Source organism: Mariprofundus sp. KV (assembly GCF_013387475.1).
In the GTDB taxonomy this organism is placed as follows: domain Bacteria; phylum Pseudomonadota; class Zetaproteobacteria; order Mariprofundales; family Mariprofundaceae; genus Mariprofundus.
The window spans coordinates 1-56559 of record NZ_VWNB01000004.1; the positions used below are offsets into that span (position 1 = coordinate 1).

Genomic DNA, 56559 nt, shown 5'->3' on the forward strand with positions numbered 1-56559 from the left:
ACAACGAACATCATGCACCGACGAGATTTTCTCGAACTGCTAATCGAGAAAGATCCTCCCGGAAAGCCAACATCAGCAGAAACTCATCGGCAAATGACGCTCATCCATGCTTAACCGGACAGCAGTGAACAAGCATATAAATAATAGAACAAACCTTGTGATAGGCTTTTTACAAAGAGTTTGTCATGCTATAGGGAGAAGAAAGATTGAACACAAAAGGGTATGTATATACACACAGAAACAGCCTGATTCATGAGAATCGTACTTATCGGATCGGGGATGATGCACTGAGCTGGCAGGATGATAATAAATCCGGGGAGCGTTTACTGTATTCGGACATACATTCAGTCGAAGCACAGTTTGCACCCTCGCGCGTACAGTCCAACCGGTATCTAATGCGCTTGAGAACGCGCAATAATGGAAAAATTGATATCACCAATACCACCTATAAGGGCATCGGTGATTTTGAGGAGTTGAACGAAAGTTATGTGCCATTTGTGAGCGAGCTACATCGCAAGATTGCAGAAATGAATCCGGCAGCAGCTTTTAAACAGGGCAGTTCATGGGCTGGTTACTTGGTTGCGATTGTAGTCACGATTGCACTGGTATTGGTCATTATCGGTGCGGGGGTGTTCTTTCTGACAGCGGGTATGGTCTGGGTGGCAGCGATTAAGTTGGCCATCCTGATTTTCTTTTTCCCAAGATTGCTACGCTACGTGAAACGCAATAAACCGGGCAGTTATGATCCGCTTAAGCTGCCTGCAGATATTCTGCCGGATGTGGCCTGATTGTATCCATGCTGATGGTTTTTTTCACAGTCGCTGCAGCTCTACTTCCTTCCATCACCCTGCTTCGCTGGTTCCGTAACAGTGATCAGTTTCCGGAGCCCTGGACTGTGGTTCGGCGCGTATTCTGGCGCGGGGTGTGGGTCATTTTACCTGTCGTGGTGGTTGCCCAGTTTCTGGAAGTGCTGCAGCCGGAAGATCCGTTTTATGGTGCGCTGTTTGAAGCATTTATGCTTGCTGCTATACCCGAAGAGTTATTCAAATATATTGTGTTGGTAATGTTCTGTTTGCGTCTGAAAGAGTTTGATGAGCCGATGGATGGTATCGTTTATGGCGTAACCGTATCCCTTGGTTTCGCCACGTTGGAGAATATCCTTTATGTCATGGATGGTGGTTTGACTGTAGCCATTATGCGTGCTTTCACCTCAGTGCCCGTGCACGCCATGATGGGGGCGATCATGGGTTATTTTATTGCCATGACGTTGATCGAACCGGAAAACAGGAATCGCAATTATCTGCTTGCATTTCTTGTACCGATGATGCTGCACGGACTCTACGATTTTCCGCTGATGTATTTTTCTGCTACCGGAGATGTTGCAGAACCGGACGATAATACCGGTTTCATGATCATGATCTGGTTTGTTACTTTTTTCCTGATGTGGCGCATGGCTGTCGTTTATACAAAACGGCTGCAACTGCATCAGCAAAACCTGTGAATAAACTGAATGTTTATCCGGATTAGTTACCACTTCCCATTGAACAAGCAATCAGAAAATATATACCCCAAGCATCCTACAGTCCTCATGTGAAAAAAGTGTTTCACACGGACTTCGGCGAAGATCCGTAAATTAGCCCTATTCAACTTTTCCGTACTCTATGTATTGTGCCTTTAAGATATGTCTTCTCTATCACATGATATCATGCAACTGGCTGATTCTTAAAGTGAAATAAAATATTCTTTGCATGGCTCGTTAGGAGGTTCCAGGATTCTCGAAAATAAATCGCACACAAGGAGGTAATAGCGATGTAGAGGAGAAGATTGAAATGAATAGTAAACCTGAATGCCAGCATGAGGCAATTACTCATAGGTCGCCAAGTGGTCTTACCCCCTGGCCAACCAACGCCAGAACCCATTCTAAGAAACTGCTAGTGAAATTAAAAGCATCAATCCAAAAGTTCGGTTTCACAGCCCCCGTTTTGATCGACGAGAAAGATGTAATCTTAAGCGGTCATGGTCGAGTAGAAGCAGCCAAAGAGCTTGGTTTAAAGAGTGTTCCAGCTCGAGTGATTGCAGGACTAACGGAAGTTCAGAAGCGCGCCTATGTACTTGCGGACAATAAGATTGCTCAACTTTCTGGTTGGGATAATGATATTCTCAAATCTGAGATGGAAATCCTGATTCAAGATGATTTTAATATCGATACTACTGGCTTTAGCACAGCGGAAGTCGACCTTATGTTCGGTGAAGAAATGGGACCAGAATCAGATAGCTCTGATGAACTCAGCGAAATAGATGTACCGGAGCAAGTGATCTCACAGGCTGGTGATCTGTGGCAACTTGATAGTCACCGTCTTCTGTGTGGTAATGCTCTTGACCCAGAAAGTTATGGAAAACTAATGAAGGGTGTCCAAGCTCAGATGGTGATCACCGATCCACCTTACAATGTTCCGATTGCAGGCCATGTGTGTGGTAATGGCAAGCCGAAGCACAAAGAGTTTGCTATGGCATCTGGCGAGATGTCCGAAAGCGAGTTTACCACATTCCTCAGCGACGTCTTCTCACAGATTCATGATGCCATGCAAGATGGTGGAATCTTCTTCAGCTTTATGGATTGGCGTCACATGACTGAAATGCAGGCGGCCGCTAAGCCAATGTTTGGTTCCCCTCGCCAACTATGTGTCTGGTGTAAGGATAATGGCGGCATGGGGACTTTCTATCGTAGCCAACATGAACTTATTTTTGTTTTTAGGAAAGGCGATGCAGCACATATCAACAACTTTGAACTTGGCCAGCATGGACGTTACCGAACCAATGTCTGGAATTACCCCGGAGTAAATACATTCAAAGGCAAAGGTTATGAACTTTTGTCTATGCATCCAACGGTTAAGCCGGTTGCCATGATTGCCGATGCGATTCGGGATTGCAGTCATCGGAGTGGCTTGATCCTGGATCCATTCTCCGGAAGCGGCACGATTTTAATTGCTGCCGAGCGCACAGGACGACATGCACGCGCCATCGAACTGGATCCACAGTACGTGGATGTGTCGGTAAAACGTTGGCAGCGCGTCACCGGAAATCAAGCAGTGCTTACCTCTACTGGCCAAACCTGGGATCAGCTTTCTAGTGAGCGTCTCTCTAAGCAGGAGGTGCCTCATGGGCTATGAAGTCGGGTATCGCCGCCCACCCAAGGGTGGGCAGTTCAAAAAGGGACAGTCAGGCAACCCAAATGGGAGACCTAAGGGCTCTAAAAACTTCATGACTATTCTGGCCAAGGAGTTGAACCAAAAGGTTGTCGTTAATGAAAACGGTAAAAAGAAAAAGATTTCACGTATGGAAGCGATGGTGAAACGTCTGGTTTCTGAAGCGCTACAGGGGGACAGGCGTTCTTTGCTCACCCTGCTAGAGATGATGCGTAAGACTGGCCAGCTCGAAGAGACGGATATTCAGGGGCTTATTCCGGATGATTACGAAGATATATTAGATACCTATGTAGAAAGCCGCCAAGGGAGAAGGCAGAAAACCAGCCAAGAAAAAACTAAGGAGAATGAATCATGAAGTATACAAAAGAAGAGATATTCTTGGCGGCAATCAAATCAGACTTGAAGGTTTTTATGAGGCAGTGCTTTAACACCATCTATCCTGGTAAAAAATTCGTAGATAACTGGCATATTGATGCCATTATCTACAATCTTGAGAAGGCTATTGAGGGTAAGACACAGCGGCTGATTATCAATCTACCACCGCGCCAAATGAAGTCTTTTATGACGTCAGTGGTTCTACCTGCATTTATTCTAGGAATGGATCCATCAGTAAAGATCATATGTGTGAGCTATTCAGATGAGCTGACAAAAACACTGGCCCTTGATTTTAGACGTATCGTTGAAAGTGAGTGGTATCAGAAGCTATTTTCCCACGTCAGAATCACAAAGATGACCGAGGGTAAAATAGTCACAGATCAAGGTGGTTTCAGATATGCCGTGTCAGTTGGTGGTTCAATAACAGGTATAGGCGGTGATTTTATTATTATTGATGACCCTATCAAGCCAGGAGATGCGTACTCAGATAAAAAAAGGGAGTCTGCAAATGAATGGTTCAGAAGTACTCTGTTAAGCCGCTTAGATGATAAGAAAAAGAGTATTCTAATTTTGGTAATGCAGCGGTTACATGTGAATGACCTTACTGGCTTTGTTGAGGCCAGTAATAACTATAAGAAGCTATCACTGCCTGCGATTGCAATAAAATATGAAGAAATACAGATCAATGATGAAGAGGTATATTATCGAAAAGATGGCGAGCCATTGCATGCTGAATGGGAGGATTTGGAGACGTTGGAGGCAATCAGGGATGAAGTGGGCACACATCACTTTATGTCACAGTACCAGCAGACACCGGAAGTGCCTGAAGGTGGGATGTTCAAACGTAAGTGGCTGAACATTATCGATCGACCACCTGAGGTTCGATATAATGGGCAATGGTTTGTCAGCATTGATTCAGCTTTATCGACATCGGAAACCGCCGATTATTCAGCAATCACCTTGATGTATGCGGACGAAAGAGGTTATTTCGTAATGTTCGCGGAGCGAGGCAGATGGGATTATGAGACATTGCTGTCGAAAGCAAAAGGCTACATTGGTAAGTATGGACGTCGTCTTACATTAGTTGTGGAGTATGCAGGAAGTGGCATATCACTCTACCACTCATTGAAAAGTGTCCATCTCGGTCTGTGCTATAACTACATGCCTAAAGATGACAAGCAGACGCGAGCCGCCTGCGCTGTTCCAATCATTCGTTATGGCCTTCTACATATCGTCAATCAAGAAGGAAAAAACGATTGGGTCGAACCTTATATTAATGAACTAGTAAACTTTCCACATGCTCGATTTGATGATCAGGTTGATAGCTTGGTTCAGGTTTTGAACTTTGTTGAGAACCGGCATTATGTCGGACGACTACAAGAGCGAATTCGGGAAAGTATGACTTGATTGTTTCTCTGAGTAGGGCGTTACTGTCGGGGTGGTTATTAGAGAGATGACTGCCCCGACGGAGGCGCTATGTGGCCAAATTTCTATTGAGGGACAACTGTGAAAATCTGCAGGGTTTGATGGGGCTCAGCCGAAGCGAGTTAGCATATTACTGGGAGAGGACGTTTGGATATGCACCACCAAAGCGGTGCGGCATTGACTTGTTACAAGCGGCACTTGCCTGGCAGTTGCAAATGGAGCAGCTACCAAAGCAGAGTTTTGCAGAGGCCAATCAGATATTTAGACGCATCAGGAAGTGGAAACCTCCAACTTTTAATTTATCTCTATCCCCTGGAACACGGCTGCTGCGTGAATGGCAAGGGAAGACTCATCACGTAACCGTACTGGAAAAGGGTTTTGAGCATGATGGAGAGAAGTATAGAAGCCTGTCAGCAATAGCCAGAAAGGTAACCGGAACCCCTTGGTCGGGCCCTAAGTTTTTCGGATTAAAACCGTGAGAAATTATAAGGCTTGTGCGATCTATACCCGCAAGTCTTCAGAAGAGGGGCTGGGGCAGGAGTTCAACTCTCTGGACGCACAACGCGAAGCGTGCGAGGCATATGTTCTTAGTCAGAAAGCCGAGGGCTGGAGAGCCATTAAAACCAAGTATGACGATGGTGGTTTCTCAGGCGGTAATACTGAGCGCCCTGCACTGGCACAGCTCATGGCTGATGTTGAGGCTGGAAAGATTAAGGTGTTGGTAGTCTACAAGGTCGATCGATTGACCAGGTCCCTTGCCGACTTTGCCAAACTGGTTGAGCTTTTTGATGAGCATGGTGTCTCATTTGTATCAGTAACTCAGCAGTTCAACACTACCAGTTCCATGGGGCGACTGACACTTAATGTGCTTTTATCCTTTGCCCAGTTTGAGCGTGAAGTCACTGGTGAGCGTATCCGAGATAAGATCGCCGCCTCCAAGCGGAAAGGGATGTGGATGGGAGGTATACCACCGATTGGTTATATTCCGCATGAACGCACTCTACAGGTTGAGCCAAAACAGGCAGAGAAGGTGCAGTCAATTTTCCAGCTTTATTTAGAGTTAAAGTTTGTCAGCGCCTTAAAAGAGAAGCTTGATGCAATGAGCTGGGTAACACCGGTTAGATTCACCCGGAAGGAAAAGCAGGTCGGCGGCAAGCCGTTCAGTCGAGGGCATCTCTATCGTATTTTGCGCAATCCAATTTACATAGGGAAGATTGTTCATAAAGACAAAAGATATAACGGTAATCACCCTGCAATCATTAATGAAGAAATCTGGGATGCGGTTCAGGCGCTTCTTGATGAAAATCATATCTCCCACAAAAGCCGTAAAAGAGCAGCGCATCCGAGTCTGCTGACGGGGCTGTTGTTTGATGAACATGGCAACAAACTTACACCGAGTCATACAACGAAAGGAAAGCGCCGCTACCGTTATTATATATTACAACACCCAATTGATGGCTCTTTGGTAGGTCAGCCTGCTCTTCGAGTGCCTGCACAAGAATTGGAACGAACCGTTATTACATCTTTGGCTGGGTTCTTAAATGATAAGGCGAGATTGCTTGAATTGATCGGAATGAAAGATGCCGCAGAAACTCAAAGGGTGCTGAAGCAGGCTACTCAGCATGCAGAGGCACTCACAAAATCGACTGCATCAGACAGGGTCGAATTGCTGAACAGACTTGTTATGCGGATAGAGCTTTATCAGGACAAGCTTATCATTATAATAAATAGTAAAGCGTTATTGGTTACGAAGACTTCTGATAGTATAGAGCTTGTTGTGCCTGTGGAGCTGAAACGCTGCGGCATGGCTATGAAGCTGGTTGTTAGGGCTCCGGCCAGCTCTGAAACCAGAGCTCCTGACCTTAAGCTTCTGGCTCTCATCGCCAAAGGGAATCAGTGGTTCACCAAGCTGATATCAGGTCAGTGCGATAGTGTTCAACAGGTAGCACAAGAGGTTGGTGTCAGTAGTTCCTATTGTACGCGACTTATTTATCTCTCATTTTTGGATCCGTCGATCATTCAATTACTGCTGGATGGGAAGCAACCACCAGAACTCAATGCTGATCAACTCAAACGATGTGTGCCGTTACCGGTTGATTGGAGCGAACAGCATAAGCTCCTTGGCTTCGAAAAACGATTCTGATTTTCTGCTATAAAGCACCAGATAAACGATCATTCTGATCTCTGAAATATACCATCTTTTAAACTAGGCAAATCCAATGCGGTACCACTCGGTTTGCCAACAGAGAATTATGAACAATTTGGTGAAAAGTTCTCTGCGAATCCATCAGTAGAGAATACAGATAGTGCGAGAAAAGCCCGGAAACAAGCCATTTAGAAAAAAGAAAAGCCACCATCTCTGGTGGCTTTAACTAGCTGGCGGAGAGAGAGGGATTCGAACCCTCGGTACGCTTTCACGTACACACGCTTTCCAGGCGTGCTCCTTCAACCACTCAGACATCTCTCCAGTACCTTGTGAAAATGGTGCGCTTCGCAAGGGCGGCGGATATTAGGGATTAAGCTGATCAATCGCAAGAGGGAGGGGTGGAAGGCTTTGTGCCCGGTTGTTCGGGACTCAGGAGGGTGAAAGGATGGTGTTGATCCATTTGCCTATCTGGCGAATCTCTTCAGGGCAGACACTGTGCTGCATCGGGTAGCTGTGCCACTCAATGGTGCAGCCTGCATCTAGCAGTTTTCTTCTCGAGCTATCACCCAGTGCGAAAGAAACAACCGGATCATTGATGCCATGAGCCATGAATATCGGGGTGTTCAGCGCTGCCGGCTTGAATCGCTCCAGCTGATCAGGTAGCAGCAGGTAACCGGAGAGCGCCATAATGCCCGCCAGCGGCTGGCTCTGGGCAAGTCCGACATGCAGGCTCATCGCGGCACCCTGTGAGAAACCGGCCAGAATAATGCGGTTGCTTTTGATGCCGCGCATCTGCTCCTGCTCAATCAGCATCTGGATGTCAGTCGTCGATGCCTTGATGCCTTTGCGGTCATGTTCAATACCGAGATCGGTCTGTTTGATGTCGTACCAGGCGGGCATGATGTAGCCGCCATTGAGTGTCACCGGCATCGACGGGGCATGTGGAAAGATGAAGCGCACGGCAAGCGCTGAAGGCAGACCAAGCTGAGGAACAATCGGCTCAAAGTCATGACCATCGGCACCCAGTCCGTGCAGCCAGATAATCGTGGCGGTCGGTTTGGGGCCTGTTTCGACCGTGATGTGCGGTAAAGTGTGTAGAACCATGGGCAAATCATGCCGCAATAAATCCTTTGTGTCTTCGTGTCTTTGTGGTTCAATTTCGAAATGGGAAAACACATTCATATTCTCGGTGTATGCGGCACCGCCATGGCTGCGATTGCCGCACTGGCCAAAGCCAGTGGCTTCCGTGTTACCGGCTCTGATGCCGGAGTTTATCCGCCGATGTCCGATTATCTGGCTGAGCTCGGAGTTGATATCGCCCCCTTTGCCATCGAAAATCTGCAGCCGGCACCTGATCTTTGTGTGATCGGTAACGCCATGAGTCGTGGTAATGTTGAGGTGGAAGCAATACTTAATCGAGGTCTGGCCTACTGCTCAGGCCCTGAGTTTGTCGGTAACCATGTTCTTCCCAGCCGCCATGGCGTGGTGGTGGCAGGTACACATGGCAAAACAACCACAGCTTCAATTATGGCGCATCTTCTTGAGGTTGCAGGCAGAGAGCCGGGTTTTCTGATTGGCGGTGTGCCTGAAAATTTCGGTGGTGGTGCCAGTCTTGGTGCGGGCGAAGCGTTTGTGTTGGAAGGGGATGAGTATGACACCGCCTTTTTCGACAAACGCAGCAAATTCCTGCACTACCATGCCCGCACGCTGATTCTCAATAATCTTGAATATGATCACGCTGATATTTTTCCTGACCTGGAAGCGATCAAAACACAGTTCTGCCATCTGCTGCGCACCGTGCCTGCTGACGGCAATATCATTGCCAACGCGGATGAGTCGGAGGTCACTGATGTCTTAAGTCGCGGCTGCTGGACACCGATAACCGCTTTTGCCCGTTATCCGCATGCCACAGCCCAGTGGCAGTGGCAGCCGTTGAGTGATGATGGGGCGCAATATCGCATCTATAAAGATGGCGAGATGTGGCTGGAGTGTGAGTGGCAGATGATCGGTATACACAACGCGGCCAATGCCTGTGCGGTTGCTGCTGCAGCCACCACGATGGGGGTGGAGCGCGATGAAATCGCTGCGGCATTCGCCAGCTTTTCCGGTATACGCCGCCGCATGACGCTGGTCGGTGAGGCTGGTGGTGTGAAGGTGTTTGATGATTTTGCCCATCATCCCACGGCGATCACCAATATGGTCAGTGCTGCCAAGGCTGCGATGCGGCGCAGCGGTGCAGAGGGTAAATTATGGGTGATTGTAGAGCCACGCTCCAACACCATGCGCACAAAGGTGCATCAGGAGCGCTTGCCGCTCTGTTTTGAGGCGGCGGATGTGGTCGTTTTTGCTGAGCCCTCCGATCGCAATCTGAAGCCGGACGAGGTGCTGGATGTGGGGCGTGTATGTGCCACTATCGGCAGTCGCGCATCGATGATTGCTTCAGTGGATGGGATTGTTGCTTATGTTGCAGCAGGGGTGGCAGCAGGCGATCAGCTGCTGGTTTTGTCCAATGGTGGTTTTGAGGGAATTCACGGCAGGTTGTTGAAGGCGCTGGCCTGACCCTCCTCGAATCTCAGGGTTTTGTAATTTGAGACCCGTTTAGCTAGTATGACCGCGCTTTATCTTCCGGACACTCCGCTTGCAGGGGGCCGGTAAAGCCTAGATTGGGAGGGGATATGCCAACGACAATGAACAATATTGCCAAACAGGGTGCCAATGGCGCTGCGATGATGCCGATTATTCAGGGTGTCGGACGTGCTGCGATTGAGATTGCAGCGGTTCTGCGCGGTGCAGTTTTCAGGGGCGCGCTCGGTGGAGCTGGTAGTGAAAATGTACAGGGTGAGCAGCAGCAGGTGCTGGACGTGCTCTCCGATGAGATCTTTCTTGATGAGATGCGCTCTACCGGTTTTGTCTGCGCGGTAGGTTCTGAAGAGCAGGAAGAGTTGCTGGTGATTGAAGAGTATAGCCACGCTGATTATCTGGTACTGGTCGACCCGCTGGATGGTTCATCCAACCTCGATGTTGATGGTCCTGTCGGTACGATCTTCTCTGTTGTTAAGCGGAAAACAGCCAACTCCGAGCGTCCACATGTTTCTGACACCCTGCAGTCAGGGCAGGGCGTGATTGCAGCCGGTTATGTGCTCTACGGCCCATCGCTGATGCTGGTTGCTTCTGTGGGCGAGGGTGTGAACGGTTACACCTTTAATCCGGCTGCCGCACGTTTTGAGCTAAGTCATGCCGACATCCGTATTCCTGAAACCGGCGGTTACTACTCAGTGAATGAGTCCAACAAGGACAAGTGGCTTGATGGCATGGGCGACAAGCTCGATAATATGAAGGCGGAGACTGGTCTTGGTATGCGTTATGTTGGCGCTATGGTGGCTGATATGCACCGCACCCTGCTTAAGGGCGGTGTGTTCCTCTATCCTGCCGATGAGAAAAACACGACCGGTAAACTGCGTCTTCTTTATGAAGCGATCCCGATGGGCTTTGTGATGGAGCAGGCGGGTGGCAAGGCGATGAGTAACGGTATTGCTGTGCTGGATATTGAGCCGGAAGCGCTGCATCAGCGTGTGCCTGTCTATCTTGGTTCCAACACCAACGTAGACGCTCTGCTCGGCTGATCTAAAAGAGGGTTTTCCGGCTTTGGCCGAAAACGAACTTTTTCTAAAAACGTATTTGAGGGAAATCGGTGTGCAGACACCGGTTTCCCTTTTTACATCCGGGCCGAGGATTTCAGCGGCGGAATCTGCTGCTGCATCTGCATCGACGCAGTCAGCATCAACGCGACCGGCTGCTGAGCAGGCTGCGATTGTTGAGCTCTCCGCGATGCCTGAGGGCGAACGCTCTGAAACTAACTCCGGCACTCTCGCTGCGCTGGCTGAGAAGGCGGCAACCTGTCGACTTTGCGGGCTGGCTGAAACGCGAACGCAGGTGGTGTTTGGCGTTGGCAATCCGAATGCCGATATTGTTTTTATTGGTGAGGCGCCGGGGCGCGATGAGGATGCAAAGGGTGAGCCGTTTGTCGGTCGAGCCGGTCAGTTGCTTGACCGTATGCTGGCTGCAATCGATCTGGATCGTGACAGGGCTTATATTATGAACACCATCAAATGCCGGCCACCGAATAATCGCGACCCGCGTATGGATGAGGTGCAATCCTGTAATTTGTGGTTTGAACAGCAGCTTGAGCTGTTGCAGCCGAAGATGATCTGCCTGTTGGGGCGTGTGGCAGCACAGACTGTGCTGGAGACAGATGCCCCATTGGGCTCGCTGCGCGGGCAGTGGCATGATTATCAGGGTATACCGGTATGGGTAACCTATCATCCAGCTTACCTGTTACGCTCTCCTGCGCAGAAGCAGAAAAGCTGGCTTGATCTGCAGGCGCTTGCTTCGCGTTATAATCAGCTGAACTCCTGACCGTATGCGGGTATTGTCCGTTGCTGAAGATTTGGCGATCCAGTGCCAGGCCTGCTTTGTGAACCCTTGCTATGGTTGATATCAACAGATAGATGGCAATGCTGGCGATGAGAGGGCTTTAGATCAGTGCGCCGCCTATATAAAAGCCGGTCAGTGTAATCAGTGAAATAGCGATATCGAATTCAAACATAGTGTCTCCCTCCAGAGTGGTGTGATGGGGAGAAGTATGCCGTGGTGCCCTATCAACAATGTGGCAATTGTCACACAATGTTAAATTGTTAAGGGTGTTCTAAAGAAAATCAGATCGATGCGCCGATGAAGATGCAGCTGAGTGCGAGTGCCGTATAGGCGATATCAAATTTAAGCATAAAAAAACCTCCAGTCGTTTTGATGGAGGTAGTGTCGGATGAATCGGTTGCGTGTGCCTGTGTTCAGGGTCACAACTCTCTACAGATGATTAAATTGAGGCAGCTACGAAAAAACAGGCGAGTGTCAGCGTTGCGTATGCAATGTCGAACTTGATCATGATCTACTCCTTAATCTTACTCCCTCTTGGCAAGGGGGCGCGGAACACTGCGCAGGAGCAGGTGCCAAACCGTGACCCGGATCACACTTTTTCAAGATGGCGGTTTATTGTCTGATTGATGCGGCAGCTTCTAATCCATAGGCTTGCTGTTCTCTCGCTGTTGAGTTGGCGAGAGCTACACAGGGAGAGTTGCGCATGAGACGATTGATCAGGGTTGCTTTTTTTTGTTCATTGCTGGCGATGTCGTCTCTGCAGGCCGGAGCCGCTGAGGGTAACCGCCATGTCGAGATTCAGACAAACAAAGGTAACATCGAGATTGAACTCTATGCAGACAGGGCGCCGGAGAGTGTGAAAAACTTTCTCAGATATGCGTTGGCATCTGCCTATGATGACACTATTTTCCACAGAGTTATTCCCGGCTTTATGATTCAGGGCGGCGGTTACGAAGCTAGCTTTAGAGAGAGAACAACGCTTGCGCCGATCAAAAGCGAGGCAGACAACGGCATGAAAAATCTTCGTGGTACTGTTGCTATGGCGCGCACCTCTGACCCGCACTCGGCTACCTCCCAGTTCTTTATCAACCTGAAGGATAACGGTTTTCTCAATTTCCGATCCCGTAATATCAATGGTTGGGGTTATACCGTGTTCGGTAAGGTGACTGCAGGCATGGATGTCGTTGATGCGATCGCCATGGTGCCAACCACCTCGGCAAGAGGGCACAATGATGTGCCTGTTGAGCCGGTTGTGATCAAGGGTGTTGTTATCAAATAAATGTTTCACAAGAGGTGGAGCCGATGAGCGGAATCGAACCGCTGGCCTGCTCATTACGAGTGAGCTGCTCTGCCAACAGAGCTACATCGGCGATTCACGGGGACTGAAAAGCTTCATTCATTTTGTTTTCAGCGCACAAAGGAAAAAAACATGGCTTTGTGTTCGAGTGCAGGTTTTTAGCCTTCGCCCGTTAACTCTCCAGCAGTGACTGGATGGCGGCAAGCAGGGCGGGGGCTGCGGTTTCTGTGCGCATGACACGCGGGCCGAATGTGAGATTGGTAAAGCCGCCTGCCTTCAATGTTTCAATGTCGCGATCGCTCCAGCCGCCTTCAGGGCCGATTGCCAGAGTGATCTCATCGGCAGCAAGCATGTTCGGCTTTTCATGGCCCCAGCTTGTTTCGCTTGCCGGATGCAGGGTGTAGCAGAGGCCGCAGGCAGGTGTGCTGCTCAGTTTTTCATGCCAGCTGATGGTTGGCACGATAGTGCGCTGACTCTGCTCGGCAGCTTCAATGATAATCTTCTGCCAGCGTAACATGCGTTTGCTTAGCTTGGCGCCATCGAGTTTGAGGGATGAGCGTTCACTGCGCATGATGTGAAAGCTGGCGGCGCCCAGTTCAGTGCCTTTCTGAACAATGGAGTCGATCTTCTCACTGCGGCAGGCGGCCTGTGCGATATGAATGCGGCAAGCCATTTCGCGATTCACCTCAGAAAATGATGTAACTGCAAGTGTGGCGTTTCCTTTGCTTAGAGATTGAATTTCCGCATGGTATTCGCCACCTGAACCGTTAAACAGAATCACCGGATCTCCTGTGGTGAAACGCATGACACTGCGCAGGTAGTGCGCCTGATCAGCGGGCAGTTCGATGCTGGTGCCGGGGATTAATGCATCGTCGATGTAGAGGCGGCATGTCATGGCTGGAATTCGGCCTGATTTGTCAGCAATGTGCAAGTCGGATGCATGATGCGAATCATCTTGACCCGGCGGCTGCTTGCCACAGGATGCGCAGATGTTCTTCGGCTCCCTGGAATCACAAAACTGGCAACCTGTTCGCTACTGGAAGGCGGATGAGGCCGGCCTTGGGCGTAATCCCGCCGCTGTTTTGACGACGGCAGGTTCACTGACCCGTTTTCTTGAGCGCCATTTTGGCATTAAGCTGGAGGTGCGTCTGCACGATCAGTTTGTGGATAAGGCGCTGCCTGAAGAGGCTGCGTTGCTGGGCTGTGAGAGTGATGCGCCATCGCTGCGCCGTCAGGTCTCTCTGATGCATCGCGGCTCTGTGCTGTTTGATGCGGAATCGGTCCTGCCGCTGGAGGATCTGCCTGCCGATCTGATCTCAGACCTGGAGGAGGGCAAACGCCCGCTGGGTAACCTGCTGCTCGATCGAGGTCTCTCCCTCTCGCGTTCAGATCTCTGCGTGACGCAGATTGAGAGTGAGCGTGGTATCAATGGCTGCTGGGCCCGGCGTTCAGTGTTGCGTTCGCCATCCGGCACGCGTGCACTGGTGGTTGAGGTGTTTCATCCCGAGATGTGGAATCGTCTGGAGTCATCTGCCCGTCGTTACAACGTTCGGGAAGGTTAATCACCTGCGATGAAGTTTTCGCCGCTTGGTTCAGCTGGTGACTGGTACAGGCTGCTGCGTATTGATCGTCCTGTGGGTTACTGGTTGCTGCTCTGGCCGACGATGTGGGGTCTGCTGGCCGCATCAGGTGGCCAGCCCTCCCTGAAAAACTCACTTATATTCATTCTTGGTGTGTTGCTGATGCGCTCGGCCGGTTGTGTGATTAATGATTATGCCGATCGTGATTTCGACCCGCATGTCGAGCGCACCAAGACACGTCCGATCGCCGCAGGGCAGATAGCTCCGGGGGCTGCGCTTGCCGGATTCGGACTGCTGCTGCTGCTGGCGCTGCTGCTGGTATCGTTGACCTCGCTCTATGTGGTGGCCCTCTCCATTGTCGGTGTCTTGCTGGCCGGGCTCTATCCTTTCCTGAAGCGTTTTACCCACTTTCCGCAGGCCTGGCTTGGCATGGCCTTTGGTTGGGGCGCTGTGATGGCGTGGGCTGCAGAGACCGGCTCAGCCTTTGATTCACCAGTCCCGTGGCTGCTATTTGCGGCCAATATCTTCTGGTCACTCTCCTATGATACCGCTTATGCCTTCGGGGATCGGGCCGATGATCTGAAGATTGGAGTCAAATCGACAGCTATCTGGCTGGGGGAACGGGCCGTGCCGGTTGTGGTGGTGCTGGGGCTTGCTGTGATGGTGCTGCTGGCGCTGGTCACTTCATTGAGTGGTGGTGTGTGGGTGATGCTGGGCTGGATGGCTGCCATGGCGTTGCAGGTGATGCTTTCGCTGCGTCTGTTGCGCAGAGGTGAAGCCTGGGGGTTCTCATTTTTTCTCAAGTCGCACCGGGTTGGTGCGCTGTTTGCACTGGGCTTGCTCTTGCAGGGCTTGTTCGGCTGAACCAATAGGCATAAAGTGCGCGCTTCACACGGGGGCGACTTGGTATCGACGAAGATGCTGAACCCTGTGGGGCATGTCGGGATGGCACTCTCGTTAAAAAGGCTACTTGCAATAATTGCAAACGACGACGTAGAACTAGCTTACGCTGCGTAAGTTACCCCGCTCTTGAGGTGTCCATCCATTGGGAATCCGGGGTCATTTAGATGGAATCGCCACTACAGAACGGAGACTCGTGGTCTGTAGGGTTAAATAGCTACGAATCGACCCTTTGGGCATTTTGTCCGTTTGGTTCTCAAAGGGTGCTACTCGAACGGACTACACATGTAGAACCACAGGCTGATGGTTTTCGGACGCGGGTTCGAGTCCCGCCGCCTCCACCAATAAATAAAAAGGGTGCCCTGTGGGTGCCCTTTTTATTTATTGCTGATGTGTCAGGGGCGAGTGCCCTGCGAAGCACGGGTTCGACAACCTGCCACGACAGGCAGGTTGGACGCGCAAAGCGCGCCCGAAGGGCAAGGGCAGGATGCCCGCAGTCCGTCCCGCCGCCTCCACCACAGGGTAAGATGCAGGATGTGTCTGCTGCGATGGTCTGAATTTTCTGCGCCCGCAATCTTGCGGCTCTTATTGTGTGAGGATGTTGACCCTTTGGCTGCGGCAAGAGAGGCCCGATCTTGCAGGTGAGCAGATTCAGGTTGTTATCACCAGTATTAGCAAGGAAAAACAGTGAAAAAATAATTCATAGTCGCCAATTTCTCCATAGATTTCATAGGGCTAAGACGCTCCAATATACTTGACCAAATGGCGCCCCAGTGGTAGCAAGCACACCCTGCTTTCGAGGGTAGATGCAGGGGTTTTAGTTTAGAGAGGAGGGGATTCCATGGGCGCGGCTTATCTCGCGAACGAATACGCACCGATCTTTATTTTTATTTTGGTTGCCATTGCTATGGGGGCGGCGCCGCTTGTGCTTACGCTTTTCCTGGCGGAGCAGAAGCCGGATGCCGAGAAGCTCTCTGCTTATGAGTGTGGCTTTGAGGCTTTCGAAGATGCGCGGCTTCAGTTTGATGTTCGATTCTATCTTTTAGCGATTCTTTTTGTTGTGTTCGACCTTGAAAGTGCATTCCTCTTTCCGTGGGCCATTGTGCTGGATCAGATCGGTCTGTTCGGTTTTGTCGAGATGGTGCTGTTTCTTGTGGTGTTGCTGGTTGGATATATCTATGCCTGGAAGAAAGGAGCCTTGCAATGGGAATAGAGGGCATTCTCGAAAAGGGTTTTATCACCACCACGGCTGATAAGCTCATCAATGGCGCCCGCGCTGGTTCGTTGTGGCCGATGACCTTCGGTCTGGCCTGTTGTGCGGTGGAGATGATGCATGCAGGCGCGTCGCGCTATGACCTGGACCGTTTTGGTATCGTGTTTCGTCCCTCGCCGCGTCAGGCTGATGTGATGGTGGTTGCAGGCACGCTGTGTAATAAGATGGCGCCTGCGCTGCGCAAGGTTTACGATCAGATGTCCGAGCCTCGCTGGGTGATCTCAATGGGCACCTGTGCTAATGGCGGCGGCTATTATCACTACTCCTATTCGGTAACGCGTGGCTGTGACCGCATTGTGCCGGTGGATATTTATGTGCCGGGCTGTCCTCCGACTGCCGAGGCGCTTCTCTATGGCTTTATTCAGCTGCAGGAGAAGATTAAACGTACCAACACGATTGCGCGGTAGGTTAAGATGACAGACGAAAAGTTACAGGATGATATCGGGGTGGCGGCTGCCACCGATGTTTCGCCAGAGGTTAAAGGTCTGCGCGAGAAATTTGGCGATCAGGTGCTCAGTGTTGTATCGGCACTTGATTGCGAAGTAGTGACGCTGGCGCGCGAGGCAATTGCCGATGCCGGTCATTATCTTAAAAATGAACACCGTTATGAGCAGATGATGGATCTTTGCGGTGTGGATAACAGTGAGCTTCCTGGCTGGAGTGATGCAGCCCCGCGTTTTGAGGTGGTCTATAATCTGCTTTCAATCTCCAGAAATTGCCGCATCCGCCTGAAGGTTGGAGCTAACGAGCGTGATCTGGTCGATTCTGTGACTGAAGTCTGGCCTACGGCCAACTGGTTTGAGCGCGAAGCATTTGATATGTATGGCATTATCTTTAATAACCATCCGGATCTGCGTCGCATCCTCACAGACTATGGTTTTGAAGGTTATCCGTTGCGTAAAGATTTCCCGATGACGGGTCGTGTTGAGATGTTCTTTGATGATGCACAGTGGCGCTGTGTTTATCGTCCGAACCAGCTTGAAGAGCGCATTCTGATTCAGCGGACATGGCCGGGGGTTGATCGTGGCTGAGATTAAAAACTATACCCTGAACTTTGGTCCCCAGCATCCTGCTGCGCATGGCGTATTGCGTCTTGTGCTTGAACTTGACGGTGAGGTGGTCGAGAAGGCTGATCCACATATCGGTCTTTTGCATCGCGGTACCGAGAAGTTGTTTGAGTACAAAACCTATCTGCAGAATGTTCCCTATTTTGATCGATTTGATTACGTCTCGATGATGGCCAATGAGCATGCTTATGCGCTGGCTGTTGAGAAGATGCTTGGTATTGAAGCGCCTGAGCGCGCCCAGTATATCCGTGTGATGTATGCCGAGATTACCCGCATCCTGAATCACTGCATGTGGCTTGGTGCTGTGGCGCTGGATATCGGTGCGATGACCGTGTTCCTCTACTGCTTCCGTGAGCGTGAAGACCTCTTCGACTACTACGAAGAGGTGAGTGGTGCGCGCATGCATGCCGCCTATTTCCGTCCGGGTGGCGTCTCTAAGGATCTGCCTGAAGGGTTGCTTGAGAAGATTAAAGGTTTTACAGAACGCTTTCCGACCTATGTTGATGAGTACGAGACACTACTGACTGAGAATCGCATCTGGAAGCAGCGTAATGTTGATATTGCCGTGGTTGATAAAGAGACCGCGCTGGGCATGGGTTTCTCCGGTCCGATGATTCGTGGTTCCGGTGTCGAGTGGGATCTGCGTAAAACGCAGCCATATGATGTCTACGATAAGATGGATTTTGATATTCCGATTGGTGCCACCGGTGACTGTTATGATCGTTATCTGGTGCGTGTTGAGGAGATGCGCGAGTCCAACCGTATTATTCAGCAGTGTGTTGAGTGGCTGGCGAGCAACCCCGGGCCTGTGAAGGTTGAGGATTACAAGCTGACCAATCCAAAGCGTGCTGAGATGAAGAGTGATATGGAAGCGTTGATCCATCACTTTAAATATTTCCAGGAGGGATTCCATGTGCCTGCTGGTGATGTCTATCAGGCGGTTGAGCATCCTAAGGGTGAGTTTGCTGTTTATATTGTTTCCGATGGTTCCAATAAACCGTACAGGATGAAGGTTCGAGCGCCGGGCTTTGCCCACCTTGAAGCGCTGGATTATATGTGCCGTGGCCACATGATTGCCGATGTGGTGGCGATCCTGGGTACGCAGGATATTGTATTTGGGGAGGTTGACCGATGAGTGCGGATACAGTTCGCTTCAGTGAAGAGCGGTTGGCTGAAATTGCCGAGTTGGTAAAGCGTTATCCCGGGCCTCAGTCTGCATTGATGCCTGTGCTGTATATGGCGCAGGAGGATTTCGGTTATATCTCTATGGATGCGCAGAAGATGATTGCTGAGGTGCTGGGCCTGCGTCTGATGCAGGTGCGTGAAGTGGTGACCTTTTACACCATGTTCAAAGAGCAGCCTACCGGCAAATATCTGCTTGAGGTCTGCACCAATGCGGGCTGCATGCTCAATGGTGCTTATGAGCTGGCTGATCACATGTGTGGCACGCTTGGTATCAGGATGGGAGAGACTACACCGGACGGCCTGTTTACCATCGCTGAGGTGGAGTGCGCAGGAGCCTGTGGTGGTGCACCTGTGGTGCAGGTGAACAATATCTATCATGAGAAGGCGACTCCGGCATCGATGGATGCGTTGATTACTCAGGTTCGTGCGGATGGGGGTGTTGAGTGACTATCTCCTCTGATCCCAAACAGGTCACCCAGATCTGCTTTGACCGAATTAATATCCCGAATCAGAACAAGCTTTCCGTAGCACGAGAGAACGGCGCCTATGAGTTCCTGCCGACTGTGCTCAATGATTTTGATTCAGCGAAAATCATCAATGAGGTGAAGACCTCCGGCATTCGTGGTCGTGGTGGCGCAGGCTTCCCGACTGGTCTGAAGTGGTCGTTTGTGCCGCGCAATACAGGTAAGCCAACTTACCTGCTCTGCAATGCGGATGAGGGTGAGCCGGGCACCTTTAAAGATCGCGATATTATGCGTTTTGATCCGCATCTGCTGATTGAAGGCATGATTATGGCCGGTTTTGCGCTGGATGTGCGTGATGCCTATATCTATATCCGTGGTGAATTCCTGCATGAGGCCAATGTGCTCAATGAGGCCATTGCCGAGGCCTATGCTGCCAACCTGTTGGGAGAGAATATCCTCGGTAGTGGTTACTCGATGAACCTGACGGTGCATCGTGGTGCCGGTGCCTATGTCTGTGGTGAAGAGACCGCATTGATTGAGTCACTGGAAGGCAAGCCGGGTCGTCCGCGCTTTAAGCCGCCATTCCCTGCAGTTGAAGGCTTTTATCGCTGCCCGACGGTTGTGAATAATGTTGAAACGCTGGCAACTGTTCCCGCCATCCTGAAGTTCGGTGGTGAGTGGCATGCTTCTATCGGTATCCCTAATAACACCGGCTGCAAGATCTTTTCTGTATCCGGCCATGTTAACAAGCCGGGCAACTATGAAGTGCCAATGGGTACCTCGCTGAAGACCCTTATTGAAGATTACTGTGGTGGACTGCAGCACGGCAGCGTGCCAAAGGTGATTATTCCGGGTGGTTCATCCACACCGTGGCTGACTGCTGAACACTACGATACGCCACTGACCTATGATGATCTGATGAAAGCCGGGTCGTTCCTTGGCTCTGGTGCTATTATTGTCATGGATGAGACGGCTGATCTGGTTGCGCTTACCCGTCGACTGGCCCATTTCTATGCCCATGAGTCGTGCGGTCAGTGTACGCCGTGTCGTGAAGGTACCGGTTGGCTTGAGCGTGTGATGAAACGCGTTGAGGGCGGTAAAGGTTGTGCCGGTGATGTGACAGTGTTGAAGGATGCTTCTGAGCATATGGCCGGACGCACCATCTGTGCGCTGGCAGAGGGCGCTGCTGCACCTGTTCTCTCCCTGCTCAAACACTTCCCTGAAGATGTGCAAACTCGTCTTGCGGAGAGTTCCAAATGACGCAACTGTTTATTAACGATCAAGAAGTCGATGTAACACCGGGCACCAGTATTCTGGAGGCGTGCCGCCAGAATGATGTTGATGTTCCCTACTTCTGTTATCACCCTGAACTCTCTGTGGCGGCCAACTGCCGCATGTGTCTGGTGGAAGTTGAGGGTTGGGGTAAACCCGCCGCCTCCTGCTGTACACCTGTTTCCGAAGGTATGAAAGTAAAGACCCAGAGTGAGACGCTGGCAAAAGATCGTGAAATGATGATGGAGTATCTGCTGATTCATCATCCGCTTGATTGTCCGGTCTGTGATCAGGGTGGCAGTTGCAAACTACAGGATTATACAGTTGAGCATGGCGCGTCAAAAGGTCGTTACTCCGAGCCTAAGCGTGCGGTGATCAACTATGAGTTGGGCCCGTTTGTGAACACCTGCATGACCCGTTGCATTCACTGCACCCGTTGTGTCCGTTTTGCTGATGAGGTGGCGGGTACCGGTGATATCGGCGTGCTTAACCGCTCTGATCACATGACTATTGCCGGTATCGTTGAGGGCGCCCTCTCATCCGAGCTCTCTGGTAACCTGCCGGATATCTGTCCGGTTGGCGCACTGCTGGATAAGCCTTCGCATGATGTTTCCCGCCCGTGGGAGATGACCAGTCACAGCAGTACCTGTATCCAGTGCCCCAATGGTTGCGATATCTCTATCGAGTCACGTGGTGATCAGGTGATGCGCATTGTTCCTGTTGATGGGAGTCCTGAGCCGTGGATCTGTGATCGCGGCCGTTATGTTTATGACGCTTTCCGTTCCGACAATCGCATTCTCTCTCCTATGGTTCGTCAGGATGGTGCACTGCAGTCGGTTGACTGGAGTGATGCATTCGATCGCACGATTGACCTGCTTAAGGATAAGAAGGTGGGTATTCTCTTCTCATCACAGTGGAGTGTTGAGGGGCATGTGGCTATCAGCCTGATGCGCGATGCACTTTTCCCTGATGCCAAGGTGGCTTTTGATCTGCATCGCCGCGACATGCGCCCATTTGCCTTCGAAGAGGGGCTGGCGATGACAACCAGTCAGATCGAAGCGGCTGATCAGGTTGTTATTCTTGGTTCTGATCTGCGCCAGCGTCTGCCGCTGCTGATGCAGCGACTGCGTAAGCGTGGCCGTGCTGGTAAGCCAGTGTCGCGAATCGGTGCCATGAACTATCGCACCAATATGGAGATCGGCCGTGATGCGCTGATTCGCCCGCGTGACTGGCATGGTGTTATCGCGCGTGCTATGGAGCAGGTCTCCGAGCTGGGTAAAACTGCAGCCGGTTTTGATGCCTGGCTGGGCGCTGTCTCTGATCGTCATGAGGCAGGAAAAATTCTGGCAGATGCACTGATCTCGGATAGCTGTGCGCTGCTTGTCGGTGAAGAGATTCGCTCGCATGAAGATGCGGCATCTCTGATTCATGGCGTTGATCTGCTTATGCGTGCTTGCGGGCATGCCGAGGCAGGTAATGATGGCCGTAACCTTATTCCTGAGGGTGTGAATGCTCAGGTGCTCTCTGCTGTATTTGCAGATGCACGTGTCAGTGCCGGCGATATCTTTGCCGCTGCTTCTGCAGGCGAGCTGGATGCGTTGATTCTGATTGGCAGTGATCCGGTCGGCGACGGGCTCTTCCCATCGGCAGCCAAGGCTGCCTTGCAGAAGGTGCCGCTGGTTCAGATCGGTTCGATCTCCGGTGAGATGGCTGATTATGCTGATGTTCAGCTGCCAGCAGCCGCCTACTCGGAAATTGAGGGGACATTCGTCAATATGGAGGGCCGCGTACGTGTGGCCACCAATCCGATCAAATCACTGGGTCAGGAGCGTCCGCTCTGGAAAGTGATGATGCGTCTGATTCAGGTGATGGGAGCTGAGGTTCCTGTTGTTAGTCTGGATGAGCTGCGCAGTGCTGTTTGCCAGCATCTCTCCGCGCTCTCTGACGCATGGTGTGTGAGTAATCAGGATAGTGCTTTGATTGCTCCGAATCGTAATCGTGATGCTGCCGCGCTGCCAAAAGCCAGAACAGATAGTTTTGAGCTGGATGTTGTCAGTCGCTACTCGATGTACCGGGAAGGTATGTGGGCGCGTGCATCTGCGCTGCTCACAGAGGCCGGTGAACTCAATGCCCTCGATGATGTGCTGGTGCATCCGGACACGCTGGCGGCTAAAGGGTTAAGTGCCGGTGAGCTGGTAGTGAAATCGTTCCTTGGTGAGCAGTGCTTTAACATTGGCGTACGTGAAGATGTAACACCGGGTGTTCTGTTTATTGCCAAGCGTGGTGTTGCCGGTGATCTCTCTGATGTCACGGCGGCTTCTATAGATGGAGGTGCAGTATGACAATTTTGCAGGATAGCAAAATTGCACGCGCAAACGCGCGCCTGCAAGGTACTGCGCATGGAGGTGCAGTATGACCCCGATTGATATGGCCATTCAGGCCGGCATCTGGGCGCTGGAGATTCTGGCGATTGCGGCTCCTGTAGCGCTCTCTGTTGCCTACATTACCTATTTCGAACGCCGTATTATCGGCTGGGTTCAGGTTCGTCAGGGTTGTAACCGCGTTGGCCCTGCCGGTCTGCTGCAGCCGCTTGCTGATGGTCTGAAGCTGTTTCTGAAAGAGACCATTATTCCTGCGCGTGCCAATAAGCTGCTGTTTGTCGGGGCACCGCTGATGTCACTGGTTCCTGCTCTGATCGCTTTTGCTGTAGTTCCCTTTGGCGAAACCTCACTGTTTGGTATCTGGGATACCCCTCATGTGATGGCAATCTCCAATCTCAATATGGGACTGCTCTATGTGATGGCGATCTCTTCGCTCTCGATCTATGGCGTACTGATGGCGGGTTGGGCATCAAACTCCAAATATCCGATTATCGGCTCGATCCGTTCGACCTGTCAGATGATCTCTTACGAGATTGCTATGGGTTTCGGTCTTGTAACTGTGATGATGCTGGCTGGCTCGCTGAACCTCTCTGACATCGTGCATGCACAGGCCGGTGGCATTCTGCACTGGTATATGATTCCACTGTTTCCGATGCTGATTGTCTACTTCATCTCCGGTTGTGCGGAAGTAGGGCGCACTCCGTTTGATCTGACTGAGACAGAGGAGCTGGTTTCAGGTTATCACACCGAGTATTCAGGCATGTGGTTCGCTACTTTCTCGCTGGCTGAGTATGGTGCCATGATTCTGATTAGCCTGATGACCTCGATTTTGTTCCTGGGTGGCTGGTATGCACCGATTCCAGCGCTGGATATTATTCCGGGCACCGTTTGGTTGCTGGGTAAATCCGCATTCCTGATCTTTGTTTTCATCTGGTTCCGCGCCACATTCCCGCGCTACCGTTATGATCAGATGATGCGTCTGGGCTGGAAGATCTTCCTGCCATGGACACTGGGCTGGATTTTTGTGGTGGGGCTGTTCATCTATACTCCGGGTCTGGATAGCATTATCGACTTCTGGCTGGCGTGGAGGTGATGGCATGCTGAAACGAGCTTTTAAAACATGGTTCCTTTGGGAGCTTCTGATCGGTCTCTCGGTGACAGGTCGTTACCTGTTCAAGAAGAAGATTACGGTTGAGTATCCGGAGCAGAAGACGCCGCTCTCACCGCGTTTCCGTGGTCTGCATGCGTTGCGTCGTTATGAGTCCGGTGAAGAGCGCTGTATCGCATGTAAGCTGTGTGAAGTGGTCTGCCCTGCAACAGCGATCTGGATTGAATCGGAAGAGCGTGATGATGGTTCGCGTCGAACTACCCGTTACGATATCGACTTTTCAAAATGCATCTATTGTGGCTTCTGTCAGGAGGCGTGTCCGGTTGATGCGATTGTTGAAACACAGGAGTTTGAGTATGCATGTGAAACGCGTGCAGAGCTCTACTACGACAAAAAGATGCTTCTTGCCAATGGTGACCGTTATGAGAAACAGATCGCAGCGAATCTCGCTGCTGATGCGCGCTACAGTTAAGCGCGGGAATTAGGAGGAAAGATGCTCGAAACCGCGTTTTTTTACATGTTTGGCGGCATGTCTGTGCTCTCCGGCATGGGGGTGGTGCTGGCGCGCAACACCATGCATTCGGTGATGTTCCTTATTTTCTGTTTCTTCAATGCTTCAGGCCTCTTCTTCCTGCTTGATGCGGAGTTCCTCGGTATCATTCTTATTCTGATCTATGTGGGCGCTGTGATGGTGCTGTTCATGTTTGTGATCATGATGCTTGAGGTGAACGCGGCAAAACTGCGTGAAGGTTTCCTGCAGTATCTGCCGCTGGGTGGCATGATCGCTGTGGTGCTGATGATTGAGTTTATCGCAGCCTCCAGTTCCGGTGTGTTTGCCGAGAGCGCAATGGGTGCTGTGACACACATGGGTCAGGAAGTGAATAATACCAAGGAGATCGGCCAGATTCTCTATACCAGATACCTGCTCGGTTTCGAAATTGCAGCGATTATTCTGTTGGTGGCGCTGATCGGCGCGGTCGTGCTGACCATCCGTGAGCGTAAGGACGCCAAGTATCAGAATATGTCTGCACAGGTGAAGGTGCGCAGAGAAGATCGTGTGCGTAAGGTGAGTATGTGATGATTGGACTATCTGACTATCTAATCGTAGCCGCAGCCCTGTTTTCTCTGGGTGTGATAGGCCTGTTTTTGAATCGAAAGAATGTGATTACCATACTGATGTGTATCGAGCTGATGCTGTTGGCTGTGAATATCAACTTTGTAGCGTTTTCACACTATCTGAATGACCTCTCGGGTCAGATATTTGTATTTTTCGTGTTGACGGTTGCTGCCTGTGAAGTGGCAGTAGGCCTTGCGATTCTCGTTTCGTTCTATCGACTACGTCGCTCGATCGATATCGAAGATATCAACACGTTGCAGGGATAAGGGGGAGTTCCAGTGCAAGAGACCGCATTAACACTGAGTACGACTGAGCTGCTCGCTATTCCCGCGCTGCCGCTGATCGGTGCGATGATTGCCGGCCTGTTCGGCTGGGCCATGAAAGAGAGAATGGCGCATTCGATCACCTCTGGCTTTGTCATCCTGTCCGCATTGCTCTCAATCCATGTCTTTACTCAGGTTCTGGCTGGTGCCTCGTTCCATGGCAACCTCTGGACCTGGATGATCGCAGGCGATTTCGTGGTGCCTGTAGGGCTGCTGATTGACCGCCTGACAACGATTATGATGGTTACTGTGACCGTTGTTTCGGCCTGTGTGCATATCTACACCATCGGTTATATGCACGGTGATCCGGGTTATCCGCGATTCTTCGCTTATATCTCTGCCTTCACCTTCTCGATGCTGGTGCTGGTGATGGGTAACAACTTCTTCACCCTCTTCTTCGGTTGGGAGGCTGTGGGTCTCTTCTCCTACCTGCTGATCGGTTTCTGGTTCAAGCGTGAGAGTGCCAACTACGCTGCGATGAAAGCATTTATCGTCAACCGTGTTGGCGACTTCGGCTTTGCTGTCGGTATTCTGGCTATCTGGTACTACTACGGCTCGGTTGAATACAAGACTGTATTTGCCATGACGCCTGATTTTGTTGCTCAGAACGTCACACTCGGCTTTATGGGTTGGGAGGTTGCGGCCATCACCTTTATCTGTCTGGCTCTGTTCGTTGGTGCTATGGGTAAATCGGGTCAGGTGCCACTGCATGTCTGGCTGCCTGACTCCATGGAGGGCCCAACGCCGATCTCGGCACTGATCCATGCGGCAACGATGGTGACTGCCGGTGTGTTCATGGTGGCACGTCTCTCCCCGATGTTTGAATTCTCTGAGACGGCGCTGGTTGTTGTGACACTGGTGGGTGCGATTACCGCCTGGATGTGTGCGACCATCGGTCTGGTGCAGAATGATATTAAACGGGTGATTGCATACTCGACCTGTTCACAGCTCGGCTACATGTTTGTCGGCCTGGGTGTCTCCGCCTACTCAGCGTCGATCTTCCATCTGATGACGCACGCCTACTTTAAAGCGCTTCTCTTCCTGGCTGCAGGTTCTGTGATTCACGCGGTGATGGCAGAGCAGGATATCCGCAAGATGGGGCAGCTACGCAAATATATGCCGGTCACCTACATTACCATGTTGCTGGCAGCACTGGCGCTGGCCGGTGTGCCGCCATTTGCAGGCTTCTTCTCCAAGGATCTGATTATTGAAGCAACCATGGCACGTGAGTTCACCGAGTATGGCTGGGTTGGCAGCTTTGCAACCTTCGCTGTGTTGACCGGTGTATTCATGACCGCCTTCTACACCTTCCGTATGTTCTTCCTCACCTTCCACAACTCTGATCGTGTTGATCCACATGCCAAGGGTCACCTGCATGAGTCTCCAAAAGTGATCACAATCCCGCTGATGATTCTCGCTGTTGGCGCGGTTGGTTCCGGCATCTGGGGTGTGACTGTGCTGGATATTGCCAACCCTGAAGTGCTTAACGGTTACTTCGGTGATGCGATCTTTGTCATGGATGCACATAACCCGCTGATGGTTATGGCTGCTGATGGTGGTGTTCACGGTGCCCTCGGCATGATATTGCATGCACCATTCACGCTGCCATTCTGGCTTGCACTGGGCGGCATCGGACTGGCTTACTTCATGTACTTCAAACAGACCACGATGCCAGCGAAGATTGCTGCAGCTTCCGGTCCGATCTACACCTTCCTGCTCAACAAGTGGTACTGGGATGAGCTCTACGAGAAGATATTTATTCGTCCGGCTCGCTCTCTTGGTACCTTCCTCTGGCAGCGCGGCGACCTTGGGATCATCGACAAGGGTGCGATTCATAAAGGTATTATCGATAACATTGTTGCCGGTGCGGCACGCATGCGGGCTATGCAGACCGGTTTTGTATACCACTACGCATTTGCGATGGTGAGCGGAGTATTTGTGCTGCTGACCTATCTGTTGCTGAAGGCTTAAGGGGAGAGAAATGGAGTTGCATAACGTTCTGGACTTTCCGATTCTCTCGCTGAGCATCTTCCTGCCGCTTGCAGGCGCGCTGGTGATCTGGCTCTTCGTTAAGGGTGATGATGCTGTACGCTGGGCAAGCCTGGCTGTATCGATAGCTGCATTTATCGTCACACTGCCTCTGGTGTTTATGTTTGATGAGACTACATCTCACATGCAGTTTGAAGAGTTTGCACCGTGGATCTCTTCATTTAATATCAATTATCAGCTGGGCGTGGATGGCATCTCCATGCCGTTTATCGTGCTGACCAGCTTCCTGACTGTGGTCTGCATTATCTCTGCCTGGCGTTGCATTCAGAGCCGTGTAAAAGAGTACATGATCGCCTTCCTGGTGCTGGAGACCACACTGATTGGTGTGTTTGCAGCGTTGGATGCGGTGCTTTTCTACTTCTTCTGGGAAGCGCTGCTGATTCCGATGTACCTTATTATCGGTATCTGGGGTGGTAAAAACCGTGTTTATGCCACACTGAAATTCTTCCTCTATACACTTGCCGGTTCTGTACTGATGCTGATTGCATTGTTGGCGATGTATTTTGAGGCGGGTAAAACATTCAGTCTTCTCGCTTTCATGGACTACCCGTTCAATCTTGAGTGGCAGATCTGGATCTTCATCGCCTTCTTTATCGCCTTTGCTGTGAAAGTGCCGATGTGGCCGGTTCACACATGGCTGCCTGATGCACATACTGAAGCACCAACAGCCGGTTCGGTGATTCTGGCAGGTATTCTGCTGAAGATGGGTGCTTACGGCTTCCTGCGCTTCTCTCTGCCGATGCTGCCTGATGCCTCACAATATTTCGTGCCGTTTATGGTTGCGCTCTCACTGGTTGCCATTGTCTACATCTCGCTGGTTGCCATGATGCAGACAGATATGAAACGTCTGATCGCTTACTCATCGATCGCACATATGGGTTTTGTGACACTGGGTACCTTTATGTTTACTCAGGCAGCGGTTGAGGGTGCGGTGATCGGTATGATCTCTCACGGTTTTGTGGCCGCAGCGCTCTTCCTCTGTGTTGGTGTGATGTATGATCGACTGCATACGCGTGAGATTGGTGATTACGGAGGTGTAGTGAATGTGATGCCGGTATTCGCGGCTGTCATGCTCTTCTTCTGTATGGCTAACGTGGCTCTTCCCGGAGCATCAGCATTTGTTGGTGAGATCATGGTGCTGATCGGCACCTTTGAGGCCAATCCGGTCTATATGGATGTATCAACCAAGTGGGTTGCTATCGCCGCTACCAGTAGCGTGGTGCTCTCAGCCTGTTATACGCTCTGGATGTACAAGCGCGTCGTGATGGGTGATCTGGTTAAGGATTCGGTGAAATCGATGAAAGATATGACAGCGCGTGAGTTCGGTTACTTTGTGCCGCTTATGCTGCTGACCCTCTGGATGGGTTTCTATCCGTTGCCGTTCCTGGATATTTTACATGTGTCAGTTGAGCATCTGATTGCTCAAGCCACAACAAGTAAGCTGGATGCAGCTGCCGCACTGGTTCAGGCGATGCCTGCACTAGATGCTGTGCATCATTGAGGAATATAAATCATGGCTAATGTGACTTTCCCGTTCCCTTTTCCTGATCATCTGATCACGCTGATGCCTGAAATGATCGTTGCGATCATGGCGATGTTCCTGCTGCTGTTTGACGTCTTTGTTGCCAAGGGCAGCAAGACAACAGCCTATCTGGCTATCGCCACAACTGTAGCTGCCGGTGTTGCCACATGGTCACTGCAGGGGCCCGATCCTCTGGTCGCCTTCTACGGCTTCTTTGTCTTCGACTCCTTTGCGGTGTTCAGTAAGTTCCTGATCTATGTCGCAACCGCGCTGGGTATGATTCTCTCTCTCGAATATATGAAAAATGAGAAGCATATCGGTGAATACTATGTTCTGATGCTGTTTGCCATGCTCGGTATGATGCTGATGGTTTCATCCAACAACTTCGTTACCATGTACCTTGGTCTGGAGCTGATGGCTCTCTGCGTCTATGTGCTCGTTGCCTATCAGCGTGAAGTGCTGCGTGCCAATGAGGCGGCTCTCAAATATTTCATACTTGGCGCACTCTCATCGGGAATGTTGCTGTATGGTATCACCTTCCTCTACGGGGTGACCGGCAGTTTCGATTTTGCTGTTATGGGTGAGAAGCTTGCCCATGCCGAGGGTGATGCGACCGCAGCTGTGATGCTGGGCATGGTCTTCCTGATCGCCGGTCTCGGTTTCAAGGTCTCAATGGCACCGTTCCACATGTGGACACCAGATGCCTATGAGGGAGCACCAACACCGGTCACTGCCTTTATGTCGGTAGCACCGAAGGTGGCAGGATTTGTCATCTTTATGCGTATCGTTGCTGACCTTTTGCCAGCACTACAGCATGAGTATCAGTCTATTCTGATTGGTGTTGCGGTGTTGACTATCGCGGTAGGTAATCTGGCGGCTATTGCGCAACGTAATATAAAGCGCATGCTGGCTTACTCGACCGTTGGCCATGTCGGTTTTATTATGATGGGTCTGATAGCGGGCTCACCTGCCGGTTTCTCAGGAATTCTGGTCTATCTCTCAATCTATCTGGTAATGACCATGGGTGTGTTTGCTGTCATCATTCTGATGCGCCGTGAAGGTATTCAGGGTGAGCTGCTTGATGATTTTGCAGGTCTCTCCAAGGTAAGGCCGGGTTATGCACTGGCAATGGGCCTGTTCATGTTCTCCATGGCTGGTATTCCATTCCTGGGTGGCTTCTGGGCCAAGTATGTTGTGTTTATGGCTGCTGTTGAGGCGGGGCACCTCTATCTGGTTCTCTATGCGCTGCTCTTCTCAGCTGTGGGTGCGTTCTACTATCTGCGAGTTGTGAAATATATCTACTTTGATGAAGAGCGCGTGGCATTTAACTTTATTGAAAGCAGACCGATGCAGGCAACTGTATTTGTAACAGCCGTAACCATCGTGTTTTTAGGGCTGTTTCCTGACGCTCTGTTTGAGCTTTGCCGTCAGGCGCTTGTTGGTTTGGTTTAACGCTGCAGGCTTCTGCAGTGGCAGGTTATTCTATCGATCCTGTTTCTGTATGGGTTGTTGTGATTAACTTCCCGGAACGGGATTTTTAGCTTGATCAGAGGTGGCCGTTTAGCTACAATGCGCCACCGCACGAATCGAGGGAGAGGGTTTGCACGTTCTCTATACTCGTCTGATCAAATGAGGCATCCATGTCTTTGCTAAAAGAATCTGCAATTGGACTCATGGTTCGCCTGCAGATAGTGATCGGAGTTCTTGGTTTTGTCGGTCTGTTGCTATTTGATCAGACTGGCTCGGCACTGTCACTTCTATATGGCGTAGCCATGATGGTAGTGAATTCAATCTGGCTTGCCAGGCGACTGGACAGGACTCGCGGATTGGATGCTGATGCTGGCAAGCGCTCGCTCTATGTTGGAGCGGTGCTTAGGTTTGCCGCACTGATTGCCGGCTTGATGCTGGCTTATCTTGCGGGGCTGCACCTCTTGGTGGTGGCTGTTGGAGTTTTTCTGGCGCAGGCAGTTGTTTTTGCCACTGCGCTGGCAGGAATAAGAAAAGAGTACAAAGGAGGGGGACTTGGCTGATCAGAGTCACGGCGACGGCGGAATTGCCGGCCATCTGCAGTATTGGACTGTTAAGCTTGATGAATCCAATCCATTCATGCAGATCCATATGGATACTATGCTTGTTTCACTTGTTGTTGCCGGGCTTATGTTTGGCTTCGCGCTGTGGCTGAAAGGCAGGCTTGTGAGCGGGGCTCCCAGCGGTGCCCAGAACGCGATGGAGTCTGTGGTCGGTTTTGTCGACCAGACTGTAAAAGACAACTTCCCTGTACATAATCCGTTGATTGCGCCATTGGCGTTTACTGTTTTTGTCTTTATCGCGCTGATCAATACCATTGATATTCTTCCGGCCTTTCTGCTGGGTAATGTCGCCCACCTCTTTGGTGTTGAGCACTTCCGTCCGGTTCCGACCAACGACTTGAATCTGCCTGCTGCTATGGCCGTCTCTGTCTTTGTTCTGGTGCTGTACTATGAGTTTAAGCTCAAGCCGGTTCACTTCTGTAAAGAGCTTCTTATGGAGCCGTTCACAAATCTGGTTCCTGGATTCCTGAAGCCGATTGTGATGCCAATTAATCTTATTTTGAAACTTGTAGAAGAGGTGGCTAAACCATTGTCACTCTCCTTCCGACTCTTTGGTAACATGTTTGCCGGAGAGGTTATCTTTCTGCTGATCGCTTTCCTGCTGCTGGGTGGCGGAGCTGTCGGCATGGCTGCAGGTTTCTTCGTTGGTCTGGCATGGACGATATTCCATCTGTTTATCGGTCTTCTGCAGGCATTTATTTTCATGATTCTTACGGTGGTGTATCTGTCTATTGCGCACCAACCGGCAGAGCACTAATTATTTATAACGATAGGAGTATATAAATATGGACGCAACAACAATCATCACAGCTGCAACCGCAATTTCGGTCGGCATTATCTTGGCTGCTGCAGGCATGGGTTCTGCAATTGGCTGGGGTCTTATCTGCTCGAAGGCTCTCGAAGGTATCTCTCGTCAGCCAGAAATGCGCCCACAGTTGATGTTTAACATGTTCATCTTTGCAGGTTTGATGGAGTCTTTCCCATTCATCGTCATGGCTTTCGCTCTGTGGTTCCTGTTCGCAAACCCATTCCTGGGTTAATAGAAAGAACATTGGAATTTAAAGAGGAGGTCGTATGAGTTTAGACCTGACATTTATCGGTCAGATTGTTATTTTCCTGACGCTGGTAGTTCTGATGAGGAAGTACCTGTATGGGCCAATGATTGATCTGATGGAAGCACGCTCTCAGAAGATCGCTGATGGTCTTGCCGCAGCAGATGCCGGTAACGAAGCCAAGGCCAAGGCCGAAGTTGAGATTGCTGAGCAGCTGAAAGAGGCTCGCACCAAGGCTGTTGAGATCATTGCATCAGCTGAGAAGCGTTCAGCCGAAATCAATGAAGAGGCAGTCGTCAAGGCGCGTGAAGAGGCTCAGCAGATTGTTGACGCTGCACGCGATGAAGTAGGCGCCGAGTTGAATCGTGCCCGTCAGACACTTCGCGCAGAAGTTGCAGGCATTGCGATGCTGGCTGCTGAACGTGTGGTTGAATCCGAGCTGGATGCAAGTCGCCACGCCACACTGGTTGAAGGCATTGTAAGCCGCGGGTTTGGTAACGCATGAGCACTTCACAGATATCTCGTCGCTACGCACGCGCACTGTTTGATCTGATTCAGGAGGGCACCGATCTGCGTGCTGATCTGGAGAAGGTTGCTGCAGCTGCCTCTGCTGACGAGGTAGCAGTGCTTCTGGCTTCACCGGAATATCCTGCCACTCTCAAGAAGCAGGTTATTGTAAAAGTTGCCGGTGACATCTCTGGCGAAATAGATTCTCTTGTTGGCATGCTTGCAGCACGCGGCAAAGAGTCTCTGCTTCCTGAGATTCACGCATTGGTAGAAGAGATGCTGCATCAGGCTGAGAGTGAACTTGAAGCTGATGTTGTTGTTGCGACTTCCATTGATCCTGCCCTGCAGGAGAAGCTGACTGCTGCTCTGACAGCATCTACTGGTAAGAAGGTTCGCATTAAGGTCTCCGAGGATAAGTCTATTCTTGGTGGGCTGGTTGTTCGAATTGGCGACCGCAAAATTGATTATTCGTTGCGTACGAAGTTGAACGGCCTGCGCCGTGAACTGGCATCGTAAGCAAACAGATTGAGTATTAGAGGAATATACGTATGAAGCTCGATACCGCAGAAATTAGTTCGATCATTAAAGAACAGATCAAGGGTTTTGAAGCCGCTGCTGCTGATGCCAATGTTGGTCAGATCATCTCCGTTGGTGATGGCGTTGCGCTCATTCATGGTCTCTCCGGGGCAATGGCAGGCGAAATGCTTGAATTCCCGGGTGGCATCATGGGAATGGTGCTCAACCTTGAAGAGGACAGTGTTGGTGCTGTTATCTTCGGTGAGTTCACGTCATTGGGCGAAGGCGACGAAGTCAAATGTACTGGCAAAATCTTTGAGGTTCCGGTTGGTCCTGAACTGAAAGGTCGCGTAGTTAACGCGCTGGGTCAGCCTATTGATGGTAAGGGCCCGATCAATGCATCAGGCTTTGATGCTGTTGAGAAGATCGCACCAGGCGTTATCGAACGTAAATCTGTGGATCAGCCGCTTCAGACCGGTATTAAAGCAATCGACTCCATGGTTCCTGTTGGTCGTGGCCAGCGTGAGCTGATCATTGGTGACCGTCAGACTGGTAAGACTGCAATCGCAATCGATACCATCATCAATCAGAAGTCTACTGGCGTAACATGTGTATACGTGGCCGTCGGTCAGAAAGCTTCTACTGTTGCAACAGTTGTACGTACACTGAAAGAGCATGGCGCACTGGATAATACCATTATCGTCTCCGCCACCGCTTCTGAGTCTGCAGCGCTGCAGTATATTGCACCTTACTCAGGTTGCACCATGGGCGAATACTTCCGTGATCGCGGTGAAGATGCACTGATCGTTTATGATGATCTGACTAAACAGGCATGGGCTTACCGTCAGGTTTCCCTGATCCTGCGTCGTCCTCCGGGTCGTGAAGCATATCCTGGTGACGTATTCTATCTGCACTCCCGTCTTCTGGAGCGCGCTTCCCGTGTTGATGCAACCTACGTTGAGAAGTTCACCAACGGTGCGGTAACCGGAAAAACTGGTTCATTGACTGCTCTGCCAATCATTGAGACTCAGGAAGGCGACGTGTCTGCATTCGTTCCTACCAACGTAATCTCTATTACTGATGGTCAGATCTTCCTCGAAACCAGTCTGTTTAACGCAGGTCAGCGTCCGGCAATTAACGCAGGTCTTTCTGTATCACGAGTTGGTGGTGCTGCTCAGACTAAAGCGATGAAGAAAGTTGGTGGTGGTCTGCGTCTTGATCTGGCTCAGTATCGTGAGCTGGCTGCATTCGCTCAGTTCGCATCCGATCTTGATGAGGCAACTCGTCAGCAGATCGAGCGTGGTAAGCGCGGTATGGAGATCCTCAAGCAGGACGAGAATAATCCACAGTCTGTAGCTGAGATGACTGCAGTACTCTACGCACTGAACAACGGCGATCTTGATGATGTTGCAGTGAACAAGATTGTAGCCTTCCAGAAAGCATACCTGGCATTCCTGAATTCCCAGTGTTCAACTCTGGTTGAAGGGCTGAATGCTACACCGGCACTGAACGAGCAGGTTGAAGAGGGTCTGCAGAAAGCTGTCGCTGACTTTAAGTCAACCGGCACGTACTGATAGGGGTCTATTGTGGCTTCAGCTAAGGAAATTCGTACTCAGATCGGAGCAATCCAGAACACTGGTAAAATTACCAAGGCGATGGAGATGGTTGCCGCATCCAAGATGCGTAAGGCACAGGATCGTGTAGTTTCTGCTCGTTCTTATGCTGAAGGTGTCAGACGTATTGTTGGTAACATGATGAGCGCGCATGCTGAGTATCAGCATCCGTTTCTTGTAGAGCGCGAAGAGATCAAAAAGGTAGGTATCATTGTTGTAACTACCGATAAGGGTCTCTGTGGCGGCCTCAATACCAACGCCTTGAAAGAGGCGATTGTTCTGATGAAAGCTCAGACTGCCGGCATTGAAGTGTTTACCATCGGTAAGCGCGCAGGCCTGTTCATGAAACGTGTCGGCGCACAGATCAGTGGTGTTGCAGAGAATATTTCTGACACGCCTGAACTTGCTGACATTCTCGGTGTTGTAACGCTGGCTATCGAGAAGTACATCTCAGGCGAACTGGATGAGGTGCATCTGGTGTTCAGCGAGTTTGTTAATACCATGACTCAGAGCCCGACTACAATGCGCCTGATGCCATGTCCGCTTCCTGAGCATGAAGAGAAATCTGGTTACTGGGATTATCTCTACGAGCCAGAGGCTAAGGATGTTCTCGAAGGCGTTCTGCGTCGTTATGTAGAGTCACTGGTTTATCATGCGGTACTGGAAAACAAGGCATGCGAACAGTCGGCACGTATGGTTGCGATGAAAGCTGCAACTGATAATGCAAAAGATATTGTTGGTGATCTTAAAATCACATACAACAAGGCCCGTCAGGCCGCCATCACGCAGGAGTTGGCAGAGATTTGTGCCGGCGCGGCTGCGGCTGGTTAACAGTTTAGATTTTTAGGAGAGGTCAGAAAATGAGTACAGGAACTATTGTCCAGGTGATCGGTCCGGTAGTGGACATCCGCTTCAACGCTGGTGAGCTGCCAAAAATTTATAACGCTCTGAAAATGTCAGATCCAAAGCTGACACTGGAAGTTCAGCAGCATCTCGGTGATAACACCGTTCGTACCATTGCGCTCGGTGCAACAGATGGCCTCAAGCGTGGTATGACAGCTGATGATACCGGCGCAGCGATTACTGTTCCTGTTGGTAAGGCTACGCTTGGCCGAATCATGAACGTACTCGGCGAAGGCATCGACTTCGAAGGCGAAGCCGTTGATTCCGAAGACCGCTGGGAAATTCACCGCGCTGCACCTACTTTTGAAGAGCTCTCTCCTGCAGCTGAGATTCTTGAAACAGGCATCAAAGTAATCGACCTGATGGCGCCTATTGCCAAGGGTGGTAAGGTTGGTCTGTTCGGTGGTGCCGGCGTTGGTAAAACCGTTAACATGATGGAGCTGATCAATAACATCGCGAAAGCACACGGCGGTTTCTCCGTATTCGCTGGTGTTGGTGAGCGTACCCGTGAAGGCAACGACTTCTACTATGAAATGAAAGAGTCCAACGTACTGGACAAGGTTGCACTTGTTTATGGTCAGATGAATGAGCCTCCAGGCAACCGTCTGCGTGTTGCACTTACCGGCCTGACTATGGCTGAGTATTTCCGTGAGCAGGGACTCGACGTACTGATCTTCATCGACAACATCTACCGCTACTCACTGGCTGGTGTGGAAGTATCTGCACTGCTGGGACGTATGCCGTCTGCTGTGGGTTATCAGCCAAACCTGGCTGAAGAGATGGGCCGTCTGCAGGAGCGTATTGCTTCTACCAAGACCGGTTCTATTACATCTGTTCAGGCCGTTTACGTACCTGCGGATGACTTGACCGACCCGGCACCTGCTACCACCTTCGCACATCTGGACTCTACTATCGTACTGTCACGTCAGATTGCCGAGCTGGGCATCTACCCTGCGGTGGATCCACTCGATTCCACATCCCGTCAGCTTGATCCAAAGATTATCGGTATTGAGCACTATGAAGTGGCACAGGGCGTTCAGAAAACGCTGCAGCGTTATAAAGAGCTGCAGGACATCATCGCGATCCTCGGTATGGACGAGCTCTCTGACGAAGACAAGATGGCAGTGAACCGCGCACGTAAGATTCAGCGTTTCCTCTCTCAGCCATTCCATGTTGCTGAAGTATTTACCGGCTCTCCAGGCGTATACGCCAAGAAGGATGAGGCAATTAAAGGCTTTAAAGGAATCCTGGCTGGTGAGTATGATCACCTTCCAGAGCAGGCTTTCTACATGGTTGGTGGCATCGAAGAGGCCGTCGCTAAAGCTGAGAAGATGGCGGCTAAAGGCTAATGGCTTCTACCATGCAAGTGCTGGTCGCTACGGCTGAGCGTGAAGTCTATCGTGGCGAAGCTGAGTTTCTTGTTGCACCCGGTGCAGCTGGTGAACTCGGTATTCTGCCTAAGCATAGTCCTCTGCTCAGTGCCCTGACCACCGGTGAACTCCGCATCACTAATGGCGATCATGTTGATGAGGTGTTCGTTTCAGGCGGCTACATGGAAGTGCAGCCTGATATGATTACAATTCTCTCTGACTCTGCAGAGCGTGCTTCAGATATTGATGAAGCGGCCGCTGTTGAAGCTGAGCGTAAAGCCAAAGAGGTTCTCGATACGAAGAAAGACGATATCGATTACGCTGCTGCTGAAGCTGAGCTTGCCATGATGACTGCACGTCTGATCTGGCTGAAGAAGAAAAAGAAATAATATTGCGATCAAACGATCTTAAAGGGCTGCACATTGTGCGGCCCTTTTTCGTTGTAAACGAATAATCCTGTACCTTTTATTTTGATCTCTACAGGTTGCTGCCTTATCGTTAGCGGCCACTATTCTATCGGAGGAATTTTATGAGCAATCTCCACTATCCTGATTTACAGGTTTGTGTGTTGGCCGCGGGTAAAGGCAAGCGTATGCGTTCCAATCTGCCGAAGGTACTGCACAAGGTTCTGGGCAGGGCGATGATTGATCATGTGTTGCATACGGTTGAAGCGTTGCGTCCCAAAGCTATAGCTATGGTGACCGGTCATGCCTCCGAGATGGTAAGGGCACACGTCGGTCAACCGGTTAACCTGGACTGGGTGATTCAGGACAAGCAGCTCGGTACAGGCCATGCCGTCAAACAGTGCGAGAAGGTGATTCGCGATGTTCGTGATGTGCTGATTGTCTGTGGCGATACACCTCTGTTGAGTGTGGAGACGCTGGCCCGGCTGGTAGATGAACACAGGGCGGCCAATACCGATGTGACGGTTCTTACTGCCAAGCCTGAGAATCCTTTCGGTTATGGCCGCATTGTTCGAGATGGCAATGGTAACGTGACCAGTATTGTTGAACAGAAAGATGCTACTGATGAGCAGCGACTGATTGGAGAAGTGAGCAGTGGTATCTACTGTGTTCGCCATGAAGTGCTGTTTGATCTGTTGCATGCCATAGGTAACAGCAATGCCCAGGAGGAGTATTACCTGCCGGATATTGTGCCGCTGGCTCTGCATGCCGGGCAGTCGGTGGCTGCCATTGCTATGAATGATTCAGATGAGATGGTGGGCGTAAATGATCGTGTAGATCTGGCGCATGTCGAAGGGCTGATGCAGAAACGAATTATTGAAGAGTGGCAGCGTAGAGGCGTGACAATTGAGAAGCCGGATACTGTGCGTATCGAGGCCGGTGTGAAGATTGGCATTGATACAGTGATTCAGGCCGGCTGCTATCTGATTGGCACAACCCATGTTGGCGACGAGTGCAGGGTTGGCCCTAATGCGGTTCTGGTCAATGCATGGCTTGATGATCGCGTCAATGTGTTTGCCTTCAGTCACATCCATGGCGCCAGCGTCGGCTCTGATGCCATTATCGGCCCTTATGCCCGCCTGCGTCCGGAAGCGCAGCTTGATGAAGAGGTGCACATCGGTAATTTTGTTGAGATCAAGAAATCGGTCATTGGACGTGGCAGTAAAGTGAACCATCTCAGTTATATCGGTGATACTGTGATGGGTTCAGCATGTAATGTCGGTGCCGGAACGATTACCTGTAACTATGATGGTGCTAACAAGTTTGTGACTGAGATTGGCAACAATGTCTTTATTGGTTCTGATACCCAGTTGGTTGCGCCAGTGAAGGTGGCTGATGATGCAACCATTGGTGCTGGCAGTACGATTACGCGCAATGTGGCAGCCGGTGGGCTGACGCTCTCTGAACGCAATGCTCAGAAGTATGCTGCAGGCTGGAAACGTCCCCAGAAAGATCGCAACTGATGTGTGGCATTGTTGGAGCTATTGCAAAGAGAAACGTGCTTCCCACCCTTATGGATGGGCTGCAGCGGCTCGAGTATCGTGGTTATGACTCTGCCGGTGTTGCCATCAGGGATGCGGCTGGAGAGCTGAAACGTTTTCGTTCTCTCGGTAAGGTAAAAGCCCTGAAAGCACTGGTAGATCAGTCGGATATCGTTGGCGATCTCGGCATTGCCCACACCCGCTGGGCGACGCACGGGGCACCGGCAGAGCGTAATGCCCATCCGCATATGAGTGGTGTCAGGGTTGCGGTTGTTCATAACGGAATTATTGAAAATCATGCAGTCTTACGTGACGCCCTGATAGCCAAGGGGTACACATTCACATCAGAAACCGATACCGAAGTCATTGCCCATCTGATGGCGGATAAACTTGAGTCGGGCAGGGATCTGTTTGCAGCAGTTGTAGAGACTGCTGCTGAACTTGATGGTGCCTACGCCCTTGCTGCCGCCAGTCCGGAGGATGCTGATCGTATTGTTGTGACCCGAGAAGGGAGCCCGCTGGTGATTGGCGTGGGCGATGGCGAACACTTTATTGCATCTGATGTTGCCGCTCTGCTTCCGGTGACACGCAGTTTTATCTTCCTTGAAGAGGGGGATGTGGCTGAGGTGCGTCGTGATGGCGTTACCATTTTCACCCGCGATGGTGAGCAGGTTATGCGTCCGGTTAAAACCTCTGAACTATCCAGTGAAAGCGTTGATAAGGGGCCGTACGCGCATTATATGCTCAAGGAGATCTATGAGCAGCCCGGTGTGGTCTCTGAGACGCTGGAGGGGCGTATTCATAAAGGGCGTCTGCTTGAGGCAAGCTTCGGCCATGAAACTACGGCGCTACTGGATAAGACCAAACATGTTCAGATTGTTGCCTGTGGCACCAGCTATCATGCCGGTCTTGTTGCACGCTACTGGTTGGAAGAGATTGGTATTCCTTGCAGCGTCGAAGTGGCCAGTGAATACCGCTACCGCAAGGTGGTGGTACCGGAAAATTCACTTCTGATTACCATTTCGCAGTCGGGTGAAACCGCTGACACCCTGGCAGCACTGCGTGACAGTCGTTCAAATGGCTATATTGGCAGCCTCACCGTCTGCAATGTGCCGGAGAGCTCCCTTGTGCGGGAATCGGATGTCTGCTTTATGACCCGTGCCGGTACTGAGATTGGTGTGGCCTCCACCAAGGCATTTACCACGCAGCTGGTGGCGCTACGCCTGCTGATGATCGCACTTGCCCGTCGCAAGGGTCTGTCATCGGATGCCGAAGAGGTGATGGTCAACGAGCTGCACTCGCTGCCAAGGCAGATTGAGGTGGTTCTGCAACTGGGCGACTCTATAAAAGCGATGGCCGAGGGTTTTGCCGATAAGCATAACGCCCTGTTTCTCGGGCGTGGTGCCTTCTATCCGGTTGCCATGGAGGGGGCGCTTAAGCTCAAAGAGATCTCCTACATCCATGCCGAAGCCTACCCTGCCGGAGAGCTCAAGCATGGCCCGCTCGCACTTGTTGATGAGAGTATGCCGGTGGTCTGCGCACTTCCCGATGATCCGCTGCTGGAGAAGGTGCTCTCAAATCTTCAGGAGGTGCGCGCGCGTGGTGGTGAGCTGTTCCTCTTCTCTGATCACAAGGTCGAAATCGGACTGGATCACTACCAGAACCTTACTCTTTCAGATATCTATCCGGGCACAGCACCCATCGTCTACAGTATTCCGCTGCAGTTGCTGGCTTATCATGTTGCTGTGCTTAAAGGCACCGATGTTGACCAGCCGCGCAATCTCGCGAAATCGGTTACTGTCGAATAGAGCATCCAAAAACGAGAGTTACAATTGTCTCAATGGTTTATCGGTTTTGTGGACAGCTATAAGTCCTGCTACATGCCCGCATCCAGCATCCACGAGAGGGCGGCGGCAATGCCGAGAAAGGACATAAAGCCGGCGATATCAGTGACTGTAGTCAGGATGATTGAGGATGAGAGCGCCGGATCCTGTCCCATGCGCTTAAGAATGATAGGCACCAGAGCGCCGGCAATGGCAGCCAGTGTCATGGATGAGATCATGGCCAGAGCAATAATCAATGCCAGTCCGTAACTATGACTCCAGAGCAGCACTCCGAGACCGCAGGTGATAGCGATGGCAATGCCGTTGATGACCGCAGCCCCGGCCTCTTTCATGGTGACCCGCAGCCAGTGCCTGATGGTGATCTCGCGCAGGGTCAGGCCGCGCATGGTAACGGCCAGCGCCTGTGCACCGGTGTTGCCGGACTGACCGGCGGCAATTGGTAGCAGGATAGCCAGGGCAGTATATTTGGCGATGGTATCTTCAAACATACCGACAACCGCAGCAGCCATAAATGCCGTGAGCAGATTAATCTGCAGCCAGGGCTGGCGCTTTTTCACGGCAAACCATGCGCTGGAGAGGGCTCGTTCGTCCTTGCTTACACCCACCATCGTCTGCATGTCGGAGGCGATATCTTCCTGCAGGGTATCCATCAGGCTGCTGCCGTGAATGATGCCGAGCAGGTGGGCGTTGGCATCAATGACCGGGATCGTATCAAGATGAAATTTTTTCACCTTCTCAACCACTTCATCCTTAGGGTCGAGCGCCTGCACAAATGTCAGCACGGGAAGGGAGAGTGATGCGAGTTTTTGCCGACCACTGGCCAGCGCCAGTCGCTGGATATCCACCTGGCCGTGCAGATGCATATCGTCATCCAGCAGATAGAGGTGGTGCAACGCCTCAATCTGCTGATTACGCAGCTGGTTGAGAGCATCCTCCACGCTGATGTTTTCGTTGAAGGCAATAATATGGGTATCCATCAGCCTGCCAGCCGCATTCTCGGGGTAGCTGAGCATCTCCTTCAGCTCCCAGACCACAGATGCTTCCATCAGCGAGAAAAGTAACTGCTGCTTCTGCTCGTCCAGACGGCTGATCAATGTGGCAGCAGGGCCGGCATCGAGTGCCATCAGTAGCTCAGCTGCCGTTTTGTCCGGCAACTCTTTGAGTAGTGCGTCGGCCACTCCGGGAGCGAGATTGGACCAGAGACGCTCCAGTATATGAACGGGCTGCTCACCAATGCTCTCAATGGCCTCGGCGGCGCTCATTGTTTCGATCCTGCGCGCCGCGTCCTTGGGGAAGTCGAGCAGGAATGCCCTGTTCAGAATCTCCAGCGGATTATGGGTCTGTATGGTATCTGCAGTTGCCATTGTCATGACCTCCCTCTGCTTTCCATGCCGATCAGATCACCGGCGGCGCCAAACAGGGCAAGCAGACTTCCTCCATATATTTCCAGCATGGAAGAGAGTGGATCAGCCCCCTGAGGCACATCAATATGTGTATCCAGTTGCTCCATGCCCTTGCGCAGGTCGACATGCCTGATGCAGCCGACAAGTTGTTGGTGGCGGTTGATTACCGGCAGGGTGTCAGCCATCAGCCAGCCTTGATGATCTCCGGCTGCGATCAGATTGGTGCGACCGGAGATAGGCTCCGGAGTCGGGCGCATTACTGCCGTGACAGATGTTTCAGTGCTGCTGCGAAGTAGCTGGGTGAGTGTTACGACACCCTGAATATGGCCGCTACGATCCACCACGTAGATTACATCAGCATTCGCTTGGTTATCGGCAATTCTTGTCAGAGCTGTAGTGACGGTACATTCGGCTGGTAGTGTTGCAGTCTCTACCAGCATCCATGCACCTACCTGGTCATCGGAATAGTCCAGTAGCAACTTGCAGCTGAGACTGTTTTTTTCACTGAGTAAACCGAGCAGTGTTTCTCTCAATAGCGGTGTCAGATGTCGAAGCACAGCCGCCGCCATGCTTATCTCCATGCGGGATAAAAATCCTGCCGCCAGTTCTGCTTCCAGATGAGTGCAGAGCTTTGCCGTATATTGCGGCAGCATTTTTTCCAGCACAGGGGCAGCATAGCCGGGCGGCACATCTGCCAGAAAGAGAGCCACTTCCTGCATCGGTTGCTGTTCCAGTAGCGCGGCTGCTGAATGGGGATGCGACTGCAGAAATGCCAGAGCCAGGTCCGCTTTTTTAGCTGTCATGACGGGCCTCTTGCCGGTTGGCAGATGCAGCCATGAAGCTGCTTGCCTGCTCAAGGAACAGCTTGGCCGGCACAACAGTTCGGCCAGCTTCGGTCTCCAGACAAACTGTCGTACGCGTCACTTCTGTGACGATGCCTTCGAACTGACCAACGGTCATAGTCTCTCCCAGACGGCATTGCTGACGCAATTGCTGGGAGCCAATGACATTGGCAATCAGTGTTTTAGCCCCCAGTCCGAAGGCGAGTGCCGCACCGGCCAGCAGGATGCCAACAATAACAAGGGTGATACTGGTCAGGAACTGGACATTGATACCTATCTGCTCGACACCGATGACAATGGCGGTAAACAGAATAGCGATCTGCACAAGCCTGGATAACAGATCGAAGTGCTCAACACCGGCAGATGCGGCGGCAGTGGAAATGATCGTGCGCGCACTGTTGGACAGAAGAATGCCGCCCAGCACGATGGCAATACCTGCGATCAGGTTGGGCAGGTAGGTGATGACACCATCCATCCAGCCGGAAAACATTTTCCAGCCCAGCATGTTTGCGGTGGCGGCGATAAAGAAGAGCATGACAGTCCAGAAGACGGCTTTGCTGATAATCAGGATGGAGGTTCGCTGCATGCGAGCCTGTTTGGCATTGCCGGATTTGCTGCCCCTCTTGAACAGCAGGTCGATGCCGCCAACCACTCTTTTGGTGGCTGCAGCCAGCAGATAGGCTACGAGCCATCCTGCAGCCAGTAGCGCTATACCGGCAATCACCTGAGGAGCCTGTTCAACAAACTGACCGGCAAAATTTTCGAAAGTGCTGCTGACTGACTCCTGCCAGTTTAATCCACCGTTTTCACTCATATTTATTCTCCCTGATTAACTGTTGTTGCTACCTGATGTCCCTGTCTCATCTGATTCACTAGTATGCTCATTGCGCTGCAACGAAGCACGCTCTACATATCTGCCTGAAACCTCTTCCACGAGGAGGGTAAACTCACCTTCATGAAGTTTGTCTCCAACCACAGGCAGGCGACCCAGGCGCTGCATGAACAGCCCTGAAATGGTATTGGCCTCAGTCGCTTCAGCCGGGGTGAATGAGGTTTTCTTGGAGAGCTGGGCAATAGAGACCAGTCCATGTGCGACCCACGCGCCTTCTGCGCTCTGCTCAATAGGGAATTCAGACACCTCCTCATCGAGTTCATCAGCGATTTCGCCGACAATCTCCTCAAGCAGGTCTTCCATGGTGATCATACCTGCAACAGCGCCATATTCGTCGGTAACGATGACCATATGCGTACGGTTGTTGCGCATCGACTCAAATAGCTCGCTGGCCGACATCAGTTCAGGTACAAACGGTGCCTCGCGGCAGTAGTCGGCAAGGTTCAGATCTTGCGGCTGTTTGCCTGCCAGCATGTCATTGATCAGATCCTTGACCAGCATGACACCGACCAGATGGTTGATCTCTCCGTTGACCACTGGAAAACGGGAGTGCCGTGTTTCCACGATTCTGGCGATACTGTCTTGAATCGGATCTTGCAGGTCGAGATAATCCACCTTGGTGACCGGCACCATAACATTGCGCGCAATACCGCGATCAAAAGCGAACATGTTGCTCAACATCTCCGCTTTATCCTCAAGCAGTTCTCCATGATTACGAGAAACGTCCACCAGACTTTTCAACTCATCATGACTGAACACCTCCTCATGTGTTGCCTCAGGCACCTTGAACAGTCCGAGAATTCCATTGGTGGCCGACTTGAGCATGATATTCAGCGGCAGCATCAGCAGATAGAAGGCGTGCAGCGGGTAGGCAAACCACATCGAAACAGGTTCGGGATTGCGGATGGCGAAGGTCTTGGGTACCTGTTCGCCGACGACAATATGCAGGGATGAGAAGAGTATGAATCCGAACAGAAATGAGATGGTATGGATGCTCTCTTCAGAAAGTGGCAGCTGCGCAAACAGCGGCGCCATTAGTGCCTCAACAGCCGGTTCACCGACCCAGCCCAATCCCAATGAGGCCATGGTGATGCCCAGCTGACAGGCTGCCAGATAGTTATCCATACTCTTCTGAATGGTCATCGCCATAATGGCTGAGCGCACGCCGTTGGCCGCAAGGGTCTCCATGCGCACGCCTCTGGCTTTGACCAGTGCGAATTCGGTAGCCACGAAAAAGGCATTGGCAAACAGCAGCGCAGTAATTATCAGTATATCAGTCATCAGTAAATGCACCTTTGGTTTTTCTCATAAAGAAGATAAGACGCTGGGCAGAGACTTTTGGTCACAATTGATTGTAAAACGGGTGTGACCTTTTGCTACTTGAGGGCGTCTTACTAATTAACGAAAGCGTCACTTTCCGGTCAGGTAGCATCTTGCTAAGGGCGCAAAAGGGGATCATATGAAAATCGCAATTCTTTCAAGGAACGCAAAACTCTACTCAACCAGACGGCTGGTTGAGGCCGCCAAACAACGCGGCCATGAGGTGCAGGTACTGGATCATCTACGCTGCTACATGAATATCACCTCGATGAAACCATCGATTCACTACAAAGGAGTCAATCTGGAGGGTTTTGATGCAGTGATTCCGCGTATCGGTGCATCCGTAACATTTTATGGTACAGCAGTACTGCGGCAGTTTGAGATGATGGGTGTCTATCCATTGAACGAATCGGTCGCCATATCCCGTTCGCGCGACAAGCTGCGTTCGGTACAGCTGCTGGCGCGCAAGGGCATTGGTCTGCCGGTTACCGGTTTTGCCCGTAACCCTGATGATATTGGAGACCTGCTGAATTCTGTGGGTGGTGATCAGTTTGTCATCAAGCTGCTGGAAGGCACTCAGGGGATCGGCGTGGTGCTGGCTGAAAACAAGAAAGCTGCAGAGAGTGTGATTGAGGCCTTCTTTGGCCTGAATGCCAATATTCTGGTGCAGGAGTTTATCAAGGAGGCCGGCGGTGCTGATATTCGCTGCCTGGTTGTCGATGGTAAGGTTGTGGCAGCCATGAAACGGCAGGGCAAGGAGGGTGAATTCCGCTCCAACCTGCATCGTGGCGGCTCTGCCGAGGTGGTACGCATTACCCCTGAAGAGCGTTCCACCGCAGTACGTGCAGCGTCTATCATGGGGCTTAATGTGGCCGGTGTTGATCTGCTGCGTTCTAATCATGGACCTGTTGTGATGGAGGTGAACTCATCGCCGGGACTGGAAGGTATTGAGGGTGCGACTGGCAAGGATATTGCCGGTTTAATCATTGCCTGTATTGAGAAGAACGCCAAAAATGGCAACACCAAAACCAAAGGTCAGGGATGAGCGAATCGTTGATGATCGGGGGCGAGTCCATCGCCCCCGGTGAGCGAAAAACAATAGACCTGAAGCTGGCCAGCCTGGTGACGCATACCGATATGCATATGCCTGTGCATGTGATACGCAGCAAACGAGCGGGTCCAACACTGCTGGTCTGTGCAGCCATTCATGGCGATGAGGTCAATGGCGTTGAGGTGATTCGACGCCTCTGCAATAAAATTTCTCTCAATCGCCTGCGTGGTACGTTGATCGCCATTCCCATTGTCAATGTCTATGGCTTTATCCATCACAGCCGTTACCTGCCGGATAGACGTGATCTGAACCGCTGTTTTCCCGGGTCGCCAAAGGGGTCGATGGCATCTCAGCTGGCTCATATCTTTGTTAACGAAATCGTTTCCAAATGTACGCATGGAATCGATCTGCATACGGCAGCGATTCATCGGGAGAATCTGCCCCAGATTCGTGCCTGCATCGAAGATGAAGATACCCGCATGATTGCCGAAGCCTTTCAGGCGCCTGTGATTATGGACAGCAGCGTGCAGCCCGGAACCTTGCGGGGGACTGCCGTCTCGCTTGGTATACCATGGCTGGTTTATGAGGCAGGAGAGGCACTACGTTTCGATGAGATCAGTATCCGGGCAGGTGTGGATGGTGTGATGAATGTCATGCGTAGCCTGAATATGCTGGCAAGAGGGAACAGGAAGCAGGCCGTGACGCCCCGGGTGGCAAAAGGGAGTGCCTGGATGCGTGCGCCAAAGAGCGGAATTATGCGCCTGATCATACCGACAGGCGCACTTGTAAAACAGGGCGATGTACTTGGCTTTGTCGCTGATCCATACGGTGATAATGAGACCGCGATTGTTGCTGACCGATCAGGTATTGTCATTGGCAGGGCCAATCTGCCGATGGTGAATCAGGGCGAAGCTGTGATGCATATTGCCCGCTTCAAAAATGTGAATGCGGTTGCCGGAGAGGTTGAATCCTTTCAGGTAGATATGGAGCCGGATTGGGACAATGAAGAGCTCTATCCGGAAGATGCTCCCATTGTCTGATCACTGTTTGCATTGAGATGATGGCGAGAAACAGAGAGGAAAAGAAATGCATAAGTTGCTGACTTTGATGCTGCCACTGCTTCTTCTGTCCGGATGTGGACAGGAGGGAATTACAGGGGTTCATCTGAATGAGACGTATGTGGTGACACTGCCTGACTTCGCCTCATACAGTGATGTGAAGGAGAAAAAGCGAGCCTTTTTTGATTTTCTGCGTCCGATCATAGAGCAGGAAAATAGTAAGGTGATGCTTGATCGCAAGCGAATGCTTGCACTGGAAGCGATCCTCAAAGAGCGGGGTGGCTTTTCGCCGACTGATGCCAGCTGGCTTAAACAACTGGCAGAAAATTATCGTGTAGAGATGCCCTCATTTGATGATGAACAGGCATGGACACTGCTCAAACGGCGTGTTGATACAGTCCCCTTCCGGCTGGCACTGGCGCAGGCTGCCAATGAATCGAGCTGGGGCACCTCCCGTTTTGCCCGTGAAGGACTTAATCTTTTCGGCCAATGGTGTTTCACGCAGGGCTGCGGCATTGTGCCATCCCATCGGGCGCCTGACATGACCCATGAGGTTGCAACCTATGCGTCTGTGAATGCATCAGTGGCGGCCTATATTCACAGTATCAACCGTGTGCAGATGTATACACCATTGAGGAAATTACGCCGTAGCATCCGTAAGCGGGGTGATAAGCCCACTGCGATTGAGTTGGCTCAGGAGTTGTCCGGTTACTCGGAACGGGGTGAGGCTTATGTGAGCGAGATTCAGAGTATGATTCGTACCAACTACAATCTGATGTCACCTCCTGATCTGGCGTCCCAAGATGGTGAACGGCGAATCTGAGAAAGCAGACGTTGAACAGAAGCGTACAACAGGCCACGCAGGAGGAAGCTTCGGCCTGGCAAAACAGAGGAGAGTTACATGTATTATATGAAAAGCGCAGCGATAGTAATCATGCTTCTGGCAGTGCCAGCAGCAGTAAGTGCAGGTGAAATCAAAACGGAGATTTTCTACCCGAGCGCCATAACCGCTATTGCAGAAAGTGCCGGCGAAATCGGATTATGGGTTGAGGATGGCAGGGCGGAAAAAGTGCTCGGCCGGGCAGTGGACGGGGAGTACCTTGTTCCAGCTTCCGATATCGCAACCTCACTCTATGCCCACATGGCTTCATCCCTGAAAGAGGGTGGCTACCGGGTTGTTCCCTATAGCAGCGAGATGGCCAATGGCTTGCTGATTCGCATCCACGCCATCAACTATGCAGCCACAAGGGAGATGATCAAAAGCAAGGTGGAGGTGAAAGTGGCACTTGAGGCAAAAATGAATGTTTCCACCATCTCCCGCACCTACCGCGCCAGTGTTGAAGAGCAGTTTGCCCTGAGCCCGTCCGGCAAAGAGAACGGCACTATTATCGGCAGTGCTCTGACCACAGCGGCTGCATCAGTGCTGGCCGATATTCAACTGACCAACGCGACTCAGCCTGAAGGCGAAAACGCCGAGCATTAAATACGATCAGTAGAACTGTTTGACACTGACTGATTGACAGTCTGGATGAGCAGAAACAGAAGAGGCTGCGATTTCTCGCAGCCTCTTTTTTTAGCTGTACAGTTCTACTGCACTGCTCCAGAGGGTCTTCTAGCTTTACCTTATGGGTTGGTCGGAATCGGTGGTGCAATCAGTACGATATCGATACGCCTGTTCTTGCTGCGCCCCTCTGCCTTTTCATTGTTGGCAATTGGACGCTCTTCACCGAGGCCTGCGGATGTAATGGTGCGGCTATTCTCAGCAAAGCGGGCATCGAGATACTCCTTTACGGTGATAGCGCGGCGCTCTGAGAGGTGCTGATTATATTCATCATCGCCCATCGCATCGGTATGACCTTCGACGCGAACGGTGCGGTCACCAAACAGATCGATCGCTTTGCTGGCTACCTCCAGAAGGTCATAGGAGGTGGCCGGAATAATGGCACTGCCACTGGGGAACCTCATCGCTTTCATACGGATGATCACATCGGCATCGGTGGTCAGGAACAGCTCCACCTGTGCCGGATCGAACAGGCTTGCAAGCTGCATGATTTTGGCTTCTGCTTCACGCTTCTGCTGCAGCTTGAAACGTGCCTGACCAAGACTGGTGCGTGTATCATCAAGCTCTGAGAGATTGCCCTGTAGTATGTTGATCTGCTCATGGGCATCAGCCAGTTGCTGGTCATAGCTGGCACGCATCTGATCAATGGAACCGGTAATCAGTCTGATGCGCTCCTCATGGCTGCCTGCAGAGCCAAGATTAAGTTTGAGATGACCTGCGATGGTTGCCAGATCATGGTCGCGGTTATATAGCCAGCCCTCAACATCGCCGGGATTCTTGTGCAGCTTTTGTCCAAGCAGGCCGATATGCTGTGCTGTGCGGGCAGATTCAATACTGTTTTTACTCTCATTTATCAGCTGACCACGAGCGGCAGGATTACTGCTGACCAGCCGCTCCACCTTTTTAAGGCCGGCATTAGCTTTCGTGTAGTTCTGGGGCGCATATTTACTAGCCTCATCTTTTCGTGCTTCGGCAATGGCTTTAGCGATTGGCCGGGTAAGCTGTTCGCGTGCAGCTACAACTTCAGCCTGATAGGTAAGAAGCTCAGCATTTTCAGCCTCTTTTCTGGCGCGCCGGATATCACCGGATTCCACTGCAGCAACAACGCGACTAAAAGCCTGTTCAGCGCGTTCTGCCAGGTCCCTGCGTACATCGATGGCGCCCGATGCATGCATGCGGTCACGAGATTCGATCAGTTTGGCAAAGCTGCGGCTCATGAGCAGGCTGTTGGTAATAGCCTGCCGCGCCTGAATATCTGCCTCCTCACCAGCGTTGTTGTTATAGGCTGTTTTTGCTGCGCTGTAGGTTGCAGGAGAAAGCTCCTGGGCACGCACTGCCTCAGCCTCCTGCAGAAGCTTGGATTCATCCGCTGATGCACTCATTGGTGCCAGTACAAGAGCGGCTATAAACAGGCCGTTAGTTACATATTTAAACATCTCGTTCTCCTTATAAATATTGCCTTTGATTAGACGTCGGGTTGCGTGATTAAGTCACAAAAAAATAGATGTAGAATCGTATGTGACTTTTTTACAAGGGAGGGCGTCCTATTAACTAATGGTAACCGATCAAATGATGATACAGCGATCTCAGAGTAGTGATGTCAACAGCTTGGTAGCAAAGCTGGAGATGGTGCTGTGCGAAGAGCTCAGCGCAGGAACTGCTTCAGTAAAGAAGCTCGCCAATGGTATTGTGCATATTGTGATTCAGGGGGAGCTGCTGTTTTTTGCTGGCGATGACGCCAGGCTTAGCCCGGCAGGCAAGGCTCTCCTGAGCAAGTTTGCTCCTCTCTTGCGGGCACTTGAAACCGGTCAGAAGGTGCATGTGCGCTGTTATGACAGCAGGGGTGCCGGGTTGAAGGGCAGACAGGCCTTCGTTGAGTGCTGGAAGTCGACGGGATGGTGCTCATCCCACGTAGTGCGATACTTTCTCTGGGAGCATCAGCTCTACTTCCTCGATTTTCGTGCAGAAGGCCACTCGCGAGCAGAGCCACTTGTGCCTCACGATGCGCTTCTGGCAAAACTGAACAGGCGAATCGAGATTTGTATTGAACCTGCCGGAGGTATATAACGATGAGAATCAGACTGTTGATCGTTGTACTGGCAGTAACGCTTCTGTTTGTGTTGCAGAACAGTCAGATAGTTCGTGTACGGCTGCTCTGGTGGTCTGCGGATGTGATGGCGCTGCTGCTCATGCTGTTGATGTTGTCAGTGGGCTTTTTGTTAGGCTATGGCGTGCACTACTGGTTACAGCATCGCCACCGGCGCAACTATGAGAAAAAAATATGGACGCAGTGAGGATATAGCAATGGGGCATCGTACAGAACCCGGTCAGGATCCGCTGGCAAGCTTGCTGGCGATCTCGCCGGAAGCGGATAGTCAGGCAGAAAAGAGTGTAGAGAGGGCTGTTCATGCGGCACATCGACACGTCAGCACACATGACATTCTAAGTTTAATGCTGGTCAATCTGTGGCAGGTGCTGGCACAGATGCTGGCGCCGCTGTTTCTGATAAAACAACAAAAACTCAAAGAGAAGGGAGATAACAATGGAAAATCTTGAAACGGTCGCGCAGATGGTACTTGATCCGATGCAGATGTTATGGGGAAAGATCACGTCGATGATGCCGAATATCTTTGCTGCTCTGCTGATGCTGGTTGCCGGTTACCTGCTGGCACGCGTCGTCGGTTTTATGGCGCGCAAGTTTGCCGAAAAACTTGGTGTGGACAGTCTGGCAGATCGACTGAATATCCATCATAGCCTGAACAATATGAATGTGAAAAAGCCGGTGTCAGAGCTGTTCGGCATGCTGGTGTTCCTCTTCATTGTAGTGGCGTTCCTGCTTTCAGCCGTCGAGACACTCGGTTTTGACAGGGTATCCTCCTCTATAGATCAACTGCTGCTCTATCTGCCTAAAGTGCTTGGCGCGGCAATGGTGTTGATGGTCGGTCTGTTTATTGCTGATTTTGTGCGTACTGGCGTGCGAAATGCTGCAGAAGGGGTAGGGCTGGAGTATGCGCCCGCACTCTCCAAGGTGACCTTTGGTCTGATTGTTGTCGTTGTGGTGATGCTGGCTGTAGACCAGCTTGAGATTGAGCTGTTTCTGCTCAATGAGCTGATCGGCATTATCCTTGTCTCTGTGGGTGTGGCTGTGGCCCTTTCTCTGGGATTGGGTTCTCGTGACCTCTCTCGTCAGATTGTATCCGGCGTCTATGTACGTGATATCTATCGTTCTGGTGAAACCATTGAGTTTGCCGGTTTTACCGGCAAGTTGATTGAGGTGGGGACGGTAAAATCGGTGATGCAGCTGGAGAATGGCTCTCAGGTCTCTTTTTCCAACGAGGAGCTTCTGCATCAGACCGTTGTGATACACCCGGAGAAATAGGGGTTCCGTGTCCCTTGAGGACATGGATATCTTCATGAATAGTCATATTGAGGCAGAATCCTTGCCCGATGAGGAGCTCGTTCGTCTGGCAAGAGAGCAGCTTCCCTACCGGACAGGGGCATATGAGCAGCTGATGCGCAGGCATCGGAGCAAACTCTATTATCTCTGCTTGAGGATCACCCGCCATGTCGAGGATGCTGAGGATGTTGTTCAGGATGTGATGCTGAAGGTATTTCATGGTCTGAAGGGATTCTCCGAGCAGGCCAGATTCTCAACCTGGCTCTACACTGTTGCCAGCAATGCCTGCCTTGACCATCTGCGTAAAAGTGCAGCCCGTAATCGCCATACTGGTTATATGGATGAGGCCAATGAGCCTTATTATCTGGCTTGTAGCGATGATAAAATCCTGGCAGAAAAAGCGCTGGCTAGTCTCAGTGATCGAGATCGCACCATGATGGCACTCTACTACACCGTGGGCATGACTCTCGATGAGATTGCCACGGTGATGGGTATGAAGCTCAGCGCAGCTAAAATGTGCCACTACAGGGCGATTGAGAAGTTGCGCAAGCGTTTTGGCGCCAAGAGGTAGGAGGGGAAAGTTATGCATATGGATCCGATTATGCCTGCGCTTGTTGCCAGTATCGTTGCCATACTCGCCGTCGGTCTGGTTTTTCACGCGCTGCGTCAACCCAATGTGATTGCCTATCTCGTGGCCGGCATCTTTCTCGGACCGTCTGTGCTCGGCATGATCAGCGACCAGCAGATACTTGATCGACTGGGGCAGTTTGGTGTGGTGATGCTGATGTTCTTTATCGGCATGGAGGTCTCACCACAGAAGATGGTGTCTAAGTGGCAGGTGGCCCTGCTGGGAACATGCTTGCAGATTGGAGTCAGCACATCTCTGATTGCATTGATTGGCTACTTCTTTGATTGGCCTCTGGTGCTCTGCGTTTTGCTGGGGTTTATTGTTTCGCTCAGTAGTACGGCTGTAGTTTTGAACCTGCTACAGGCGCGCAACGAGCTGGATACGACGCATGGGCAAAATGCATTGAACGTATTGCTGGCACAGGATATCGCGGTCATTCCGATGCTTATTATTATCAGCATGCTCAGTGGCGAGCAAATCTCCAGTGGTGAAATGATGTTGCAGATGGTTGGTGGTGCCATGTTAATCGGGCTGTGCACCTGGATCGTGATTCGCCCGGATTTCCGTATCCCCCTGATCGGCAAGGCTGTGAAAAAGGATCATGAGTTTCAGGTGTTCGGCGCCTTGCTGCTCTGCTTTGGGCTGGCATTGATCACCGGCCTGTTTTCACTCTCATCTGCACTTGGCGCATTTGTGGCCGGTATGGTGGTCTCTGCAGCCAAAGAGGCGAAATGGGTGCATCAAAGTCTGGAGCCGTTCAAGACGGTGTTCGTGGCACTCTTTTTCGTATCAGTCGGCATGCTGGTCGATGTCGGGTTTATTGTGGAGAACTGGGGCAAGGTAGTGTTGCTAGCGCTGATTGTCCTGATCCTGAATACAGCGATTAACGCATCTGTGTTCCGCTTGCTTGGCGAAAGCTGGGGCGACAGTGTGTATACGGGCTCCATACTCGCACAGATAGGCGAATTCAGCTTTATTCTTGCCGCAGTGGGTGTCTCTTCTGCGGTCATTTCACAGGCGGATTATCAGCTGGCTGTTGCCGTTATCGTCGTTTCTCTTCTTGCTTCGCCATTTTTTATCGCACACATGAGAAAGTATGCAAGCTGCTCACAGGGTGAAACGCAGAGCATCAATGGGCCGTAAAATTGAGGTAGGGCAATCCAGGTGTTTTGTTGATCGTGATACAGTTCTGCTTGCGGCCCCCTGCTCTTTTAAGGGTATTCATAATGGGTCAATATTACTCTCGCACAGCTATACAAACATGTCTGCGCCCATAGAGTGCGCTTCAAATTTTGGAGGTGCAAGAATGAAGAAGATTGCTTTAATTGCTGCAGCACTACTCTCGATGCAGGCAACTGCTGCGGTTGCTAATGATATAAAGCCTTATGCAGGTGTTGGTCTGGGACTGTTTGAACTTGATCCGGGTCAGAATAAGAAAGCCGTTTTTGGTGGTTTTGGTTTTGCTGGCGCAAGCTTCCATGAATACTTTGCTGCCGAATTTCGTGCTGGTCTGACAGGCCCCCATGAACGTGAAGAGCTGGGCCCTTTGACAGAAACCTTCCAGGTAAACTGGTTTGTTTCGGCACTGGCCAAACCGAAGATTGAGGTTGCTGATGGTCTGGAATTTTACGGGCTGCTCGGTGCCACCAGCATCAGCACCAGCATTACACCACTTAACTCCGTCATTGAAAGGTCTGTGACCAAAACAGCCCTCACCTTTGGCCTGGGCGGCAACTACTTTATCACTGATAACATGAGTGTTGGCGCTGAGTGGGTGCGCTACTCATCCAATGCCAACGCTGCGACAAAGAATGGTGCAAGCTTCAACGGTCTGGATGTGAACGGCTTTACCGGCACATTTGCCTATCACTTCTAAGTAGCAAACGTTGGTGAGTTAGTCATCACCCTTTGCCGGGTGTCTTTCTGAACCTTGTAAAGCACAAGCAAAGGGAGGCTCAATGAGCCTCCCTTTTTTCTGGGGCAGCTGGGGTTATAGAAAGGTAGAACTATTCCCCTCTTTCAATCTCCTGATCTCCTCATCTAAGCGGGCGACGGTCTCTTCGAGCCGGGTGATGCGCTCCAATGCATCATTGGTAAGTGAGGGTGATGCGGGAGCGGCTGTTCTGACAGGCGGGGTTTCGATATCCGGAGTACCGCACAACAGGTGCGTATATCGATCTTCGCGCTGACCTGGGGCTCTGGGGATTTGGATCACCAGCGGCTCGTCTCTGGCCATTAAGCTCTGAAGTGTCTTCTGAATCTCTTCATGATCGGCGAATTCGGCCATGCGGCTGGTGTTAACCTTGATCTCATTGAGCGTGTGTGAGCCGCGCAGCAGCATCACACATATAATGGAACGCTCTTTCGATGACAGGTGCAGTTTACGTGAGAGAAACTGCTCGTAGCGGTCGGCACGGGCCAGTGTGTTGGCGGTGATCAGGCCATCATGGCGCAGTTCATTGATGACAGAGCCGACCTGTTGAGGGGAGAGGTTCATCACCGGATTGCGGCTGCTCTTCTGATTGCATGCGGCAACCAGTGCATTGAGCGTGAGCGGATAGTAATCGGGTGTGGTCATCTGCTTTTCCATCAGGCTTCCCAGCACGCGGGCCTGTAAAGCATTCAGCATCGCCTCTTCCTGTTCGCTCATGGCATCACCTCTGTTTTCGAGTGTTTGAAGACTAACTGTTATCTTTACCACTGTAATTGAAATTTGCTTTCAAAGTTGAGTCTGTTGCCGGCTATTGGATCTGTGAATGAGAGCCTTTTGGCCAGCAGTTGCAGTGGATCGTCGTAACTGGGCGGATCAGAGGGCGGCTGAAAGTCCGGGTAGAGGCGATCACCGACAATAACTGAACCGATCAACCCCAGATGCAGACGCAGCTGATGGGTTTTGCCGGTGATGGGTTTAAGTTCGAAACGAGCCAGTTTATCTCTTGTCTCCAGCAGTCGAATCTCAGAGCGGGCATTGATCTCCCCCTCCATATTTCTGAAGCGTAACCAGGGCTCGCCGCGCTCAATGCGACTCTGAATATGCCAGGGGCTTTGCTCAGGGTGGTCCGGCGTGCTGGCAATTGCCTCGTAGGATTTGTCGATGTTGCCGAGGCGGAAGAGATCAAAGTAGGGGGCACGCTGTTTCTCATCGACAGTGAACAGAACTAGGCCGGCCGTTTCGCGATCCAGCCGGTGCACAGGCACAAGATGTTGCAGGCCGGTGCTTCGCTTGAGCCGGTGCAGCAGGCACTCGTTGACGTATGATCCGCCGGGAGTCACGGGCAGAAAGTGTGGTTTGTCAGCTATCAGAATATGCTCATTGCGAAACAGTATCGATTCGTGGAAGGGGATCGGGTGTTCAGTGACCACTTCGCGAAAATACTGTAGTCGTGCGTTGACTCGGTATGGGGTGGTTTCGTTGACAGGTTGCCCGGAATCATCGCATATTT

Annotated in this window: 58 protein-coding genes, 2 tRNA genes and 1 other RNA gene (1 of these 61 only partly in view); 50 read left to right on the forward strand and 11 right to left on the reverse strand. The window is 51.4% G+C overall.

Features of this window, described 5'->3' with window-relative positions; translation table 11 throughout:
* Nucleotides 1–206 precede the first annotated feature (206 nt).
* The 7 genes from F3F93_RS03885 to F3F93_RS03915 all read left to right on the forward strand — a co-directional run bounded on the left by F3F93_RS03885 (nt 207) and on the right by F3F93_RS03915 (nt 7149).
* Entirely contained in the window at nt 207–788 is a 582-nt protein-coding gene (locus F3F93_RS03885) for a hypothetical protein (protein ID WP_176957865.1), read from the forward strand.
* 8 nt (nt 789–796) lie between these two features.
* Nucleotides 797–1501 (forward strand): PrsW family glutamic-type intramembrane protease, encoded by a 705-nt coding sequence (locus F3F93_RS03890; protein ID WP_176957866.1) that lies wholly within the window; start codon nt 797–799, stop codon nt 1499–1501.
* Between the two features lie 328 nt (nt 1502–1829).
* Entirely contained in the window at nt 1830–3170 is a 1341-nt protein-coding gene (locus tag F3F93_RS03895; protein WP_176957867.1) for a DNA methyltransferase, read from the forward strand.
* On the forward strand, nt 3160–3561 hold the full coding sequence (locus tag F3F93_RS03900) for a DUF5681 domain-containing protein (protein WP_176957868.1): 402 nt from the start codon (nt 3160–3162) through the stop codon (nt 3559–3561). Before F3F93_RS03895 ends, F3F93_RS03900 begins: the two co-directional genes overlap by 11 nt.
* Complete coding sequence (locus F3F93_RS03905; RefSeq protein ID WP_176957869.1) at nt 3558–4988, forward strand: hypothetical protein; 1431 nt, start codon at nt 3558–3560, stop codon at nt 4986–4988. Before F3F93_RS03900 ends, F3F93_RS03905 begins: the two co-directional genes overlap by 4 nt.
* A 71-nt stretch (nt 4989–5059) precedes the next feature.
* Nucleotides 5060–5485 (forward strand): DUF2924 domain-containing protein, encoded by a 426-nt coding sequence (locus tag F3F93_RS03910; RefSeq protein ID WP_176957870.1) that lies wholly within the window; start codon nt 5060–5062, stop codon nt 5483–5485.
* Nucleotides 5482–7149 carry a recombinase family protein gene (locus F3F93_RS03915; protein WP_176957871.1) on the forward strand — a complete coding sequence of 556 codons (1668 nt, stop codon included), beginning with the start codon at nt 5482–5484 and terminating at the stop codon, nt 7147–7149. Before F3F93_RS03910 ends, F3F93_RS03915 begins: the two co-directional genes overlap by 4 nt.
* A 234-nt stretch (nt 7150–7383) precedes the next feature.
* Here the strand turns inward: F3F93_RS03915 and F3F93_RS03920 are convergent.
* Nucleotides 7384–7473: transfer RNA gene (locus F3F93_RS03920), tRNA-Ser, on the reverse strand.
* Between the two features lie 108 nt (nt 7474–7581).
* Nucleotides 7582–8256 carry a dienelactone hydrolase family protein gene (locus F3F93_RS03925; RefSeq protein WP_176957872.1) on the reverse strand — a complete coding sequence of 225 codons (675 nt, stop codon included), beginning with the start codon at nt 8254–8256 and terminating at the stop codon, nt 7582–7584.
* Nucleotides 8257–8316: 60 nt separating this feature from the next.
* Between F3F93_RS03925 and mpl the strand changes: the two genes are divergently transcribed.
* The 4 genes from mpl to F3F93_RS03945 all read left to right on the forward strand — a co-directional run bounded on the left by mpl (nt 8317) and on the right by F3F93_RS03945 (nt 12865).
* Nucleotides 8317–9711 (forward strand): UDP-N-acetylmuramate:L-alanyl-gamma-D-glutamyl-meso-diaminopimelate ligase, encoded by a 1395-nt coding sequence (gene mpl / locus F3F93_RS03930; RefSeq protein ID WP_176957873.1) that lies wholly within the window; start codon nt 8317–8319, stop codon nt 9709–9711.
* A 116-nt stretch (nt 9712–9827) separates the two neighbouring features.
* Nucleotides 9828–10775: a class 1 fructose-bisphosphatase gene (locus F3F93_RS03935; RefSeq protein ID WP_176957874.1), complete on the forward strand. Its 948-nt coding sequence runs from the start codon at nt 9828–9830 to the stop codon at nt 10773–10775.
* A 70-nt stretch (nt 10776–10845) separates the two neighbouring features.
* A complete protein-coding gene (locus F3F93_RS03940) occupies nt 10846–11568 on the forward strand; it encodes a uracil-DNA glycosylase (protein ID WP_347239192.1) in 723 nt (240 codons plus the stop codon).
* 766 nt (nt 11569–12334) lie between these two features.
* Nucleotides 12335–12865, forward strand: a complete 531-nt coding sequence (locus F3F93_RS03945; RefSeq protein ID WP_241696981.1) for a peptidylprolyl isomerase — start codon at nt 12335–12337, stop codon at nt 12863–12865.
* A 15-nt stretch (nt 12866–12880) separates the two neighbouring features.
* Here the strand turns inward: F3F93_RS03945 and F3F93_RS03950 are convergent.
* Both F3F93_RS03950 and F3F93_RS03955 read right to left on the reverse strand, forming a co-directional pair.
* Nucleotides 12881–12956, reverse strand: a tRNA-Thr gene (locus tag F3F93_RS03950).
* Nucleotides 12957–13055: 99 nt separating this feature from the next.
* Nucleotides 13056–13778 carry a 16S rRNA (uracil(1498)-N(3))-methyltransferase gene (locus F3F93_RS03955; protein ID WP_176957877.1) on the reverse strand — a complete coding sequence of 241 codons (723 nt, stop codon included), beginning with the start codon at nt 13776–13778 and terminating at the stop codon, nt 13056–13058.
* Nucleotides 13779–13872: 94 nt separating this feature from the next.
* Between F3F93_RS03955 and F3F93_RS03960 the strand changes: the two genes are divergently transcribed.
* The 28 genes from F3F93_RS03960 to glmS all read left to right on the forward strand — a co-directional run bounded on the left by F3F93_RS03960 (nt 13873) and on the right by glmS (nt 40928).
* Nucleotides 13873–14445 carry a chorismate lyase gene (locus tag F3F93_RS03960; RefSeq protein ID WP_176957878.1) on the forward strand — a complete coding sequence of 191 codons (573 nt, stop codon included), beginning with the start codon at nt 13873–13875 and terminating at the stop codon, nt 14443–14445.
* Between the two features lie 9 nt (nt 14446–14454).
* Nucleotides 14455–15327, forward strand: a complete 873-nt coding sequence (locus F3F93_RS03965; RefSeq protein WP_176957879.1) for a 4-hydroxybenzoate octaprenyltransferase — start codon at nt 14455–14457, stop codon at nt 15325–15327.
* A gap of 30 nt (nt 15328–15357) precedes the next feature.
* Nucleotides 15358–15707: a transfer-messenger RNA gene (gene ssrA, locus F3F93_RS03970) on the forward strand.
* A gap of 497 nt (nt 15708–16204) precedes the next feature.
* The gene (gene ndhC / locus F3F93_RS03975; RefSeq protein WP_176957880.1) at nt 16205–16576 is read left to right on the forward strand and encodes an NADH-quinone oxidoreductase subunit A; all 372 of its coding nucleotides are present in this window, start codon (nt 16205–16207) and stop codon (nt 16574–16576) included.
* Complete coding sequence (locus tag F3F93_RS03980) at nt 16567–17043, forward strand: NADH-quinone oxidoreductase subunit B (protein ID WP_176957881.1); 477 nt, start codon at nt 16567–16569, stop codon at nt 17041–17043. Before ndhC ends, F3F93_RS03980 begins: the two co-directional genes overlap by 10 nt.
* Before the next feature lie 6 nt (nt 17044–17049).
* Entirely contained in the window at nt 17050–17667 is a 618-nt protein-coding gene (locus F3F93_RS03985) for an NADH-quinone oxidoreductase subunit C (protein WP_176957882.1), read from the forward strand.
* Complete coding sequence (locus F3F93_RS03990; RefSeq protein ID WP_176957883.1) at nt 17660–18838, forward strand: NADH-quinone oxidoreductase subunit D; 1179 nt, start codon at nt 17660–17662, stop codon at nt 18836–18838. Before F3F93_RS03985 ends, F3F93_RS03990 begins: the two co-directional genes overlap by 8 nt.
* Nucleotides 18835–19335 (forward strand): NAD(P)H-dependent oxidoreductase subunit E, encoded by a 501-nt coding sequence (locus F3F93_RS03995; protein ID WP_176957884.1) that lies wholly within the window; start codon nt 18835–18837, stop codon nt 19333–19335. Before F3F93_RS03990 ends, F3F93_RS03995 begins: the two co-directional genes overlap by 4 nt.
* Nucleotides 19332–20612: an NADH-quinone oxidoreductase subunit NuoF gene (nuoF, locus tag F3F93_RS04000; protein WP_176957885.1), complete on the forward strand. Its 1281-nt coding sequence runs from the start codon at nt 19332–19334 to the stop codon at nt 20610–20612. Before F3F93_RS03995 ends, nuoF begins: the two co-directional genes overlap by 4 nt.
* Nucleotides 20609–22966, forward strand: coding sequence for an NADH-quinone oxidoreductase subunit NuoG (gene nuoG / locus F3F93_RS04005; RefSeq protein ID WP_176957886.1), 2358 nt, complete (start codon nt 20609–20611; stop codon nt 22964–22966). Before nuoF ends, nuoG begins: the two co-directional genes overlap by 4 nt.
* A gap of 70 nt (nt 22967–23036) precedes the next feature.
* The gene (gene nuoH, locus F3F93_RS04010) at nt 23037–24098 is read left to right on the forward strand and encodes an NADH-quinone oxidoreductase subunit NuoH (RefSeq protein ID WP_176957887.1); all 1062 of its coding nucleotides are present in this window, start codon (nt 23037–23039) and stop codon (nt 24096–24098) included.
* Nucleotides 24099–24102: 4 nt separating this feature from the next.
* Nucleotides 24103–24585: an NADH-quinone oxidoreductase subunit NuoI gene (nuoI, locus tag F3F93_RS04015; RefSeq protein WP_176957888.1), complete on the forward strand. Its 483-nt coding sequence runs from the start codon at nt 24103–24105 to the stop codon at nt 24583–24585.
* A gap of 21 nt (nt 24586–24606) precedes the next feature.
* Entirely contained in the window at nt 24607–25191 is a 585-nt protein-coding gene (locus F3F93_RS04020) for an NADH-quinone oxidoreductase subunit J (RefSeq protein ID WP_176957889.1), read from the forward strand.
* Nucleotides 25191–25496 (forward strand): NADH-quinone oxidoreductase subunit NuoK, encoded by a 306-nt coding sequence (gene nuoK, locus F3F93_RS04025; protein WP_176957890.1) that lies wholly within the window; start codon nt 25191–25193, stop codon nt 25494–25496. Before F3F93_RS04020 ends, nuoK begins: the two co-directional genes overlap by 1 nt.
* Before the next feature lie 12 nt (nt 25497–25508).
* Nucleotides 25509–27524: an NADH-quinone oxidoreductase subunit L gene (gene nuoL, locus F3F93_RS04030; RefSeq protein ID WP_176957891.1), complete on the forward strand. Its 2016-nt coding sequence runs from the start codon at nt 25509–25511 to the stop codon at nt 27522–27524.
* Between the two features lie 10 nt (nt 27525–27534).
* A complete protein-coding gene (locus F3F93_RS04035; protein ID WP_176957892.1) occupies nt 27535–29103 on the forward strand; it encodes an NADH-quinone oxidoreductase subunit M in 1569 nt (522 codons plus the stop codon).
* A 12-nt stretch (nt 29104–29115) separates the two neighbouring features.
* A complete protein-coding gene (locus tag F3F93_RS04040) occupies nt 29116–30576 on the forward strand; it encodes an NADH-quinone oxidoreductase subunit N (protein WP_176957893.1) in 1461 nt (486 codons plus the stop codon).
* 188 nt (nt 30577–30764) lie between these two features.
* On the forward strand, nt 30765–31154 hold the full coding sequence (locus F3F93_RS04045) for an ATP synthase subunit I (RefSeq protein ID WP_176957894.1): 390 nt from the start codon (nt 30765–30767) through the stop codon (nt 31152–31154).
* The gene (gene atpB, locus F3F93_RS04050) at nt 31147–31971 is read left to right on the forward strand and encodes a F0F1 ATP synthase subunit A (protein ID WP_176957895.1); all 825 of its coding nucleotides are present in this window, start codon (nt 31147–31149) and stop codon (nt 31969–31971) included. The genes F3F93_RS04045 and atpB overlap by 8 nt, the downstream gene beginning before the upstream one ends.
* Nucleotides 31972–31999: 28 nt before the next feature.
* Nucleotides 32000–32254, forward strand: coding sequence for a F0F1 ATP synthase subunit C (atpE, locus tag F3F93_RS04055; protein ID WP_100276849.1), 255 nt, complete (start codon nt 32000–32002; stop codon nt 32252–32254).
* Between the two features lie 34 nt (nt 32255–32288).
* The gene (locus F3F93_RS04060; RefSeq protein WP_176957896.1) at nt 32289–32771 is read left to right on the forward strand and encodes a F0F1 ATP synthase subunit B; all 483 of its coding nucleotides are present in this window, start codon (nt 32289–32291) and stop codon (nt 32769–32771) included.
* Nucleotides 32768–33289, forward strand: a complete 522-nt coding sequence (atpH, locus tag F3F93_RS04065) for an ATP synthase F1 subunit delta (RefSeq protein ID WP_176957897.1) — start codon at nt 32768–32770, stop codon at nt 33287–33289. Before F3F93_RS04060 ends, atpH begins: the two co-directional genes overlap by 4 nt.
* Before the next feature lie 32 nt (nt 33290–33321).
* Nucleotides 33322–34863: a F0F1 ATP synthase subunit alpha gene (gene atpA / locus F3F93_RS04070; RefSeq protein WP_176957898.1), complete on the forward strand. Its 1542-nt coding sequence runs from the start codon at nt 33322–33324 to the stop codon at nt 34861–34863.
* 12 nt (nt 34864–34875) lie between these two features.
* Nucleotides 34876–35733 carry a F0F1 ATP synthase subunit gamma gene (gene atpG / locus F3F93_RS04075; RefSeq protein ID WP_176957899.1) on the forward strand — a complete coding sequence of 286 codons (858 nt, stop codon included), beginning with the start codon at nt 34876–34878 and terminating at the stop codon, nt 35731–35733.
* 29 nt (nt 35734–35762) lie between these two features.
* Nucleotides 35763–37154: a F0F1 ATP synthase subunit beta gene (gene atpD, locus F3F93_RS04080; RefSeq protein ID WP_176957900.1), complete on the forward strand. Its 1392-nt coding sequence runs from the start codon at nt 35763–35765 to the stop codon at nt 37152–37154.
* Nucleotides 37154–37564 carry a F0F1 ATP synthase subunit epsilon gene (locus F3F93_RS04085; RefSeq protein ID WP_176957901.1) on the forward strand — a complete coding sequence of 137 codons (411 nt, stop codon included), beginning with the start codon at nt 37154–37156 and terminating at the stop codon, nt 37562–37564. The genes atpD and F3F93_RS04085 overlap by 1 nt, the downstream gene beginning before the upstream one ends.
* A 140-nt stretch (nt 37565–37704) precedes the next feature.
* Complete coding sequence (glmU, locus tag F3F93_RS04090) at nt 37705–39102, forward strand: bifunctional UDP-N-acetylglucosamine diphosphorylase/glucosamine-1-phosphate N-acetyltransferase GlmU (protein WP_176957902.1); 1398 nt, start codon at nt 37705–37707, stop codon at nt 39100–39102.
* Nucleotides 39102–40928: a glutamine--fructose-6-phosphate transaminase (isomerizing) gene (glmS, locus tag F3F93_RS04095; protein WP_176957903.1), complete on the forward strand. Its 1827-nt coding sequence runs from the start codon at nt 39102–39104 to the stop codon at nt 40926–40928. The genes glmU and glmS overlap by 1 nt, the downstream gene beginning before the upstream one ends.
* A 68-nt stretch (nt 40929–40996) precedes the next feature.
* On the opposite strand, the gene mgtE is transcribed toward glmS, so the two are convergent.
* From mgtE to F3F93_RS04115, 4 genes are read right to left on the reverse strand one after another with little or no spacing between them, the layout of a single operon-like run.
* Nucleotides 40997–42328 carry a magnesium transporter gene (gene mgtE / locus F3F93_RS04100; protein ID WP_176957904.1) on the reverse strand — a complete coding sequence of 444 codons (1332 nt, stop codon included), beginning with the start codon at nt 42326–42328 and terminating at the stop codon, nt 40997–40999.
* Between the two features lie 2 nt (nt 42329–42330).
* Complete coding sequence (locus F3F93_RS04105) at nt 42331–43170, reverse strand: CBS domain-containing protein (protein ID WP_176957905.1); 840 nt, start codon at nt 43168–43170, stop codon at nt 42331–42333.
* Nucleotides 43160–44023, reverse strand: a complete 864-nt coding sequence (locus F3F93_RS04110) for a mechanosensitive ion channel domain-containing protein (RefSeq protein ID WP_176957906.1) — start codon at nt 44021–44023, stop codon at nt 43160–43162. Before F3F93_RS04110 ends, F3F93_RS04105 begins: the two co-directional genes overlap by 11 nt.
* 15 nt (nt 44024–44038) lie before the next feature.
* Nucleotides 44039–45382, reverse strand: coding sequence for a hemolysin family protein (locus tag F3F93_RS04115; RefSeq protein ID WP_176957907.1), 1344 nt, complete (start codon nt 45380–45382; stop codon nt 44039–44041).
* 178 nt (nt 45383–45560) lie between these two features.
* Here F3F93_RS04115 and rimK point away from each other — a divergent pair, with 178 nt between their 5' ends.
* The 4 genes from rimK (at nt 45561) to F3F93_RS04135 (ending at nt 49013) form a co-directional block, all read left to right on the forward strand.
* Entirely contained in the window at nt 45561–46466 is a 906-nt protein-coding gene (gene rimK / locus F3F93_RS04120) for a 30S ribosomal protein S6--L-glutamate ligase (protein ID WP_176957908.1), read from the forward strand.
* Complete coding sequence (locus F3F93_RS04125) at nt 46463–47512, forward strand: succinylglutamate desuccinylase/aspartoacylase family protein (protein WP_176957909.1); 1050 nt, start codon at nt 46463–46465, stop codon at nt 47510–47512. Before rimK ends, F3F93_RS04125 begins: the two co-directional genes overlap by 4 nt.
* A gap of 46 nt (nt 47513–47558) precedes the next feature.
* Nucleotides 47559–48353 carry a glucosaminidase domain-containing protein gene (locus F3F93_RS04130; RefSeq protein ID WP_176957910.1) on the forward strand — a complete coding sequence of 265 codons (795 nt, stop codon included), beginning with the start codon at nt 47559–47561 and terminating at the stop codon, nt 48351–48353.
* Nucleotides 48354–48431: 78 nt separating this feature from the next.
* Nucleotides 48432–49013 carry a YajG family lipoprotein gene (locus F3F93_RS04135; protein WP_176957911.1) on the forward strand — a complete coding sequence of 194 codons (582 nt, stop codon included), beginning with the start codon at nt 48432–48434 and terminating at the stop codon, nt 49011–49013.
* Between the two features lie 140 nt (nt 49014–49153).
* On the opposite strand, the gene F3F93_RS12590 is transcribed toward F3F93_RS04135, so the two are convergent.
* On the reverse strand, nt 49154–50527 hold the full coding sequence (locus tag F3F93_RS12590) for an OmpA family protein (RefSeq protein WP_176957912.1): 1374 nt from the start codon (nt 50525–50527) through the stop codon (nt 49154–49156).
* 118 nt (nt 50528–50645) lie between these two features.
* On the opposite strand from F3F93_RS12590, the gene F3F93_RS04145 reads away from it, so the two are divergent.
* The 7 genes from F3F93_RS04145 to F3F93_RS04175 all read left to right on the forward strand — a co-directional run bounded on the left by F3F93_RS04145 (nt 50646) and on the right by F3F93_RS04175 (nt 54992).
* Nucleotides 50646–51158, forward strand: coding sequence for a hypothetical protein (locus F3F93_RS04145; RefSeq protein ID WP_176957913.1), 513 nt, complete (start codon nt 50646–50648; stop codon nt 51156–51158).
* Nucleotides 51159–51160: 2 nt separating this feature from the next.
* Complete coding sequence (locus tag F3F93_RS04150) at nt 51161–51385, forward strand: lipopolysaccharide assembly protein LapA domain-containing protein (protein WP_176957914.1); 225 nt, start codon at nt 51161–51163, stop codon at nt 51383–51385.
* Nucleotides 51360–51647 carry a hypothetical protein gene (locus tag F3F93_RS04155; protein WP_176957915.1) on the forward strand — a complete coding sequence of 96 codons (288 nt, stop codon included), beginning with the start codon at nt 51360–51362 and terminating at the stop codon, nt 51645–51647. The genes F3F93_RS04150 and F3F93_RS04155 overlap by 26 nt, the downstream gene beginning before the upstream one ends.
* Nucleotides 51634–52470 carry a mechanosensitive ion channel gene (locus F3F93_RS04160; protein WP_176957916.1) on the forward strand — a complete coding sequence of 279 codons (837 nt, stop codon included), beginning with the start codon at nt 51634–51636 and terminating at the stop codon, nt 52468–52470. Before F3F93_RS04155 ends, F3F93_RS04160 begins: the two co-directional genes overlap by 14 nt.
* Before the next feature lie 34 nt (nt 52471–52504).
* Complete coding sequence (locus tag F3F93_RS04165) at nt 52505–53059, forward strand: sigma-70 family RNA polymerase sigma factor (protein ID WP_176957917.1); 555 nt, start codon at nt 52505–52507, stop codon at nt 53057–53059.
* A 12-nt stretch (nt 53060–53071) separates the two neighbouring features.
* Nucleotides 53072–54259, forward strand: a complete 1188-nt coding sequence (locus tag F3F93_RS04170; RefSeq protein ID WP_176957918.1) for a cation:proton antiporter — start codon at nt 53072–53074, stop codon at nt 54257–54259.
* Between the two features lie 163 nt (nt 54260–54422).
* Nucleotides 54423–54992, forward strand: coding sequence for a porin family protein (locus tag F3F93_RS04175; RefSeq protein ID WP_176957919.1), 570 nt, complete (start codon nt 54423–54425; stop codon nt 54990–54992).
* 114 nt (nt 54993–55106) lie between these two features.
* Here the strand turns inward: F3F93_RS04175 and F3F93_RS04180 are convergent, their stop codons facing one another.
* Nucleotides 55107–55766 (reverse strand): YceH family protein, encoded by a 660-nt coding sequence (locus tag F3F93_RS04180; RefSeq protein ID WP_176957920.1) that lies wholly within the window; start codon nt 55764–55766, stop codon nt 55107–55109.
* Nucleotides 55767–55810: 44 nt separating this feature from the next.
* Nucleotides 55811–56559, reverse strand: the 3' portion of a protein-coding gene (locus F3F93_RS04185) for a pseudouridine synthase (RefSeq protein WP_176957921.1). The gene runs 154 nt beyond the window's last position; only the last 749 of its 903 coding nucleotides appear in the window; the start codon falls outside the window, past its right edge — the gene reads right to left on this strand; the stop codon is at nt 55811–55813.

What these genes read in the sequence shown, in the direction of transcription:
- F3F93_RS03890 (WP_176957866.1), top strand. Translation starts at nt 797, where the DNA reads ATGCTGATGGTTTTTTTCACAGTCGCTGCAGCTCTACTTCCTTCCATC.
- F3F93_RS03895 (WP_176957867.1), top strand. Translation starts at nt 1,830, where the DNA reads ATGAATAGTAAACCTGAATGCCAGCATGAGGCAATTACTCATAGGTCG.
- F3F93_RS03900 (WP_176957868.1), top strand. Translation starts at nt 3,160, where the DNA reads ATGGGCTATGAAGTCGGGTATCGCCGCCCACCCAAGGGTGGGCAGTTC.
- F3F93_RS03905 (WP_176957869.1), top strand. Translation starts at nt 3,558, where the DNA reads ATGAAGTATACAAAAGAAGAGATATTCTTGGCGGCAATCAAATCAGAC.
- F3F93_RS03925 (WP_176957872.1), bottom strand. Translation starts at nt 8,256, where the DNA reads ATGGTTCTACACACTTTACCGCACATCACGGTCGAAACAGGCCCCAAA.
- mpl (WP_176957873.1), top strand. Translation starts at nt 8,317, where the DNA reads ATGGGAAAACACATTCATATTCTCGGTGTATGCGGCACCGCCATGGCT.
- F3F93_RS03935 (WP_176957874.1), top strand. Translation starts at nt 9,828, where the DNA reads ATGCCAACGACAATGAACAATATTGCCAAACAGGGTGCCAATGGCGCT.
- F3F93_RS03945 (WP_241696981.1), top strand. Translation starts at nt 12,335, where the DNA reads ATGTCGTCTCTGCAGGCCGGAGCCGCTGAGGGTAACCGCCATGTCGAG.
- F3F93_RS03955 (WP_176957877.1), bottom strand. Translation starts at nt 13,778, where the DNA reads ATGACATGCCGCCTCTACATCGACGATGCATTAATCCCCGGCACCAGC.
- F3F93_RS03960 (WP_176957878.1), top strand. Translation starts at nt 13,873, where the DNA reads ATGTTCTTCGGCTCCCTGGAATCACAAAACTGGCAACCTGTTCGCTAC.
- F3F93_RS03965 (WP_176957879.1), top strand. Translation starts at nt 14,455, where the DNA reads ATGAAGTTTTCGCCGCTTGGTTCAGCTGGTGACTGGTACAGGCTGCTG.
- ndhC (WP_176957880.1), top strand. Translation starts at nt 16,205, where the DNA reads ATGGGCGCGGCTTATCTCGCGAACGAATACGCACCGATCTTTATTTTT.
- F3F93_RS03980 (WP_176957881.1), top strand. Translation starts at nt 16,567, where the DNA reads ATGGGAATAGAGGGCATTCTCGAAAAGGGTTTTATCACCACCACGGCT.
- F3F93_RS03985 (WP_176957882.1), top strand. Translation starts at nt 17,050, where the DNA reads ATGACAGACGAAAAGTTACAGGATGATATCGGGGTGGCGGCTGCCACC.
- F3F93_RS03995 (WP_176957884.1), top strand. Translation starts at nt 18,835, where the DNA reads ATGAGTGCGGATACAGTTCGCTTCAGTGAAGAGCGGTTGGCTGAAATT.
- nuoG (WP_176957886.1), top strand. Translation starts at nt 20,609, where the DNA reads ATGACGCAACTGTTTATTAACGATCAAGAAGTCGATGTAACACCGGGC.
- nuoH (WP_176957887.1), top strand. Translation starts at nt 23,037, where the DNA reads ATGACCCCGATTGATATGGCCATTCAGGCCGGCATCTGGGCGCTGGAG.
- nuoI (WP_176957888.1), top strand. Translation starts at nt 24,103, where the DNA reads ATGCTGAAACGAGCTTTTAAAACATGGTTCCTTTGGGAGCTTCTGATC.
- F3F93_RS04020 (WP_176957889.1), top strand. Translation starts at nt 24,607, where the DNA reads ATGCTCGAAACCGCGTTTTTTTACATGTTTGGCGGCATGTCTGTGCTC.
- nuoK (WP_176957890.1), top strand. Translation starts at nt 25,191, where the DNA reads ATGATTGGACTATCTGACTATCTAATCGTAGCCGCAGCCCTGTTTTCT.
- F3F93_RS04035 (WP_176957892.1), top strand. Translation starts at nt 27,535, where the DNA reads ATGGAGTTGCATAACGTTCTGGACTTTCCGATTCTCTCGCTGAGCATC.
- F3F93_RS04040 (WP_176957893.1), top strand. Translation starts at nt 29,116, where the DNA reads ATGGCTAATGTGACTTTCCCGTTCCCTTTTCCTGATCATCTGATCACG.
- F3F93_RS04045 (WP_176957894.1), top strand. Translation starts at nt 30,765, where the DNA reads ATGTCTTTGCTAAAAGAATCTGCAATTGGACTCATGGTTCGCCTGCAG.
- atpE (WP_100276849.1), top strand. Translation starts at nt 32,000, where the DNA reads ATGGACGCAACAACAATCATCACAGCTGCAACCGCAATTTCGGTCGGC.
- F3F93_RS04060 (WP_176957896.1), top strand. Translation starts at nt 32,289, where the DNA reads ATGAGTTTAGACCTGACATTTATCGGTCAGATTGTTATTTTCCTGACG.
- atpH (WP_176957897.1), top strand. Translation starts at nt 32,768, where the DNA reads ATGAGCACTTCACAGATATCTCGTCGCTACGCACGCGCACTGTTTGAT.
- atpA (WP_176957898.1), top strand. Translation starts at nt 33,322, where the DNA reads ATGAAGCTCGATACCGCAGAAATTAGTTCGATCATTAAAGAACAGATC.
- atpD (WP_176957900.1), top strand. Translation starts at nt 35,763, where the DNA reads ATGAGTACAGGAACTATTGTCCAGGTGATCGGTCCGGTAGTGGACATC.
- F3F93_RS04085 (WP_176957901.1), top strand. Translation starts at nt 37,154, where the DNA reads ATGGCTTCTACCATGCAAGTGCTGGTCGCTACGGCTGAGCGTGAAGTC.
- glmU (WP_176957902.1), top strand. Translation starts at nt 37,705, where the DNA reads ATGAGCAATCTCCACTATCCTGATTTACAGGTTTGTGTGTTGGCCGCG.
- glmS (WP_176957903.1), top strand. Translation starts at nt 39,102, where the DNA reads ATGTGTGGCATTGTTGGAGCTATTGCAAAGAGAAACGTGCTTCCCACC.
- mgtE (WP_176957904.1), bottom strand. Translation starts at nt 42,328, where the DNA reads ATGGCAACTGCAGATACCATACAGACCCATAATCCGCTGGAGATTCTG.
- F3F93_RS04105 (WP_176957905.1), bottom strand. Translation starts at nt 43,170, where the DNA reads ATGACAGCTAAAAAAGCGGACCTGGCTCTGGCATTTCTGCAGTCGCAT.
- F3F93_RS04110 (WP_176957906.1), bottom strand. Translation starts at nt 44,023, where the DNA reads ATGAGTGAAAACGGTGGATTAAACTGGCAGGAGTCAGTCAGCAGCACT.
- F3F93_RS04115 (WP_176957907.1), bottom strand. Translation starts at nt 45,382, where the DNA reads ATGACTGATATACTGATAATTACTGCGCTGCTGTTTGCCAATGCCTTT.
- rimK (WP_176957908.1), top strand. Translation starts at nt 45,561, where the DNA reads ATGAAAATCGCAATTCTTTCAAGGAACGCAAAACTCTACTCAACCAGA.
- F3F93_RS04125 (WP_176957909.1), top strand. Translation starts at nt 46,463, where the DNA reads ATGAGCGAATCGTTGATGATCGGGGGCGAGTCCATCGCCCCCGGTGAG.
- F3F93_RS04130 (WP_176957910.1), top strand. Translation starts at nt 47,559, where the DNA reads ATGCATAAGTTGCTGACTTTGATGCTGCCACTGCTTCTTCTGTCCGGA.
- F3F93_RS04135 (WP_176957911.1), top strand. Translation starts at nt 48,432, where the DNA reads ATGTATTATATGAAAAGCGCAGCGATAGTAATCATGCTTCTGGCAGTG.
- F3F93_RS12590 (WP_176957912.1), bottom strand. Translation starts at nt 50,527, where the DNA reads ATGTTTAAATATGTAACTAACGGCCTGTTTATAGCCGCTCTTGTACTG.
- F3F93_RS04145 (WP_176957913.1), top strand. Translation starts at nt 50,646, where the DNA reads ATGGTAACCGATCAAATGATGATACAGCGATCTCAGAGTAGTGATGTC.
- F3F93_RS04150 (WP_176957914.1), top strand. Translation starts at nt 51,161, where the DNA reads ATGAGAATCAGACTGTTGATCGTTGTACTGGCAGTAACGCTTCTGTTT.
- F3F93_RS04155 (WP_176957915.1), top strand. Translation starts at nt 51,360, where the DNA reads ATGAGAAAAAAATATGGACGCAGTGAGGATATAGCAATGGGGCATCGT.
- F3F93_RS04160 (WP_176957916.1), top strand. Translation starts at nt 51,634, where the DNA reads ATGGAAAATCTTGAAACGGTCGCGCAGATGGTACTTGATCCGATGCAG.
- F3F93_RS04165 (WP_176957917.1), top strand. Translation starts at nt 52,505, where the DNA reads ATGAATAGTCATATTGAGGCAGAATCCTTGCCCGATGAGGAGCTCGTT.
- F3F93_RS04170 (WP_176957918.1), top strand. Translation starts at nt 53,072, where the DNA reads ATGCATATGGATCCGATTATGCCTGCGCTTGTTGCCAGTATCGTTGCC.
- F3F93_RS04175 (WP_176957919.1), top strand. Translation starts at nt 54,423, where the DNA reads ATGAAGAAGATTGCTTTAATTGCTGCAGCACTACTCTCGATGCAGGCA.
- F3F93_RS04180 (WP_176957920.1), bottom strand. Translation starts at nt 55,766, where the DNA reads ATGAGCGAACAGGAAGAGGCGATGCTGAATGCTTTACAGGCCCGCGTG.